The organism is Gilliamella sp. B2887 (genome assembly GCF_026537015.1).
GTDB lineage: Bacteria > Pseudomonadota > Gammaproteobacteria > Enterobacterales > Orbaceae > Gilliamella.
On record NZ_JAFNMX010000003.1, the window covers coordinates 1 to 57,671 of the forward strand.

At 33.7% G+C, this 57,671-nt stretch carries 50 protein-coding genes, 1 tRNA gene and 2 pseudogenes (1 of these 53 running past the window's edge); 27 read left to right on the forward strand and 26 right to left on the reverse strand.

Annotated features, from left to right (window positions below; genetic code table 11):
* The 8 genes and pseudogenes from J3U13_RS03335 to J3U13_RS03370 form a co-directional block, all read left to right on the forward strand.
* The coding region (locus J3U13_RS03335; RefSeq protein ID WP_267340154.1) for a hypothetical protein at positions 1-198 on the forward strand (198 nt) is incomplete at its 5' end.
* Positions 199-240: 42 nt separating this feature from the next.
* Complete coding sequence (locus J3U13_RS03340) at positions 241-801, forward strand: pseudouridine synthase (protein ID WP_267340155.1); 561 nt, start codon at positions 241-243, stop codon at positions 799-801.
* A 179-nt stretch (positions 802-980) separates the two neighbouring features.
* A pseudogene (gene ftsY, locus J3U13_RS03345) lies at positions 981-1,904 on the forward strand (signal recognition particle-docking protein FtsY); the annotation flags it as partial.
* Positions 1,905-1,912: 8 nt separating this feature from the next.
* On the forward strand, positions 1,913-2,569 hold the full coding sequence (ftsE, locus tag J3U13_RS03350) for a cell division ATP-binding protein FtsE (RefSeq protein WP_267340158.1): 657 nt from the start codon (positions 1,913-1,915) through the stop codon (positions 2,567-2,569).
* Complete coding sequence (ftsX, locus tag J3U13_RS03355) at positions 2,570-3,541, forward strand: permease-like cell division protein FtsX (protein ID WP_267340159.1); 972 nt, start codon at positions 2,570-2,572, stop codon at positions 3,539-3,541.
* A 138-nt stretch (positions 3,542-3,679) separates the two neighbouring features.
* A complete protein-coding gene (gene rpoH / locus J3U13_RS03360) occupies positions 3,680-4,540 on the forward strand; it encodes an RNA polymerase sigma factor RpoH (RefSeq protein WP_267340160.1) in 861 nt (286 codons plus the stop codon).
* A gap of 207 nt (positions 4,541-4,747) precedes the next feature.
* Positions 4,748-5,320, forward strand: coding sequence for a DUF2975 domain-containing protein (locus tag J3U13_RS03365; RefSeq protein WP_267340161.1), 573 nt, complete (start codon positions 4,748-4,750; stop codon positions 5,318-5,320).
* Positions 5,321-5,330: 10 nt separating this feature from the next.
* On the forward strand, positions 5,331-5,552 hold the full coding sequence (locus tag J3U13_RS03370; RefSeq protein ID WP_267340162.1) for a helix-turn-helix domain-containing protein: 222 nt from the start codon (positions 5,331-5,333) through the stop codon (positions 5,550-5,552).
* On the opposite strand, the gene J3U13_RS03375 is transcribed toward J3U13_RS03370, so the two are convergent.
* The gene (locus J3U13_RS03375) at positions 5,542-6,234 is read right to left on the reverse strand and encodes an aspartate/glutamate racemase family protein (RefSeq protein WP_267340163.1); all 693 of its coding nucleotides are present in this window, start codon (positions 6,232-6,234) and stop codon (positions 5,542-5,544) included. The two genes, J3U13_RS03370 and J3U13_RS03375, sit on opposite strands and share 11 nt — an antisense overlap.
* A gap of 934 nt (positions 6,235-7,168) precedes the next feature.
* Here J3U13_RS03375 and cobB point away from each other — a divergent pair.
* Entirely contained in the window at positions 7,169-7,855 is a 687-nt protein-coding gene (gene cobB, locus J3U13_RS03380; protein ID WP_267340164.1) for a Sir2 family NAD+-dependent deacetylase, read from the forward strand.
* A 9-nt stretch (positions 7,856-7,864) separates the two neighbouring features.
* Here cobB and mtgA read toward each other — a convergent pair whose 3' ends face one another.
* Both mtgA and mobB read right to left on the reverse strand, forming a co-directional pair.
* Positions 7,865-8,557, reverse strand: coding sequence for a monofunctional biosynthetic peptidoglycan transglycosylase (gene mtgA, locus J3U13_RS03385; RefSeq protein WP_267340166.1), 693 nt, complete (start codon positions 8,555-8,557; stop codon positions 7,865-7,867).
* Positions 8,558-9,299: 742 nt separating this feature from the next.
* The gene (gene mobB, locus J3U13_RS03390; RefSeq protein ID WP_267340168.1) at positions 9,300-9,794 is read right to left on the reverse strand and encodes a molybdopterin-guanine dinucleotide biosynthesis protein B; all 495 of its coding nucleotides are present in this window, start codon (positions 9,792-9,794) and stop codon (positions 9,300-9,302) included.
* A gap of 73 nt (positions 9,795-9,867) precedes the next feature.
* On the opposite strand from mobB, the gene J3U13_RS03395 reads away from it, so the two are divergent.
* On the forward strand, positions 9,868-10,902 hold the full coding sequence (locus tag J3U13_RS03395; protein WP_267340170.1) for a threonine aldolase family protein: 1,035 nt from the start codon (positions 9,868-9,870) through the stop codon (positions 10,900-10,902).
* A 205-nt stretch (positions 10,903-11,107) separates the two neighbouring features.
* On the opposite strand, the gene mobA is transcribed toward J3U13_RS03395, so the two are convergent.
* Entirely contained in the window at positions 11,108-11,695 is a 588-nt protein-coding gene (gene mobA / locus J3U13_RS03400) for a molybdenum cofactor guanylyltransferase MobA (protein ID WP_267340172.1), read from the reverse strand.
* Between the two features lie 238 nt (positions 11,696-11,933).
* Between mobA and J3U13_RS03405 the strand changes: the two genes are divergently transcribed.
* Together J3U13_RS03405 and J3U13_RS03410 are read left to right on the forward strand one after the other, a co-directional pair.
* A complete protein-coding gene (locus J3U13_RS03405; RefSeq protein WP_267340174.1) occupies positions 11,934-12,203 on the forward strand; it encodes a YihD family protein in 270 nt (89 codons plus the stop codon).
* Positions 12,204-12,217: 14 nt separating this feature from the next.
* Positions 12,218-12,937 (forward strand): DsbA family protein, encoded by a 720-nt coding sequence (locus J3U13_RS03410; RefSeq protein ID WP_267340175.1) that lies wholly within the window; start codon positions 12,218-12,220, stop codon positions 12,935-12,937.
* Between the two features lie 83 nt (positions 12,938-13,020).
* Here J3U13_RS03410 and J3U13_RS03415 read toward each other — a convergent pair whose 3' ends face one another.
* Both J3U13_RS03415 and J3U13_RS03420 read right to left on the reverse strand, forming a co-directional pair.
* Positions 13,021-14,991, reverse strand: coding sequence for a MacB family efflux pump subunit (locus J3U13_RS03415; RefSeq protein WP_267340176.1), 1,971 nt, complete (start codon positions 14,989-14,991; stop codon positions 13,021-13,023).
* 2 nt (positions 14,992-14,993) lie between these two features.
* Positions 14,994-16,181, reverse strand: a complete 1,188-nt coding sequence (locus tag J3U13_RS03420; RefSeq protein WP_267340177.1) for an efflux RND transporter periplasmic adaptor subunit — start codon at positions 16,179-16,181, stop codon at positions 14,994-14,996.
* 1,640 nt (positions 16,182-17,821) lie between these two features.
* Here J3U13_RS03420 and J3U13_RS03425 point away from each other — a divergent pair.
* Positions 17,822-18,070, forward strand: a complete 249-nt coding sequence (locus J3U13_RS03425) for a YfhL family 4Fe-4S dicluster ferredoxin (protein WP_267340178.1) — start codon at positions 17,822-17,824, stop codon at positions 18,068-18,070.
* 7 nt (positions 18,071-18,077) lie between these two features.
* Here J3U13_RS03425 and ispH read toward each other — a convergent pair whose 3' ends face one another.
* From ispH to folE, 5 genes are all read right to left on the reverse strand, one after another.
* Complete coding sequence (gene ispH, locus J3U13_RS03430; RefSeq protein ID WP_267340180.1) at positions 18,078-19,025, reverse strand: 4-hydroxy-3-methylbut-2-enyl diphosphate reductase; 948 nt, start codon at positions 19,023-19,025, stop codon at positions 18,078-18,080.
* A 1-nt stretch (position 19,026) separates the two neighbouring features.
* A complete protein-coding gene (gene lspA, locus J3U13_RS03435; protein WP_267340182.1) occupies positions 19,027-19,500 on the reverse strand; it encodes a signal peptidase II in 474 nt (157 codons plus the stop codon).
* A gap of 105 nt (positions 19,501-19,605) precedes the next feature.
* Positions 19,606-22,413: an isoleucine--tRNA ligase gene (gene ileS, locus J3U13_RS03440; RefSeq protein WP_267340184.1), complete on the reverse strand. Its 2,808-nt coding sequence runs from the start codon at positions 22,411-22,413 to the stop codon at positions 19,606-19,608.
* A gap of 37 nt (positions 22,414-22,450) precedes the next feature.
* The gene (gene ribF / locus J3U13_RS03445) at positions 22,451-23,389 is read right to left on the reverse strand and encodes a bifunctional riboflavin kinase/FAD synthetase (protein WP_267340186.1); all 939 of its coding nucleotides are present in this window, start codon (positions 23,387-23,389) and stop codon (positions 22,451-22,453) included.
* Between the two features lie 302 nt (positions 23,390-23,691).
* The gene (gene folE, locus J3U13_RS03450) at positions 23,692-24,351 is read right to left on the reverse strand and encodes a GTP cyclohydrolase I FolE (RefSeq protein WP_267340187.1); all 660 of its coding nucleotides are present in this window, start codon (positions 24,349-24,351) and stop codon (positions 23,692-23,694) included.
* Positions 24,352-24,553: 202 nt separating this feature from the next.
* On the opposite strand from folE, the gene polA reads away from it, so the two are divergent.
* From polA to asnB, 6 genes are all read left to right on the forward strand, one after another.
* Positions 24,554-27,334, forward strand: coding sequence for a DNA polymerase I (gene polA / locus J3U13_RS03455; RefSeq protein WP_267340188.1), 2,781 nt, complete (start codon positions 24,554-24,556; stop codon positions 27,332-27,334).
* 259 nt (positions 27,335-27,593) lie between these two features.
* Complete coding sequence (gltX, locus tag J3U13_RS03460; protein ID WP_267340190.1) at positions 27,594-29,024, forward strand: glutamate--tRNA ligase; 1,431 nt, start codon at positions 27,594-27,596, stop codon at positions 29,022-29,024.
* A gap of 57 nt (positions 29,025-29,081) precedes the next feature.
* On the forward strand, positions 29,082-30,695 hold the full coding sequence (locus tag J3U13_RS03465) for an intermembrane phospholipid transport protein YdbH family protein (RefSeq protein WP_267340191.1): 1,614 nt from the start codon (positions 29,082-29,084) through the stop codon (positions 30,693-30,695).
* A gap of 11 nt (positions 30,696-30,706) precedes the next feature.
* Positions 30,707-30,892, forward strand: a complete 186-nt coding sequence (locus J3U13_RS03470) for a YnbE family lipoprotein (RefSeq protein WP_267340192.1) — start codon at positions 30,707-30,709, stop codon at positions 30,890-30,892.
* A 134-nt stretch (positions 30,893-31,026) separates the two neighbouring features.
* Entirely contained in the window at positions 31,027-31,371 is a 345-nt protein-coding gene (locus J3U13_RS03475) for a YdbL family protein (protein ID WP_267340193.1), read from the forward strand.
* A 216-nt stretch (positions 31,372-31,587) separates the two neighbouring features.
* Positions 31,588-33,261, forward strand: a complete 1,674-nt coding sequence (asnB, locus tag J3U13_RS03480) for an asparagine synthase B (protein WP_267340195.1) — start codon at positions 31,588-31,590, stop codon at positions 33,259-33,261.
* A gap of 95 nt (positions 33,262-33,356) precedes the next feature.
* On the opposite strand, the gene satP is transcribed toward asnB, so the two are convergent.
* Complete coding sequence (gene satP / locus J3U13_RS03485; protein ID WP_267340196.1) at positions 33,357-33,935, reverse strand: acetate uptake transporter; 579 nt, start codon at positions 33,933-33,935, stop codon at positions 33,357-33,359.
* Between the two features lie 228 nt (positions 33,936-34,163).
* On the opposite strand from satP, the gene dnaK reads away from it, so the two are divergent.
* Together dnaK and dnaJ are read left to right on the forward strand one after the other, a co-directional pair.
* The gene (gene dnaK / locus J3U13_RS03490; RefSeq protein ID WP_267340197.1) at positions 34,164-36,080 is read left to right on the forward strand and encodes a molecular chaperone DnaK; all 1,917 of its coding nucleotides are present in this window, start codon (positions 34,164-34,166) and stop codon (positions 36,078-36,080) included.
* Positions 36,081-36,208: 128 nt separating this feature from the next.
* Positions 36,209-37,339: a molecular chaperone DnaJ gene (gene dnaJ / locus J3U13_RS03495; protein ID WP_267340198.1), complete on the forward strand. Its 1,131-nt coding sequence runs from the start codon at positions 36,209-36,211 to the stop codon at positions 37,337-37,339.
* A gap of 582 nt (positions 37,340-37,921) precedes the next feature.
* On the opposite strand, the gene grcA is transcribed toward dnaJ, so the two are convergent.
* On the reverse strand, positions 37,922-38,305 hold the full coding sequence (gene grcA, locus J3U13_RS03500; RefSeq protein WP_025314317.1) for an autonomous glycyl radical cofactor GrcA: 384 nt from the start codon (positions 38,303-38,305) through the stop codon (positions 37,922-37,924).
* A gap of 911 nt (positions 38,306-39,216) precedes the next feature.
* On the opposite strand from grcA, the gene J3U13_RS03505 reads away from it, so the two are divergent.
* The 4 genes and pseudogenes from J3U13_RS03505 (at position 39,217) to gntR (ending at position 42,448) form a co-directional block, all read left to right on the forward strand.
* Positions 39,217-39,525 carry a hypothetical protein gene (locus tag J3U13_RS03505; RefSeq protein ID WP_416380568.1) on the forward strand — a complete coding sequence of 103 codons (309 nt, stop codon included), beginning with the start codon at positions 39,217-39,219 and terminating at the stop codon, positions 39,523-39,525.
* Between the two features lie 114 nt (positions 39,526-39,639).
* Positions 39,640-40,675 (forward strand): annotated as a pseudogene (locus tag J3U13_RS03510) (glycoside hydrolase family 88/105 protein).
* Between the two features lie 83 nt (positions 40,676-40,758).
* Complete coding sequence (ung, locus tag J3U13_RS03520) at positions 40,759-41,451, forward strand: uracil-DNA glycosylase (protein ID WP_267340202.1); 693 nt, start codon at positions 40,759-40,761, stop codon at positions 41,449-41,451.
* A gap of 1 nt (position 41,452) precedes the next feature.
* Positions 41,453-42,448, forward strand: a complete 996-nt coding sequence (gene gntR / locus J3U13_RS03525) for a gluconate operon transcriptional repressor GntR (protein ID WP_267340204.1) — start codon at positions 41,453-41,455, stop codon at positions 42,446-42,448.
* A 66-nt stretch (positions 42,449-42,514) separates the two neighbouring features.
* Here gntR and J3U13_RS03530 read toward each other — a convergent pair whose 3' ends face one another.
* The gene (locus J3U13_RS03530) at positions 42,515-42,862 is read right to left on the reverse strand and encodes a DUF805 domain-containing protein (protein ID WP_267340206.1); all 348 of its coding nucleotides are present in this window, start codon (positions 42,860-42,862) and stop codon (positions 42,515-42,517) included.
* A gap of 247 nt (positions 42,863-43,109) precedes the next feature.
* Between J3U13_RS03530 and upp the strand changes: the two genes are divergently transcribed.
* Together upp and J3U13_RS03540 are read left to right on the forward strand one after the other, a co-directional pair.
* Positions 43,110-43,736, forward strand: coding sequence for a uracil phosphoribosyltransferase (gene upp / locus J3U13_RS03535; RefSeq protein ID WP_267340208.1), 627 nt, complete (start codon positions 43,110-43,112; stop codon positions 43,734-43,736).
* A 111-nt stretch (positions 43,737-43,847) separates the two neighbouring features.
* The gene (locus tag J3U13_RS03540) at positions 43,848-45,107 is read left to right on the forward strand and encodes a uracil-xanthine permease family protein (RefSeq protein ID WP_416380569.1); all 1,260 of its coding nucleotides are present in this window, start codon (positions 43,848-43,850) and stop codon (positions 45,105-45,107) included.
* A gap of 540 nt (positions 45,108-45,647) precedes the next feature.
* Here the strand turns inward: J3U13_RS03540 and lysS are convergent.
* From lysS to recC, 12 genes are all read right to left on the reverse strand, one after another.
* Entirely contained in the window at positions 45,648-47,162 is a 1,515-nt protein-coding gene (lysS, locus tag J3U13_RS03545; protein WP_267340211.1) for a lysine--tRNA ligase, read from the reverse strand.
* 31 nt (positions 47,163-47,193) lie between these two features.
* Positions 47,194-48,292 (reverse strand): peptide chain release factor 2 gene (gene prfB / locus J3U13_RS03550; protein ID WP_324169957.1). Its coding sequence is split into 2 segments (ribosomal slippage): positions 47,194-48,216 and positions 48,218-48,292, totalling 1,098 coding nucleotides; the frame shifts between segments, so codons are not numbered across the junction.
* Between the two features lie 298 nt (positions 48,293-48,590).
* Positions 48,591-49,217, reverse strand: a complete 627-nt coding sequence (locus J3U13_RS03555) for a Fe-Mn family superoxide dismutase (protein ID WP_267340212.1) — start codon at positions 49,215-49,217, stop codon at positions 48,591-48,593.
* 596 nt (positions 49,218-49,813) lie between these two features.
* Complete coding sequence (locus J3U13_RS03560; RefSeq protein WP_267340213.1) at positions 49,814-50,539, reverse strand: type 1 glutamine amidotransferase; 726 nt, start codon at positions 50,537-50,539, stop codon at positions 49,814-49,816.
* Positions 50,540-51,176: 637 nt separating this feature from the next.
* Positions 51,177-51,252: transfer RNA gene (locus J3U13_RS03565), tRNA-Asn, on the reverse strand.
* Between the two features lie 95 nt (positions 51,253-51,347).
* Positions 51,348-51,938: a YiiX/YebB-like N1pC/P60 family cysteine hydrolase gene (locus J3U13_RS03570; protein WP_267340214.1), complete on the reverse strand. Its 591-nt coding sequence runs from the start codon at positions 51,936-51,938 to the stop codon at positions 51,348-51,350.
* Positions 51,908-52,498, reverse strand: coding sequence for a biotin transporter BioY (locus J3U13_RS03575; protein ID WP_267340215.1), 591 nt, complete (start codon positions 52,496-52,498; stop codon positions 51,908-51,910). Before J3U13_RS03575 ends, J3U13_RS03570 begins: the two co-directional genes overlap by 31 nt.
* Before the next feature lie 163 nt (positions 52,499-52,661).
* Entirely contained in the window at positions 52,662-53,294 is a 633-nt protein-coding gene (locus tag J3U13_RS03580; RefSeq protein WP_267340217.1) for an MBL fold metallo-hydrolase, read from the reverse strand.
* A 20-nt stretch (positions 53,295-53,314) separates the two neighbouring features.
* Positions 53,315-54,703, reverse strand: coding sequence for an MFS transporter (locus J3U13_RS03585; protein ID WP_267340219.1), 1,389 nt, complete (start codon positions 54,701-54,703; stop codon positions 53,315-53,317).
* A gap of 163 nt (positions 54,704-54,866) precedes the next feature.
* A complete protein-coding gene (locus J3U13_RS03590) occupies positions 54,867-55,409 on the reverse strand; it encodes a bile acid:sodium symporter family protein (RefSeq protein ID WP_274460535.1) in 543 nt (180 codons plus the stop codon).
* A gap of 44 nt (positions 55,410-55,453) precedes the next feature.
* Complete coding sequence (locus tag J3U13_RS03595; protein ID WP_267340220.1) at positions 55,454-56,251, reverse strand: TatD family hydrolase; 798 nt, start codon at positions 56,249-56,251, stop codon at positions 55,454-55,456.
* Positions 56,252-56,259: 8 nt separating this feature from the next.
* Positions 56,260-57,671 carry the 3' end of an exodeoxyribonuclease V subunit gamma gene (recC, locus tag J3U13_RS03600; RefSeq protein WP_267340221.1) on the reverse strand. The gene runs 1,789 nt beyond the window's last position, so only the last 1,412 of its 3,201 coding nucleotides appear in the window; the start codon falls outside the window, past its right edge; its stop codon occupies positions 56,260-56,262.

Below are 57,671 nucleotides of genomic sequence, written 5' to 3' on the forward strand. Positions count from 1 at the left end.
CCGAACTCAGAAGTGAAACGCCGAAGTGCCGATGGTAGTGTGGGTATTACCCATGTGAGAGTAGGGAGCCGCCAGACTTTTAAATATATCGAGAGCCCAGCAGGAATGCTGGGCTTTTTTGCATACAGAAATTACAAACTTCTAAAGAAGTTTGTATGTTTGAGTATGCCACTAAACAATAATTCATTTAGTGTATAATAACCTAAAGATGATATTTAAACTAAGTTAAAGCAGGATGAGATGAACTCATTAATAGCCTTTAATAAACCCTTTAATGTCACAACTCAATTTTCACCTCATGAAAAGTATCAGACATTAAAAGATTTTATAAAATTACCAAAATTTTATCCGGCAGGACGTTTAGATACCGATAGCGAAGGATTGTTATTGTTAACAAATGATGGTAAATTACAAGCTAAAATCAGCTCACCAAAATTTAAATTGCCAAAAACTTACTGGGTACAAGTAGAAGGTTTAGTTAGTCAACAAGCTATAGATCAACTAAGAAAAGGTATTCAGTTAAAGGAATTTTATACAGCGCCAGCTATAGTAGATTTTTTAGATGAACCATCGCTGCTATGGGAGAGAGTTCCTCCTATTCGTGAACGTAAAACAATACCCACTTCATGGATAAGCATTATTATTACTGAAGGAAAGAATCGCCAAGTTAGGCGAATGTGTGCAGCGGTGGGTTTTCCTTGCTTACGACTAATTAGAATTCAAATTGGCAAATATAATTTATTTACGCACCAACTACCACTAGGTAAATGGTGTCATATTAAAACTTCAGATCTTTATTAGTAATTAATTTTAATTATTCTTTATATAGAACTTATTATTCTTTTTATAATTTAATAAAATGATCTAATAGATCAATAATGTTACTCCTTTTGTTTGAATACATTGGGCTTTATTTTAAAATAATATAAAATGATTACTAGCAATTGTCATGGGATAAACAATTTATGGTTGAACAAAAAAAAGAAGGATTTTTTTCTCGTTTGAAAAAAGGACTTTTTAAAACAAAACAGAATATTGGATCAGGATTCCTTAACTTATTTAGAGGAAAAAAGATTGATGATGCATTATTTGAAGAATTAGAAGAACAATTGCTCATCGCTGATGTTGGTTTTGATACAACACAAAAGATTATTAATACACTAACTCAACACGCTTCTAGAAAAGAACTAAAAGATGCAGATGCATTACATGAGCTTTTAAAACAAGAAATGAAATCTATATTAGATGGAGTCGATAAACCACTTAATATTGATAATCATAAACCATTTATTATTTTAATGGTTGGTGTTAATGGTGTAGGTAAAACAACAACTATTGGTAAGTTAGCTCGTCAGTTTCAACAACAAGGCAAATCAGTTATGCTAGCTGCTGGTGATACTTTTCGTGCAGCAGCGGTTGAACAATTACAAGTATGGGGCGAACGTAATAGTATCCCCGTTATTGCTCAACACACTAATGCCGATTCAGCATCAGTCATTTTTGATGCTATACAAGCAGCAAAAGCAAAAAAAATAGATGTGTTAATTGCAGATACAGCGGGCCGATTACAAAACAAATCTCATTTAATGGATGAATTAAAAAAAATAGTAAGAGTCATTAAAAAGCAAGATGAGACAGCACCACATGAGATTATGTTAACGATTGATGCAAGTACAGGACAAAATGCTATTAGTCAAACCAAATTATTTAATGAGGCAGTAGGTGTTACAGGAATGGCATTAACGAAACTGGATGGGACAGCAAAAGGTGGTATAATTTTTAGCATTGCTGATCAGTTTAATATACCTATTCGTTATATTGGGGTAGGTGAAAAAATTGAAGATTTAAGACCATTTGTTGCCGTGGATTTTATTAATGCTCTGTTTGATCAAACAGAAGAGTAAAAGAAATAATGATCCAATTTCAACGCGTGAGTAAAGTTTATTCTGGTGGAAAACCGGCATTGCAAAATATAAACTTTACTTTATTACCCGGAGAAATGGCATTTTTAACAGGTCATTCTGGAGCAGGTAAAAGCACCTTAATGCGTCTAATTTGTGGATTAGAAAAAGCCAATGATGGCAATGTATTGCTAAATGGCATTGATGTGTCGAGATTGAAACGACAAGAAATGCCATTTTTACGTCGTACTATTGGTATGATTTTTCAAGATCATCAATTATTAATGGATCATACTGTTTATGATAACGTTGCTATTCCATTAATTATTTTAGGAAAATCACCCGAAGAAATTCGTCGACGAGTTTCAGCCTCATTGGATAAAGTTGGATTGTTAAATAAAATGAAATTTTATCCAATACAGTTATCAGGGGGGGAGCAACAACGTGTTGGTATTGCTCGAGCAATTGTAAATCATCCTACTGTTTTACTTGCAGATGAACCCACAGGTAATTTGGATGATAAACTCTCAAAAGACATTTTAAAACTATTTGAAGAGTTTAATCAAACAGGGGTAACTGTTTTGATGGCAACTCACAATATGACGCTTATTCGCCACAAAAAGTATCGTATATTGCATTTAAATCAAGGGCGATTAGAGGTTAAATAAATGATGAGCAGTAATCTTAAACCGAACAAATCCAAGGGAAAAGATAAGAATATTTTTTTTTGTCGTTGGAGAAGACAAATTGGTTATGCTTGGCGTAATACCTTTAATAATTTTACTCAACATATTTTTGCCTCATTATTAACAGTTTTTGTTATTGCTATTTCAATAACATTACCGACAATTAGCTATTTACTTTGGAAAAATGCTAATCAAGCTTCAAATCAGTGGAACCCAACACCAAATTTAACTGTGTACATAAATAAAGAGTTAACTTCAAAACAGACCACTGAATTGATTTCTAAGCTTAAATCTTATCCTGAGGTTGAAAATATTGAATATCTTTCCCGAGATCAAACAAAAGAAGAATTTAAAACATGGTCAGGATTTGGCAATGCACTTGATCTTCTGGATGAAAATCCATTACCAGCTGTAGCAATTCTTATTCCAAAAGAAGAAGCAAAAAATACAGATATATTGCATGCTTTTCAATCTAAATTACTTAAAATTAATGAGATTGATGATGTTCAACTTGACGATAGTTGGTTTACTCGATTAACAGCGTTAACAGATATGGTAAAATCTATAGTGTGGATAATTTCGATATTCATGATTGGCGCTGTTTCGCTTGTCATAGGTAACAGTATTCGATTAAACATTTTTGCTCGTAGACAAGTCATTATGGTGATGCAATTAATTGGCGCCACTGAAGGTTTTATATTACGCCCATTTTTGTATAATGGTATATTAATTGGATTTATCAGCACTATTTTAGCATTGATTTTATCAGAAGTCTTTATTTTTCAAATCGATTCAATTATATTACATGTCTCTACTATTTTTGGTACAAAATTTACCCTTAAAGGACTTTCATGGGACGAAAGTATACTAATTGTATTGTTCTCTATAATTCTTGGTTGGCTTTCTGCACTGATATCGACTAAGAAATATTTAAAAACAATGCGTATTGCTTAATTATTTAAGCATAGTTTTTTGTTACTAAATTAATAATAAATGTGAACTAAATGATATTTTAGTAGTCTAATATTACAGTTATATTGTTGCTATTATGAATATGGCGACAAAACTAGTTTAAATTAAGGAGGGAATTTAATGAGTACTGATTTAAAAATGCAAGTAGGTGCTTTAATCCCACAAGGAAATATTGAATCATATCTTCGTATGATTAATACTTATCCAATGTTAACTGCAGAGGAAGAAAAATCATTAGGCGAAAAGCTTTATTATCATGATGATGTTGATGCTGCAAAACAATTAATTTTGTCACATTTACGTTTTGTTGCACATATTGCCCGTGGTTATTCCGGTTATGGTTTACCTCAAGCAGATTTGATTCAAGAAGGTAATATTGGTTTAATGAAAGCAGTACGTCGCTTCAATCCAGAAATGGGTGTTCGTTTAGTTTCATTTGCGGTACACTGGATAAAAGCTGAAATACATGAATATGTACTGAAAAACTGGCGTATTGTTAAAGTTGCAACGACAAAAGCTCAAAGAAAGTTATTTTTCAATTTAAGAAAGAATAAACAACGTTTAGGCTGGTTTAACAGTGCCGAAGTGGATATGGTTGCTGATGAACTTGGTGTAAGCCGTAAAGATGTTTTAGAGATGGAATCGCGCATGTCAGCCCAAGACATGTCGTTTGATATTGATACTGATGATGACGACAATTCAATTGTTGCACCCGCTCTTTATTTGGAAGATGGTAATTCTGATTTCTCTAAATCAATTGAAAATGACAATTGGGAGAATGATGCAACAGATAAGTTACATGATGCATTATCTCAATTAGATGAACGCAGCCAAGATATTATCAAAGCACGTTGGTTAGATGCAGATGACAGTAAATCAACATTACAAGTATTGGCTGATAAATACAGCGTTTCAGCGGAACGTATTCGCCAACTTGAAAAAAATGCGATGAAAAAATTGCGAGTTGCTATAGAAGCATAATTTTTTTCGTTAATGTTAACTTCCTGAGCCTTACTTGTAACAGAGTAAGGTTTTTTTATAACTAAATTTTACTCACTGTTGATTTTGCTGAATTATATTAATTTAATATTTAACAATAAAATATTATTGTATAACAGTAATATTTTATTGTTTTTGTTGTTTTCCTAAGATAAACTATGGTCAGTTTTTATCTAAAGGGAAATAAATATGAACACAACATTAGCTCGATCAAACTTATGCTTAAATCGATATTGTAGATTTATGGCACTCTTAACAACTCTAGTCATTATAACCATGCTGATTGGTGCATTCGCTCCATTACTTTTTTATTTTTTCAATATTGAAAATATTGGTTTAGGATCAGCTGGATATTCTTTTTTTATATCCAATAGTGTTGATGTTGATCCAACAGAATTGGATTTTTGGCAAGCTTTGTTAGCTGTGATAATTGATACGGCAAAAATCCTAATTTTAGTTTATGCTTTTTATCAATTGAAATTGCTTTTTGTAAAATATAGTCAATCTGATTTCTTTTCGGAAAGGTCAACCAATCATTGCTATATTTTTGGTAAAATGTTGGTCACTTGGTCTATTTTTAATATTTTATCTGAGCCTTTATTAACTTTAATTTTAAGTTTCAAACAAACTGAACGTTATTTTTCTTTTTCATTATCTAGCGGTGATATTATGGTATTGTTTCCTGCTATTAGCATTATGTTAATTGGACAAATATTGAAAAAAGCATGTCAATTAGCGGAAGAAAATCGGCAGTTTGTATAAGGAGTTAAACATGCCAATTATTATAAATTTAGATGTAATGCTGGCTAAACGTAAAGTTAAATCCAAAGATTTAGCGGCTGCTATTGATATTACTGAGCAAAATCTATCCTTACTTAAACAAGGTAAAGTAAAAGGGATTAGATTAGCAACACTAGAGGCAATCTGTAACTATTTAGATTGCCAACCAGGTGATATATTAGAACATATTAAAGAAGAAGGTTTTACGAATTAATTGCTAACCATGCTGCTTCTTGAGCATGTAATAGGGCTGTATCAAAAAAAGGAATGGCATAATCTTTCTGTGAAATTAACAAACCAATTTCGGTACAGCCCAAAATGACCCCTTTTGCACCTTGCTTAACAAGTTTATCAATAATATTGAGGTAAACTTGCTTAGACTTTGGTTTAATTTTCCCGAGGCAAAGTTCATCATAAATAATATTGTTGATGATTGTTCTATCTTTTTCATCAGGGATTAAGACACATAAACCTTTTTCAATTAATTTTGATTTGTAAAAGTCTTGCTCCATAGTGTATTTGGTACCAAGTAATGCAATGGATTTTATTTTATCTTTGATTAAATGTTTAGCTGTCACATCGGCGATATGAATGATTGGAATAGTAATGGCTTTTTGAATTTGGTCTGCAACTTTATGCATAGTATTTGTACAAATAATAATAAAATCAGCTCCAGCCAATTCTAATCTTTTTGCGGCATCGGTTAGGATAGTCGCACTTTTATTCCATTCATTATTTGCTTGGCAACTTTCTATTTCCTGGAAATCAACACTGTATAAAAGTGCTTTTGCTGAATGTAACCCACCAAGTGATTTGCCAATAAATTGATTGATGACTTGATAATAAGTCACTGTACTTTCCCAACTCATTCCACCAATTAATCCGATTGTTTTCATATTACTAATACCTTATTTTTTTATAATTACTTTTCATTAATATCATTAATATACATTATAATGATTTTGTTTAATTTAAATTTTTTAATATAGTTAATCGATTCTTATTAAGAATATTTGGCGCAAAATGTTTATTATATGGATCAGGAATGCCAAGCTAATGATGAAGAAATCATTAATTATCGCTATATAACACTAATAATTTTTTGATCGTTTATTTTCATACCGTTGCAGAATCTAAAGTCATTCCTGTATAAGTAGCTTTATGTGATAAAAAATATCAGAAGATACTGCATCAATAGTGGTCGAGATCCCAAAAATAATTTTTATTGGAGTGTTGCTTATGGTTTTAAAACCTATTTTGTTAAGCAAAAAGAGCAGTAAGTTGGAAAATATTAGAAGAGATAATTTATAAACATCAAAATAAGGATATGTATCTCATTACTCAAACATATGATGGTAAATATATTACTGATGTTGTTGATGACAATTTAGATTATGCAGCAGATAAAAAACTCAGCAAATTAGACTTCATGATAAAACCATAATGGCAGGAGGAAGTCCCGATCTTGTTATCTATATAGATGATGATTTTTTTAATGGAATCATCATGGCGTGATTATCTATTTGAAAGTTGGTGTTACAATACCTTCTTAAAAACAGAGTAAGAAAAACAAAATTACGTTATGCAGCGGTACTTACCTGTAAAAGCCAGAAATATTTCACTCTACCATTATTTCGTTTAGGTATTACACCATTAATTTTAACCTTGCATTGAATGGTATTTGAAGCTTATCGTGTGCATATAATAATTAACAATTGGTTAGATGGTGAATCGAAAGATGAAATAAGGTTTAAAATATCAATCTTTTATAGCCAATAATCTGTTTTTTTTAGTAAATTAGTTAACTTATTAATTAAAAGGCAAATAGATATGTTGAAAACACCAAAAATAGTCATCTTAACCGGTGCAGGTATTTCTGCTGAATCAGGGTTATCGACATTTCGCGCACAAAATGGCTTATGGGAAGGTCATGATGTTAATGATGTAGCAACTTACGAAGGATATATGCGTAATCCGGTTGCTGTTCATGATTTTTATAATATGTTACGTCGAAAATTACAAAATCCTGAAGTAAAACCTAATGCCGCTCATTTTGCACTAGCTCAACTAGAAAAAACGTTAGGTTCGGATAATGTATTAATCGTCACACAAAATGTGGATAACTTGCATGAACAAGCCGGATCTAAAAATATTATCCATATGCATGGTGAATTATTAAAAGTGCGCAATGAAAAAACAGGACAAATAATCGATAATTATTATGATGTGAATTATAATGAAAATAAACTAATTCGTCCGCATATTGTTTGGTTTGGTGAGATTCCATTACAAATGGAAGAAATTTATAACGCACTTTTGCAAACGAATTATTTTATTTCGATTGGTACATCAGGTAATGTTTATCCAGCAGCGGGGTTTGTTCAAATAGCCAATCAAGCAAGTGCAAAAACAATTGAACTCAACTTAGAGCCAAGTTTAGGTGAAAATTTATTTGAAATAAAAATTTATGGTCCAGCAAGTAAAACTGTGCCGGAGTTTATAAAAAATTTCATATAAAACATTTAATTAGTTTAATTGTTTTAAATAATTGTTACCACCAAGATTATTCATTTGATTATGAATCCATTGCGCTTTTTTTTGGATATAATGATTTGGTTTAGCAGGGTTCCATTTTCTTGGATTAGGTAATATAGCGGCGAGCAAACTTGCTTGATAGGGTGTCAACTGTTTAGCACTTACATGAAAATAGTATTGTGAAGCTGCTTCTATACCAAAAATTCCATTTCCCCACTCAACACTATTTAGATAAATTTCAAGAGTTCGTTTTTTAGACCAGAGTAATTCAATTTCAAGAGTAAACCAAGACTCAATACTTTTACGAATCCAACTGCGCGAAGACCATAAAAAAATATTTTTTGCTACTTGTTGAGTAATAGTACTTGCGCCACGAATTTTTTTGTTGTTTTGATTATGCTTTAAGGCTCGCTCAATGGCTTTAAAATCAAATCCCCAATGATTGGCAAAGTTTTGATCTTCAGCGGCTATGACCGCAATTTTAATATTATCCGAAATATGATCCCAATCTTTCCATGTTCGTTGTTGAATAATCTTCTTATCGGAAAATTTTCTTTCTACCATTAGCATTGAACTAAAAGGATCAATCCAGCGCATTAATAAAACGAGTGAAACGGATAACAGCATAAACAATATTATCAATTTTTTAGTAATGTTAAAAATTTTTTTGAATAATGATTTCATGCTGATTAAGACAGATTTTCGTTAAAAATAGGTAAGTAAGATACGATATATTAACATTTAAATAAATGAATTTTTATAAATTTGGTAATTGGATAAAACTGAACATGATGAATCGTACTGAGATAATTGTGGTATATAAGAATTTAAATTAACAATAATTTCTAAAATTTGATAAAGATATTTAATGTTATTTGCAATAAATTTATGATATTTTAACATCAATTAGCATCGTTAAAAATAGTATAAAAATATAATTAAAAAAGGAACGAACTTGGACGATTTTGATTTAATTTTTACCTTAATCGGCATATTTTGTGTGTCCACAGTTACTAAAATGTTTTATGATAAAAAAGATGATATTTTTGTTTTTATTGGTTTTATACTATTAATTTTACTCTTCTTACATATGCTAGATATCATGTCATCTCAAAACAGATATTAATTCTTTTAATTGTAGAGCAGTCTTAATATTAAATGAATTTAAAAAGTAATGGTATCAATCTTAATCATTAAGCTGGTGCTATCGAAATTTTTCATTACCTCCTTATTTTTATCTTATCCAATACATCTTGTGGACGAAATGGTTATTTAATCGATTTAATGAATGAATATAGTTTATCTAATCTATCAGAAAATCAACTTAATAAAATTGTTCCTCAGAATGAAAAATAATGATCGCATTTTAATGCCAACAAATAATAACAACATGCTTTTCAGGTTTTTTTACATCCAAATAATTATATTATGAAATTGAAAAATAACTTTTAATAAATTCGACAATTTGAATCGGTTCATTGATGTCAAACCCTGGTAATGCAGTGTCTAACGGCATATCACTGGCAACAGCAATAGTAAATTCATCGATAAAAAGTGGTTTTTCAGTTGTGCTTCGATGACAAATAATTTTAGGGATGATTTCATCTTTAAATCCTTCAATTAATATAATATCTACATCTGAAAACTGGTTGATTAATGTCGACAAGTCAGCTGATTTATTGGGTGTTTCACAAATAAAAGCATAACGATTATTACATGCAACGATAGTTTGCAAAGATCCAGCTTTACGCAATTTATAACTATCTTTTCCGGGAATATCGAGTTCAATATCGTGATGGGCGTGTTTCAATGTAGCCACTTTAAATCCTTGCTCAACCAGCAATGAAATCACCTTTGTTAATAATGTTGTTTTACCACTGCCGCTATACCCTGTAATTCCAATAATTTTTTTTCTATTCATAGACTCTTAACTCTAACGTGTTATATTTAAAAGTAAATATTACATCATTTTATACAAGATTAAAGGTAATGGTATGTACGATTTTTTAAATGATTATAATCAAACAGTTCACCCTAATTTATTAAAAAAATTTATTGATATTAATAATAAAAAGTTGAGTGGTTATGGATTAGATGAATGTTGTAATGAGGCAATAAATAGCATTAGGAAAATATTAAAATCACCGAATGCCGATATACATTTTATGGCTGGAGGAACCATTACTAATTTAACGGTAATTTCTCATATATTAAAACCTTATCAGGCGGTTATTGCTGCTGAAACTGGTCATATTAATGTTCATGAAACCGGAGCGATTGAAGCAACTGGACACAAAGTTGTAACAGTCAAAACTGAAGATGGAAAATTAACTCCTGAAATAATTACCCCCATTTTGGATTTTCATTGTGATGAACATATGGTGCAACCGAAACTGGTTTATATTTCAAATACTACCGAAGTAGGTACCTTATATACAAAACAAGAGTTGAAAAAACTGTACCAATTTTGTCAAAAAAATCATCTTTACCTTTATTTAGATGGAGCACGTTTAGCAATGGCATTGGCAGCTAAAGATAACGATATTACTTTCCCAGATTTAGCTAAATACACCGACGCTTTTTATATTGGTGGAACCAAAGTTGGCGCTTTTGCTGGTGAGGCATTGGTATTTAATAATCTTACAATCAATCATAATTTCCGTTTTAATATGAAACAGAAAGGCGCAATACTAGCAAAAAGTTGGATTGTTGCTGTACAGTTTGAAGCATTAATGGAAAATAATCTTTATGTTTCGCTTGGTAAGCATAGCAATATTATGGCTGAAAAATTAAAAAACTTGTTTGAAACTGAAGGATTAACATTTGCAGCTAAACCACAATCCAACCAACTGTTTGTTAATTTTCCTAATCAACTTGCCAAAAAAATCGTGTCACTGTATACCGTAGATAATCTAGGGCAAATTGATCCAAAACATATTTGCTTACGTTTTTGTACTTCATGGGCAACACAAAAACTTGAAATTGAAAATTTTTCTAAACAGTTAAAGACACTATTTGGAAAGCAATAATGTATTTTTTTGTTTGCATAAATTTATTTTCACCGCAATATAATTTAAATTGAAAATATCGCTAGACTATCTAAGAAAGGGGGTAATGTTCGAAATTACCTTTCACTTTTTAAAAAAACTATAACAATCATATATTTATCCTTTATTTATAGTATGTTATGTTTAAATTCTTCCTTGTATAAATCGACAAAATACCATTTAATGTTCATGACTTGATTGAAACGTTAGCTTTCTCCAGCATTTCCAGAGTATTAATATTAGTAAAACCAGACGGATTTTCACTAAAATCAACAGCGATTGCATTAATTTGCTTAAGAAACAGCATAAGCTTACGATCACCATTGACTAAATATTTATTTAATTGCGGAGCGATCGATTTGTGGATCAATAAAATAGTGGGATGATCATTTTTTCCATCAAAAGGATAAATTGCTTGGTGAGTTGTTGTAAATTTTACTAATCGATCAATAAGATCATCTGGTAAAAAGGGGGTATCACAGCTGACAAATAAATTCCAATCTGTCGTGCTTTTTAACAAACCACTGTAAATTCCTGATAAAGGTCCTAAAAATCCTTTTAAATCATCACAAAAAACTAAATAGCCTAACGAGCTATATTGATCAATGTGTCGATTACAATTAATCATTATAAAATTGACGTGAGGTTTAATACGATCAATAACATGTTGATAAAGCGGTTTTCCTGCTAATAACATTAGACCTTTATCCTTACCATTCATGCGGTTGCTTTGACCTCCAGCTAAAATAATTGCAGTAATTGATAGTTTTTGCATAAATTATTTCTCTTTTACATTGCCAAAAAACAAAATAGCATTACTATATATCAAAGTTATTTTTTAGTCGCAAAATAACATATGTCAGCAGTTTATGAATCTTTCTAAATGCACTGTTTAAATTTAAAGTCGAGTATATAATAGAGGCTTTTTAATATATAGATAGTACTATAAAGATTAACATAAAGTTTTATATCATCACCTTCAACTTAGTTGAATATTTAATAAGGTAGTTATTATGAAATGTCACCGTATAGATGAGTTAATAGAGTTATTACAACCAGCATGGGAAGCGGATTCAGATCTGAATTTATTGCAACTTTTAGATAAATTGGGTAAAGAAGCTGGTTTTGACGGTGACCTACAAGATTTGAGTGATGAAGTGTTAATTTATCATTTAAAAATGCGTAACTCAGATAAAAATGAAGCAATACCTGGGTTGAAAAAAGATTATGAAGATGATTTTAAAACCGCATTGTTAAAAGCCCGCGGAATTATTAAAGAATAAGGAGAATAAATTAAATGAAAAAAACGCTTATTGCTATGGGTATATTATTATTTTCGGTAAATTGTTTTGCGGATAACTCTTCAACAAGTGCAATACCAAAGACATCCCAAAGCGAAACACCTGCAACAACACAGGCACCAATTGAAGAGGGTAAACAATATATTGTGTTACCAACTTACCCATCACCTGAAAAAGAAGTGATTGAATTTTTCTCGTTTAATTGTCCTAGTTGTTTCCGTTTCGAATCAAAATTTCATGGTACAAACCTCATAGCTAAAGCTTTACCAGAAAATATGAAAGTTAAACGCTATCACTTATTAGACTTTGGATCGCTTGCTATGGAATTATCCGAAGCATGGGCGATAGCTAACGTTCTTGGTATAGAAGATAAAGCATCACAGGCACTTTATGATGCAGTACAAAAAGATAGAACAATAAAAACCGCTGATGATATTAAAGCAGTATTTGCTAAATTGGGTGTTGATGCGGAAACTTATGAAAAAACTAAAAATAGTTTTTTAGTGAAAGCATTTATGGTTCAACAAGCTGATGCTATTAAAGAAATGAAACCTTCATCTATTCCTTCTATTATTGTCAATCGTAAATTCTATATTAATTCTTCTGGTCTTGATGCATCAAACGATGCTGCATATATAGCGGATTATGTTAGAGTTGCTACTTTTTTATCCAATTTAGATTCTAATGTTAACGTTGATTCAAAAAAGAAAAAATAATTAAAAGACTCAAGTTTTAGTCATTAGTTAAAAAGCCTTTATATGAAGCAATTCATTAAAGGCTTTTTTTGTAACGATTATGGTTATTCTCTTTCTAAAGCATAAATCGGATCGAGCTTTGCAGCACGTTTGGCAGGAAAATAACCAAAAATAATGCCAATGATACTTGAGCAACTAAAGGCAGCTACAATGGCTATGGAGGAAAAACTCATAGCAAAAGATGTAACTAATGCATTAAAAATAAATCCTACAACAAATGACAACAAAATACCTATTATTCCGCCAGTTAAACATACTAATACTGCTTCAATTAAGAATTGTTGCAAAATGTCACTTGAGCGAGCTCCAACCGCCATACGAACGCCGATCTCTCGTGTTCTTTCAGTGACCGATACTAGCATGATATTCATTACTCCAATACCGCCAACAATAAGTGAAATTAATGCAATGGTTGACACTAATAATGTTAAGACCCAAGCTGAAGAGTTTATTGTTTCACGGATACTATCTGAATTAAAAATGAAAAAGTCTTTTGTGCCATGCCGTTGTAACATGATTCGAGTAACGGCTTGCTCGGCAATCGACAAATCAATATTATCATTAATACGCACTGTAATGCTTTTTAATGAAGTTTGTCCAACCATACGATTGATAACAGTAGTATAAGGTAACCAAACATTTAAACTTTCATTACTACCAAATCCTTGTTGCTGCTTTGAAGCAATGCCGATAATTTTAACTGGTAGCTGACCAACCATTAAAATTTTGCCAATTGGATCTTCATTTGTAAATAATCGCTTAACGGTATTTTCATCGATTACAGCATCTTGTGCCGAATTGTCAATGCTGGTTTGATCAAAAGAGGTGCCTTGTGTAATATCATAACCACGAACAGCAAAAAATTGTTCACCGACACCATTAACTGTTCCGGTTACAGCCAGGTTATTAATTCGGAAATAAACGCTAGTTGATAGATTTGGAGTAGTACTATGAACAAAACTTTGTTGAGCTAAAAAATCAGCATCCGATGATCGTAAAGTTGTAATCTTATCTGCATTACGATCTCCAAAACCATTACCAGCATAAATTTCTAATGTACTTGTTCCCATAGCATTAATATTTGATAATATTTTTTGTTTTGTCCCTTGTCCTAATGCCACCATTGAAACCACAGATGCAATACCAATGATAATACCTAACATTGTTAAAAAGGTTCGTAATCGCTGTGAATACATTGATAAAATTGCCATTTTAAAGGCATCACGAAAACGATAATATTTTGCTAGTAAATTATCTTGTGTTTTAGCTTGTTCAATTTGTTTAACTTGGCGATTGTCGTTAGTTTCTGATTGATAATTAGGATTGATTGAATCTGAAATAATATTGCCATCACTAATTTCAATGATTCGCTGTGCGCTTTGGGCAATATTTGCATCATGTGTGACAATAATAACGGTATGACCTTGGCTGTGCAGTTCGCGCAATATTGTCATAACTTCTAAACCACTTTTACGATCAAGAGCACCAGTTGGTTCATCGGCTAAAATGATTTGTCCACCATTAATTAGAGCACGACCGATACTTACACGTTGTTGTTGCCCACCCGACAACTGATTCGGTTTATTGTGAATTTTATCCCCTAATCCTAAACGAGTTAAAATTTCGGTTGCACGTTTTTGTCTTTTCTCTCCACCAACGCCAGCATAGATAGCAGGAATTTCAACATTTCCTTGAGCAGTCAATGCATTTAATAAATGGTATCGTTGAAAGATAAAACCAAAATGTTCACGACGTAGTTCAGCTAATTCATCAGGCGTTAATTTACTGGTTATTCGACCACTTATCGTATAATTACCACTAGTAGGTTTGTCTAAGCATCCTAAAATATTCATTAAGGTCGATTTACCAGAACCAGATGCTCCAATAATTGACACCATTTCACCAGCATTAATTGTTAAATTTATACTTTTAAGAACTTGCACGGTTGAATCCCCTGCAGGGAATTCACGGATAATATTTTCAAGCTTAATTAGAGGTGTGTTTTTGTTTGTCATATTTAGAATCGCATCCTTGGTGCTTTTGCATTACCTAGAGATGCACCATTAGTGCTACTAACGATAACGGTATCCCCTTCTTTGATACCTGATTTTATCTCGACATTTATATTATTATTAATACCTACTGTGACTTCCCGTTCTTCAATCTCTTTATTTTTATTTATTAGATAAACAATGGCTTTATTTTCTCCTAAACTTTTTTGGAGAGCTTGAGATGGAATCGTCAATACATCTTTTGCAGAAGATAATACAATAAAAACTTGTGCCGTCATGGATATGCGTAAAATATGATCAGGATTATCAACATCAAATAACCCATTATAGTAAATAGCACTTTTCGTTGTTGATGAGCTTGAACTTGTAGTAGTTTCAGTATTAATTGAATCTGGTGCCGGTTCAATTGCGCGTAATGTTAAACCATCAAAACGCTTATTAGGTAGACCTAAAATTGTAAAATAGATTGGCATACCTTTTTTAACATTAATGACATCGGCTTCGGAGATTTGAGCTTCAATCGTCATTTTATCGAGCTGAGCCACTTTTACGATAGTAGGCGCACTTTGTACTGAATTAACGGTCTGACCTTGATCAACGGGAATGGCAACAATCACACCATCAATCGGCGAGCGAATTTTGGTATAGCCTAAATTAACTTTGGCGGTATCTACAGCGACTTGGGCATTTACGATATCTGCATCAAGAGCTGCAATATCGGCTTTAATTGCATCAAGATCGGCCTTTGCCGCATCTAAATCTGATTGAATGCCGACCCCTTTATTAACCAATTTTAATTGTCTGTTGTAGGTCAACTGATAGTTTACCAATTTCGCTTTTTTAGATTTGCGTTGCGCTTCAAAGCTATTAAGGGATGCTTCGGATTGCTTTAAATCATTATTTTGTTTTAGATCATCAATCTCGGCAATCATATCACCTTGTTTAACTTCGTCACCTAATTCAACATAAAGCTTTTTGATTTGTCCTGAAACCTGAGCCCCAACACTTACTTGTTTAAAAGCGCTAATTGTACCGTCTGCTAATACTGATTTTTCAATGTTACCTTTAGTAACGGGTGAAGTAATATAATTAACCGTTGTTTCTGTTGGAAATATAATTAATTTCGCAATATAGAAAATTACGAAAATAATAATTGCTATTAATATGTATTTGATTTTAATTAACTTTAACAATCTCTTTCATCCTTTAAATTTGTTATTTTTGTGATATTGTGTATTTTATCTTAATAAGTTAAATGATATTAATAATTACTCTTAATAAACTGTAATGAATATGAAAATAAATAAAACACTATGAAATATAAAATAATCTAGTTTATTTTTTTCTTAGAAAATGAATAATAAAAATATGTTATTGAATTCATATAAAAAACAGAATATTCTCGTAATAGGTAACCCCTAACCCTAATTTATACATGTAATTAGATAAATTAGTATACCGAAGTCTTTTTCAAAATGCCTGTTTTATTTTATAACATAATGTTTTTTAATGATAAATAAGCAATGACTTATTTAAAAAGTATTTCTGCGTAGGGCTCAGTAAATGTTTTTTTCTAAACAATAAACTAGGTGAGTTAATGCCTTAACTGTACTTGAAATTAGTAGCCATTATTCTTCAGGAAATTCTTTAGCAGAAATCATTAAATTAAGTCAGATAGCAAAAATAACCGTATTGAGAATTTTAGACATATTAAAAAAGACAATATCTCTGCTATCACGCTTTTACTGAAAAATATTTTTCAGTTGGATATCGATTTTTTTAAAACAAATTTCAGCAAAACTAAATGACACCTGCTTCTTAGCGGTCTATCGTGATGGCAGTGCTATGCTTTTGTATAAAGCTGAAGGTGAGCTTGCTGTTAAAACCAACTCACATACTGGTAGTAGCCAAATGCCTTTATATTGTACTGGGCTGGGTAGATTCATTGTTAGCTTATCAACTGTTAGTTGAAATTAATAAAGTTTTAAGTCGTCCATTAGTACAATTTATCAGTAAAACCTTGTCGACCGAGCGCCCATTCATAATAGTATTGCAAAAGTGTAGATTGATGGTTATTCCATGCATGATGAAGAAGGTTTTGTTTGTATTGCATCAGGTATAGTCAATTATAGTAACGAGGTTATAGTAGCTTTAAGAATTGCTGATCTCAGCCATTGAATGCACAATCAAATTGAAAAATACGCTTTTTGTTAAAAGAGACGATAAGCTCAACTTCAAAGCAATTGACGTGTATTTCGACATAACATTAAATTAATCGTGTGTTTCACAAGGAATGATCGCACCAAGATAGTGAATACTCATTGCAGCTAAGTCATGTTATAACTTAATTGCCGCCACAATTTAACCAACGAGTAATATTATTAATGAAGGATGCTGCAATTGTTCGTCATGTGTTCTGATACAAATAATAGTGGTGAAAAAGGTCAAGTTAGTATTGATGTTATGCTAGTGTTTAAAAAAACCGTGAAGATTGGAAATGATTAATGTACCAGGTCCATAAACTTCAGCAATAATACTTGAAAATATTAAAAACATTTTGATTTCGATAAAAAATAATAAAAGCGCTTCTGGTCAGTATTAATTGGATCAATAGCGCTTAAATTTTTTAATTTACTGGATATTTATATTTCATAAATGTAATTGTTAACACTAATTTGGTCGAGTTTTTATACTCAAACATATAGTTAATCTGAAACTTTTTGACAAGAATTGATCTTCTTAAACAGTGATAATGTGATCTTTATTCGGAATTATTGGTGATTGCGCTATAATGACGCCAATTTTTTTCAGTTAATTAAAGATAGCAAAGAGAATGGCATTAAAAATAACCAACAAATGTATTAATTGTGATATGTGTGAGCCTGAGTGCCCTAATGAGGCAATCTCAATGGGCTTTGATACTTATGAAATTGATCCTAACAAATGTACAGAATGTGTTGGCTATTATGATCATTCGACATGTCAGCGTGTTTGCCCAATACAAAATGCTATTATTGCAGATCCAGAGCATGTTGAAACACAGGAAGAACTATTAGCAAAATTTGAACGACTTAAGCACTGATCTTAAGTTAGACTGTCTTAGCTTCTATTCGCAATTCTTTAGGAATTTCAAAAGTGATATTTTCTAAAATACCCTCGGTTTCAATAAGAGATGTGCAACCTAAACCTTTTAAGTGCTCGATAACTTGTTGCACTAAAATATCTGGTGCTGATGCACCAGCGGTTACCCCAATTGTACGTGCATTAATTAACCATTCTTGTTGAATATCCGATGCATAATCGATTAAATAAGCATTTTTACTGTTTCGTCGCGCGAGTTCTGCTAAACGATTTGAGTTTGATGAATTTTTAGATCCGACAACTAAAACAATATCAGCACGTGATGATAACTGTTTAACCGCTTGCTGACGATTGGTTGTGGCGTAGCAAATATCATTTTTACGAGGACTACGAATATTTGGAAAGCGTTGTTTTAGCGCGGCAATAATTTCCGCTGTATCATCAACAGATAAGGTTGTCTGAGTGGTAAAGCAAAGATGATTTTCATTTTTAATTTTTAACTTATTTACATCTTCAGTCGATTCAATTAAATAGATACCACCTTTAGGATTGTTATATTGCCCCATAGTACCATCGACCTCAATATGGCCTGCATGACCGATTAAAATGACTTCTTCACCGCGATAACTTGATCGAGCTACTTCCATATGCACTTTGGTTACTAATGGGCAAGTTGCATCAAAGACGCGCAATTTGCGCTGTTTGGCTTCTTCTCGAACTGCTTTAGATACGCCATGTGCTGAGAAAATAAGAATGGTATTGTCGGGTACATCCCTAATATCTTCGATGAATATGGCGCCTAATTGCTTAAGGCGATTCACCACATAACGATTATGTACCACCTCATGGCGGACATAAACAGGAGCACCAAAAAGTTCAATAGCTCGCTCAACAATTGTAATGGCGCGATCAACACCAGCACAAAATCCACGAGGATTAGCTAAAATTATTTGCATATTACTCAGCAGTCTGTTTCGGTTTTTTACAGTTACAAAAAATAAATAATCCAATGCCTATACAGATAGCGCAGTCTGCAATATTAAAAGTTGGATAGTGCCAATTGCCAAAATTAACATCTAAAAAATCAATCACAAAACCATGGTACAAGCGATCGAATAAGTTACCCAATGCACCACCTAAAATTAGTGATAAGGAAAAATTTTCTAATTTTTTGTGGCGTGAATTACGATAGAGCATATGCATAATTACAACGCTGATAATTAAGGCAATAGCAACAAGCATCTCACGTTGTCCTTCAAAAAAACTAAATGCTGCACCGATATTACGCACATAAGTAATCGAAAAGAACGGTAAAAGATTTACTGATTCAAACAGAGAAAATTTATCAATAATAAAAAATTTGCTTGCAATATCAATTACAAAAACCACAATTGTAACGAGTAACCAGTAAAGTCCATTATCTTTTTTCATATAGTATGCTCATTATTATATTTCCGCCGACAGCTGTCGGCGGTTAAAATATTGAATTGCTATAGATTTTCTTCTATAGCGGTTTTAAATATCAAATTATTGATGCTAGGCGAAATGTCTAACTTCACCTTTACCATTAATATTTTCTTCACAGCGTTTACATAGATGCGTGATTGGATCATTATCGATAGTATAGTGCCAGCAACGCGGGCATTTATCGCCTTGCGCTTTGGTAAGTTCAATTTTTAATCCATTAATATCACTTTGCACGGCATTTTCTGGCGCTGCTTGTAATGGCTTAACATCTGCTTGTGATGTTAATAATACAAAGCGTAATTCGTTTTCTAATTTAGCTAAAGTTGTGGTGATATCTTCATCAGCATAAAGGGTAACCGCCGCTTCAAGAGCCCCTCCTATCACTTTATCATTACGACCTTGCTCAAGCACTTTATTAACTTCACCACGAATCGCTAGAATTTGTGCCCAATATTCACTGTTTAATGTTTCATTGTCTGATAATGTAAACAGTTTTGTGTACCATTCATCTTCAAAAACAAATTCTTGTTTTTCTGTTGCTGGTAGATATTGCCAAATTTCATCTGCAGTGAAGGATAAAATTGGCGCAATCCAACGTACCATCGCTTGTGCAATATGATACAGCGCAGTTTGGCAACTATGACGAGCAATACTATCGCTTTTGGCCGTATATTGACGATCTTTAATGATATCTAAATAGAAAGAACCCATTTCGATTGAGCAAAATTGCATAATACGTTGTACAACTTTATGGAAATCATAGTGCTCATAAGCCTGAATGATTTGATCTTGGGCTTCTTTTGCCATACTCACTGCCCAGCGATCAAGTACCACCATATCTTCTGGTTTAATCATATTTTTGGCTGGTTCGAAACCATTTAAGTTTGCCAGTAAAAAACGTGCGGTATTACGGATACGGCGATAGCTATCCGCAGCGCGTTTAATAATTTCATCTGAGTAGCTCATTTCGCCCGAATAATCGGTAGAAGCAATCCATAAACGTAATATATCGGCACCTAATTTATTCATAACTTCTTGTGGTGTCACAATATTACCGAGTGATTTAGACATCTTACGACCTTGCCCATCAACTACGAAACCGTGAGTTAAGACTTGTTTGTAAGGGGCTTTATTATCAATAGCTGTTGATAACATTAATGATGACATAAACCAACCACGATGTTGATCGGAACCTTCTAAATACATATCGGCTTCGTGTCCTGCAAATTCAGGACGAACACGAACCACTGAATAAAAAGTTGATCCTGAATCAAACCATACATCTAATGTGTCAGGTACTTTACGGTAATCATCGGCATCAGGACCAAGTAGATCTTTAATATCTGCATCCCACCATGCTTGAATGCCATTTTGTTCAACTAATTTCGCTATTTTTTCAATAAGTTTTAAAGTATCTGGATGCAGTTCTTCTGTCTCTTTATGCACAAATAGCGTCATGGGTACGCCCCATGTGCGTTGGCGAGAAATGCACCAGTCTGGACGGTTCGCTACCATAGTTTCAATACGTGCTTGCCCCCAATCTGGGATCCAACGAACTTGTTTGATCTCTTTTAATGATTGAGCACGTAGACCTTGTTTATCCATACTTATAAACCATTGTGGCGTTGCACGGTAGATAACTGGCGTTTTATGTCGCCAGCAGCATGGATAGCTATGTTCAATATTTTCAAAGTGTAGTAACGCATTACGTTCTTTTAATAGTTCCACCACCACTTTATTGGCTTTAAAAACAAATAAACCATCTAAACCAGCACCTGTTCCAGGTAAGTAACAACCATTTCCTCCAACAGGATTAGCCACTTCCAGACCATATTTTTGACCAACAACAAAATCTTCTGCTCCATGACCTGGGGCTGTATGTACTGCGCCAGTACCAGCATCAACCGTAACATGTTCACCAAGGACAACGGGTTCATCAAAATCGAGAAAAGGGTGTTTAAAACGCAATAATTCAAGATCCTCACCATGGCAAGATCCTAAGATTTTCCAATTAGCTATATCAGCACGTTTCATGAACGATTCAACTAATTGTGATGCTAAAATTAAGCATTCTTTATCATTGATTTGTACGAGTTGATATTCCACTATTGCATTAAGTGCAATTCCTCGGCTAGCAGGAAGTGTCCAAGGTGTGGTTGTCCAGATAACTGCATAAATCGTTAAATCTGTATTGATTCCAAATTTATTTGCTACCGCTTGATTGTCGGTTGCTTTGAATTTAACATCAATCGCTGGCGATGATTTATCATAATATTCGACTTCAGCTTCCGCTAACGCAGACATACAATCCGTACACCAATAAACTGGTTTAGCGCCTTTAACTAAATGTCCATTTTGAATCACTTTACCTAATGCACGAATAATATTTGCTTCAGTATCATAGTTCATCGTACGGTATGGATTTTGCCAATCGCCAAGTACACCCATGCGAATAAAATCAGCTTTTTGTAGTTCAACTTGTGAAGCAGCATAATCGCGGCAAATTTGACGAAATTCAGCGGGTGTTACTTTTACACCTGGCTTACCGACTTGTTCTTCTACTTTTTGCTCGATAGGCAAACCATGACAATCCCATCCTGGAATATACGGGGAGTCATAACCACTTAATCCTTTTGATTTGATGATAATGTCTTTAATAATTTTATTGACAGCATGACCAATATGAAGTTTACCGTTTGCATAAGGAGGACCATCATGCAAAATAAAGGCTTTTTTCCCTTTTTTTACTTGGCGGATTTTACGATAAAGCTCTTTATCGTACCAATTTTGCAACATCGCAGGTTCACGTTTAGCAAGATCTCCTCGCATTGGAAACCCAGTTTCCGGTAAATTCAATGTGTTTTTATAATCTGTCATGCTGATTTATTCCAGTTAATTTTGTTGATACTACTTTTTAATTGGTTAATTTTGCCCTGATCTCTTTCGCAGTGCAAATATCTTGTGTTATTTGTTCTTTTAAGTCTGACAATGAATCAAATTTTTTCTCATCACGTAATTTACGAACAAATGTAACGTCTAAATATTGTCCATAAATATCACCTGAAAAGTCAAACAGATTCACCTCTAATATTGCTTTTTTGCCTTGAATTGTGGGTCTTATACCTATGTTGGCTATACCTTCATAATCTTGATTGCTACAGCAATTTTTGATTTTAACCAGATAAACACCTTGTAGCGCTGGTTTTTTGCGGTGCAGATGAATATTGGCTGTGGGAAATCCTAATTGTCTTGCTAAAGCATTGCCATGTATTACGCGCCCCTCAATGGTATATTCACGCCCTAAAAGGCAATGTGCTAATTTAAAATTACTATTGAACAACGCTTCTCGCACCGCAGTGCTACTGATTCTTAAATTATTCCAAACCAGTGTTGGCATACTCTGAATAACAAAGTGGCGGTTATAAGAAAAATGTTGTAAAAAATGAATATCGCCTTTACGTTCATGTCCAAACCGAAAATCATCACCAATAGCAATATATTTGGCATTTAATTTGTTAATTAACCAATCTTGAACAAAAGTATTGGCTGACATATTGGCAAAGGTTTGGGTGAATGGAATTGCAATAATATAGTCGATACCGAGCTTTTCAATTAACATCACTTTTTGTTTAAATGATGTTAATCTTGCAGGCGCTTGCTCTTTACAGAAAAACTCTAATGGCTGAGGTTCAAATAACATAACCACTGTTGGTAAATTTAATTTTTTACCTTGTTCTATTAAATGATTAATTAATTGTTGGTGCCCTAAATGTACACCATCAAAGTTGCCCAATGTTAGTACACATTGAGTAAATTCATTGTTTAAATTACCAATACCGCGGATTATCTTCATTAAAGCGAGTTAATTAATTGTTATGTTTTAACTAAAATAGTAGTCAATTATACCAATCTTTCTTGAAGATGCACGCAATAACAACTGTGCTTTTTATGTTATATATGCAATATTACGCTTATTGAATAAATAACGCGTGATGGTAATATCAAGCTTTAAAGCATTTTTATCACTTTACGTAAATGGACATTGATCATTAAAGAAAAATCACATAATAAAACAATTTGCTATCTTATGATTGTAAATTCTATTGTTGTGCTCATAAAATAAGACACGACTTTCTTTTTATCGTTTAATTGCTATTAATAGTGTTTTAACGCCCTTAAAAATTCTTGCCGGGTGCTTGGATTCGTTTTAAATCCTCCACCTAATGCGGTTGTTGTTGTTAGACTGTTTGAATCTTTAATACCGCGGGCTTTTACGCAATAGTGTGTGGCATCAATTGAAACTGCAACATTAACCGTTCCTAACAGTGTTTGTAGTGCAACCAGAATTTGTTGGGTTAATCTTTCTTGCACTTGGGGGCGTTGTGAAAAAAACTCAACAATCCGATTAATTTTCGATAAACCAATCACTTTATCTTTTGGAATATAAGAAACCGTCGCTTTACCATCTATGGTAACAAAATGGTGTTCACAAACACTCGTTAAAGTAATATCCCGAACAGTAATCATTTCATCAACCTGCATTTTATTTTCAATTAAGGTGATTTTGGGGAAGTTATGATAATTAAGTCCAGAAAAGATTTCATCAACATACATCTTTGCAACACGGTGCGGAGTTTCAGCTAGGCTATCATCACTCAAATCAAGTTCCATGAGTTTCATAATTTCTCGAAAATGTGTTTCGATTTTAGCTTTCCGTTCGCTATTGTTCATATCTAAACGACTCGATGGGGTTTCCAGATTTTTAGCGGCGAGTGCTTCTTTGACTTTTTGCGCAGCAAGACTTAATTCTGTCATCTATTACATACTCAGGCGAAAATAAATGCACTATTATATAACATTTATTGAACAATATACAGTTGTTTACTGGTTTTTTTATACTGAAACGTATAGTTAATCTGAAACTTCTTTACATTATATTATGGTCGTGAATAAGAATATTATGGTTAATTAGGTTATACTATCAGCCATTGACTTGAATAACATTTGGGTAATAGAAATGCCAAACAATACGCCGATCATCTTAATTGATGGATCTTCTTATCTTTACCGAGCTTTTTTTGCATGCCCTCCATTAACTAACGCCCAAGGTGAGCCAACTGGTGCTATTTTTGGTGTGATTAATATGATTCGCAGTTTGATTAATCAATATAATCCTACCCATATTGCGGTGGTCTTTGATGCTAAAGGGGGATCATTTCGTAATGAGATCTATAGCGAATATAAAGCAACACGTGAGGCCATGCCCGAAAATCTTCGCCCGCAAATTGATCCCATTCATACTATTTTGAAAGCAATGGGATTACCATTACTATGCATTGAAGGTGTTGAGGCTGATGATGTTATTGGTACTTTAGCCAGACAAGCTGAACGCGAAAATTTGGAGGTATTAATTAGTACTGGCGATAAAGATATGGCGCAGTTGGTGAGCGATAAAATCACACTAATTAATACAATGAATAATGCTGTGCTTGATCCAAAAGGGGTGATGGATAAATTTGGTGTTCCACCTGAAAAAATTATTGATTATTTAGCTTTAAGAGGCGATTCATCTGATAATATTCCTGGAGTGCCAGGTGTAGGTGAAAAAACGGCACAAAGCTTATTGACTGAATTTACCAGTATTAAAGATATTTATGCGCGCTTAGATGATATTGAAAAATTATCGATCCGTGGTGCAAAATCTTTAAAACAAAAATTGATTGATAATCAAACTGAAGCTGAACTTTCCTATTTGCTTGCTACCATTAAAACTGATGTAAAATTAGATTTTACTAATGAGCAATTGCTTATTTCCGACATTGATGTCAATAAATTGGTCGAATTGTTTTCTTATTATGGTTTTCATCGTTGGCAAAAAGAGTTAATTGCTGGTACGTTCCTAAAACAGCAAAACAATGCTATCGTAGATGTAGATAAAAGTTCATCTTTATTTGTAGAGCAACAACATCCAACTCTAGCACAAAAAAAAGAGACCGATTATCAATGTATATTAACGCATGAGCAACTGGATGATTGGGTTATCAAGTTATCCAATAGTAAGCAATTTGCTTTTGATACTGAAACGGATAATGTTGATCATGTGCATGCTAAATTAGTGGGTATATCGCTGAGTGTTAAACCCTATCAAGCCGCTTATTTACCACTGGCACATCAGTATTTAGGTGTTCCAGAGCAATTACCCTTAACCGATGTGTTAGCCAAATTAAGCCCCGTACTTGAAAATTCAAAGATCAAAAAAATTGCGCAAAATGCTAAATTTGATTATAGCGTATTAGCTAATTATGGTATTAAGGTGAGTGGTATTGCCTATGATACCATGCTTGAATCTTATGTATTAAATAGTACTGAGCGTCATGATATGGATAGTATGGCACATCGTTATCTCAATCATAAAACCATTACTTATGATGAGCTAACCAAAGTAGATAAAAAGAAAGTTACCATTGATGCTATTGAGATAGAAAAAGCGACTCAGTATGCGGCTGAAGATGCGGATATTACTTTGCAACTGCATGAAAAATTGTGGCCAGAACTTGAAAAAGACCAAAAATTAACGAAGCTATTTACTGATATTGAGATGCCATTAGCTATTGTACTGGCTGAAATGGAAAGAACAGGTGTTTTGGTTGATGCAAAGCAATTAAATGCGTACTCTAATGAGTTAGCTAAACAGTTAATTGAAATTGAAGCACAACTGCAATCATTAGCAGGCGAAAAATTTAATCCAGCTTCACCAAAACAGATTCAAGCTATTTTATTTGAGAAACACAATTTACCTGTTTTAAAAAAGACCCCAAAAGGTGATCCTTCAACCAGTGAAGAAGTATTAAGTGAGCTGGCCAACGAATACGAATTACCACGAATGATTTTGTTTTATCGTGGGTTAGCTAAATTGAAAAATACTTATACCGATAAACTACCATTGATGATAAGCCCAATCGATCAGCGTATTCATACTAACTATAATCAAATTGGTACTATCACAGGTCGATTGTCATCCAACGATCCGAATTTACAAAATATCCCAGTACGCAATGAAGAAGGACGCCGTATTCGCCAAGCATTTATTGCACCGAAAGGTTATAAGATCATTTCTGCTGATTATTCACAAATTGAGTTACGTATTATGGCGCATTTATCGCACGATAAAAGTTTACTTAATGCTTTTGCCCATGATAAAGATATTCATCGAGTAACCGCTGGTGAGATTTTAGGTAAAACCGAATCAGAAGTCACCAATGAAGAGCGAAGACGTGCTAAAGCAGTTAATTTTGGTTTAATTTATGGTATGAGTGCTTTTGGTTTATCTAAACAGATCAATATTCCTCGTAAAGAAGCGCAGTTTTATATAGATCGTTATTTTGAACGCTATCCAGGCGTTCAACAATATATGGAACAAACACGCCAACTTGCTGCCGAGCAAGGTTATGTTGAAACCTTGTCTGGTCGCCGTTTGTATCTACCTAAGATTAGATCAACTAACGGTATTGAAAAGCGAGGAGCTGAACGCGCAGCAATTAACGCACCAATGCAAGGTACCGCGGCGGATATTATCAAAACAGCCATGATAAAAATGAGTGAGTGGATAAAAAATCAATCCGCAGGTAATATCAAAATGGTGATGCAGGTACACGATGAATTAGTGTTTGAGGTAAAAGATGCATTTGTTGAACAGTACTGTACAGAAATTAAAAAGATTATGGAAAATTGTTATCAGTTATCCGTACCTTTAGAAGTTGATATAGGAATCGGCAATAACTGGGATGAGGCACATTAATTATTCAAAATACAAAGGTTAAGTATCAATGTTTTATACTCAAACGTATGCTTAACCTCAAACTTTTTTACAACGTTGATCATTAATTCTTTAACATTAACATGACTATTGCCGAAACCTTTTAGCATGTTAGAATAAGCAACTAAAATGAATTTATATCAAAAAGTTATTCTATTAATTTGATATTGACAAAATAAAAGGGCGCAAATGATGACCTTATAGTATCGGCGCTCATTTCTGTTATTATTAGGATTATTTCATGAAAATTAAAACTCGTTTTGCACCTAGCCCAACAGGCTATTTACATGTAGGTGGTGCACGTACAGCGCTTTACTCTTGGCTCTTTACTCGTCATGCAAAAGGTGCGTTTGTATTGCGTATTGAAGATACTGATCTTGAGCGTTCAACACCAGAAGCGATTGAAGCCATCATGGAAGGTATGAATTGGTTAAAATTGTCATGGGATGAAGGTCCTTATTTTCAAACGAAACGTTTTGATCGTTACAATCAAGTTATTGATGAAATGTTAGCTAAAGGTTCGGCTTATCGTTGTTACTGTTCAAAAGAACGTCTTGAAAAATTACGTGAAGAGCAAATGGCGAAAGGTGAAAAAGCGCGTTATGACGGTCATTGTCGGTGTGATGATATTCAAAAACAGCATTCACATACTGAGCCGCATGTTGTTCGTTTTGCTAATCCAGTAGATGGCGTAGTTATTTTTAATGATCTGATTCGTGGTCCAATTGAAATTGCCAATAAAGAGCTTGATGATTTAATCATTCGTCGTACTGATGGTTCTCCGACTTATAATTTTTGCGTCGTTGTGGATGATTGGGATATGGAAATCACTCATGTTATTCGTGGTGAGGATCATATTAATAATACGCCTCGCCAAATTAATATTTTAAAAGCATTAGGTGCACCATTGCCTGAATATGGTCATGTATCAATGATTTTAGGTGACGATGGACAAAAGCTCTCTAAACGTCATGGCGCAGTGAGCGTGATGCAATACCGTGATGATGGTTATTTGCCAGAAGCGTTGCTTAACTATTTAGTTCGTCTTGGTTGGTCTCATGGTGATCAAGAGATATTTTCAGTGCCAGAAATGATTGATTTCTTCTCATTAGATGCAGTGAGTAAATCTGCAAGTGCATTTAATACTGAAAAATTACTTTGGTTAAATCATCATTATATTAATCATTTAGATGCTGATTATGTTGCTCAACATTTAGTTTGGCATATGAATCAACTTGGCTATGATTTATCACAAGGCCCAGATCTGATTACGATTATTAAGTTATTTGGCGAACGTTGCAAAACGCTAAAAGAGATGGCTCAATCATGTGCTTATTGTTATCAAGATTTTACTGATTTTGATGCTGATGCTGCAAAAAAACATCTACGCCCCGTTGCCAAAGAACCATTAGAAAACATCCGAGAAAAAATTGAAGCGATTGCTGATTTTGATTGGGAAATTAAAAAAATCCATCAGGTTATTGAAAAAACAGCTGCGGAGCTTGAAATAGGTATGGGTAAAGTTGGTATGCCACTTCGTGTTGCAGTAACCGGTATTGGTCAATCCCCTTCTGTTGATGCAACGGTATTTGCTGTGGGTAAAAAACGCACGCTAGCAAGAATTGATAAAGCGCTTGCGTATATTAACCAGAGAGAGCAAACATCAGCATAATCATCCTATTATTGCCGGTTGATTCCGGCAATAATTTTAGCTAAGTCGAGAATGAATATGGCTCGTTTAAAAAAACGCTATTGGATTTCACTAAGTATTTTAATGTTTATCATCGTACTTAGTCTGTTTGGCTGGCGTTCTTGGCAAGAATTTAGACAAGAGTACGGATTCTCAATAAACTGGTATGGAGCGCATATTAACCTATCCGGTCTTTCATTTGAACAATTGACGGTTTATAAAGAGTCGCAATTTACTGTTACGGCTAAAGATGTACTGATTTCCTGGTCAAAACTATCAGTCCAAAATCTTAATATTGATTGGCAATTAAGTGACAATAAGATGGTCACTGATAAAACCAAAAATGTCGTTAATGTGACGACTGAAAAGCAAAATCAATCGGAGTTTAGTTATTCGTCGTTGTTAACCATTATTTACTGGTTACCCTCAACGATCCATATTGACTCTTTACGAATTTATGAACAAAATCGTGAGCTTTTTGATGTGGAGATGACAGCAACTAAACAGCAAGAAGCTATTCATTTGGACGTATCGTCGAATAACCAATATGTTGCTAATCTTTCTGCCACTTTACTATTCAATCAAAATGATTTGCGTATTGATATCCAAAATGGTGTTTTAACCACAACTATAAATCAATTTGGTGTACAAAATGGTAAAATATTACTGCCGTTTACGGGTTGGATTACCGATAATCAATTTGAATTCAATAATTCTGGCAATGCCTCAGTAACTATAGAAAAAGCAAATTTGTCGGACGACTTTCAATTTAACCAATTAAATGGAACGTTAACATTTAAAGTACAATCACTCATTCCGATTAAACCTAACCAGATATCAACCACAGCTAAATTAGCCCTTAATAAATTCAATGGTATTTATAAAAATAGTGAAATAAAATCTGCTGCGGGTAATATCTATGTTGATATCAAAAATCAGCAATTTACCATTTCAGTACCATCACTTAATATACAAGAAATCAATATGGGGATTGCTTTACAACAAGTGAAATTATCTGGTAGTTATACAGCGCCATTTAATACACCAAACAAAGGTATAATTATTTGTAAAAAGGCACAAGCAACGATTTTTTCAGGTTCTATATTTCTTCAAGCCAATAAATTGAATTTAGCTAAATTACCCCAACAATTAAATTTAAGGTTAAAACAGATACAATTAAAAGATATTCTTGCCACATATCCTGCTGAAGGACTCGCTGGTGATGGTGCTATTGATGGTTTATTACCCATTACTTTATTATCTGTAAATAACAAAGATGGTGTAACTTTTAAGCCTATAATTAAAAAAGGACAGCTAACCACAACCCACCAAGGCTTTTTACAGTTTGAAAATTCAGCTTTAAAAAATTATGCCAAAAATAATCCTAATATGAAAATACTCACAGATATTATAAAAAATTTTCATTATACTAAACTGGATGGAACGGTTGATTATGCTGATGATGTCGCTAAATTAGGGCTTCATATCCAAGGAAGTAATTTGGATGTTGAAGATGGCAAAGCTGTCAATTTAACTGTAACATTAGAAGAAAATATCGCCAAACTGCTAACGAGTTTACAATTATCGGATCAAATTAGTGAACCAATTCGTAAACGTATTGAAGCGCATTTAAAAAAGGAATCTGCAAAATAAGAGGTCATTTTATGATACGACGAATTATTGCAATATTGGTATTAGGTAGTGTGTTAATGGGATGTTCGCCGACGGTTAAAGTACAAACACCAAGTGAACCTATTAATATTAATTTAAATGTAAAAATCGATCATGAGATTAATATTAAAATGGATAAAGCATTAGATAATATTATTAATAAATCTGGATTATATTAAAAAATAAATTTTTGTTAATGAGTGATTTATGATAAGAAAATAGCAAAGATGGTCAACACATACTAATTGTGAAGCTCAACAATCTTTTGCTACTTTTAAATTTAATAATAAAAAGTATGATTAAGGAGTGTACTATGAGTATCTATAAAAAAGTGACAATAGCTTTATTTACTGCTGTTTTATCTTTTTCTGTATCTGCACTGACTTTGGAACAAGCCATCGATTCACTAAGCCAAGCTAAAGCGCGAGGATTAGTAGGAGAACAGGCAGATGGTTATTTAGGTGTAGTAAAAAATGAAGATAATGCCAGTGAGATTGCAAATTTAATTAATCAAGCTCGTAAAGCACAGTACCAAAAAGTTTCTGCTGAAAGTAACGTTCCATTAAATGAAGTAGAAAATCGAGCTGGTAGTAAAGCGCAAGATAAAACACCAGCAGGTCAATATATAAAGCAACAAGGTCAATGGCAAAAAAAATAATTGTGATCTTTTTGCAATGATAGGAAGAGCATAACGATATTGTACTTTAATTGTGTATCAATAATGTGTATGCTGTTTATTTAGAATTTTGCTCACATTAATTTTTGAAAAGGGCATAATTACCATAACAACAAAATGATATGAATATTTTCATACAGATAGTTAGTTTTTACTTGTAAATTGTATCGCTCAGGCGATTTTAAATGGAGAAAATCAATGTGTTCGATTTTAGGTATTCTTGATATTAAATCAGATCCAGAACAACTACGAACAAAAGCATTAGAACTATCAAGTCTACAACGTCATCGTGGTCCTGATTGGTCTGGTATTTTTGCTTCTGATAAAGCTATTTTAGCTCATGAACGTTTATCAATTGTAGATGTTAATACAGGATCTCAGCCACTTTATAATAAAGATAAAACTTTAGTTTTAGCAGTCAATGGCGAAATTTATAATCATCAAGAACTCCGAAATCAGTACAAAGATCGTTATGAATTTCAAACAGGCTCAGACTGTGAAGTAATCTTAGCCCTTTATCAAGAAAAAGGTATACACTGTCTTGATGACTTACAAGGTATGTTTGCGTTTATTCTTTATGATATTAATAAAGGCACCTATTTTATTGGTCGTGATCATATCGGTATCATTCCGATGTATATGGGACATGATGAAAACGGCACGTTTTACGTTGCATCTGAAATGAAAGCATTGGTTCCGGTTTGTAAAACGATTGAGGCTTTTCCTCCTGGAAGTTACTTATCAAGTACAGAAGGTGAAATTAAAACCTATTACAAACGTGATTGGATGGAATATGATAACGTCAAAGATAATAAGACAGATATCAATGAACTTCGTGTTGCACTAGAAGAGTCTGTTAAAAGCCATCTTATGTCTGATGTACCTTATGGTGTTTTATTATCTGGCGGTCTTGACTCTTCAGTTATCTCAGCAATTACCAAAAAATTCTCAGCGCGCCGTATTGAAGATCATGAAAAATCTGAAGCATGGTGGCCACAGTTGCATTCATTTGCAGTAGGTTTAAAAGGTGCGCCAGATTTGAAAGCCGCGCAAGCTGTTGCAGACCATTTAGGCACTGTTCATCATGAAATTAATTTTACTATTCAAGAAGGTATTGATGCAATTCGTGATGTCATTTATTACATCGAAACTTATGATGTAACCACCATTCGTGCTTCAACGCCAATGTATTTAATGGCGCGTAAGATCAAAGCAATGGGAATAAAAATGGTTCTATCAGGTGAAGGTGCAGATGAAGTATTTGGTGGTTATTTGTATTTTCATAAAGCACCAAGTGCAAAAGAATTCCACGAAGAAACTGTACGTAAATTAGCGGCATTACATATGTACGATTGTGCGCGTGCAAATAAAGCTATGGCAGCTTGGGGTGTTGAGGCTCGGGTACCATTCTTAGATAAAAAATTCTTAGATGTAGCGATGCGCATTAATCCGAAAGATAAAATGTGTGGTAGCAATGGTAAAATGGAAAAACACATTGTCCGTGAAGCGTTTGAGTCCTATTTACCTGCATCAGTCATCTGGCGTCAAAAAGAACAATTCTCTGATGGTGTTGGTTATAGCTGGATTGACACATTAAAAGAGATTGCAGAGAGCAAGATTACGGATCAACAGCTAGAAAATGCAAAATTCCGCTTCCCTTACAATACGCCAACTTCGAAAGAAGCGTACATGTATCGTGAAATTTTTGATGAATTATTCCCAGTAGAAAGTGCTGCCCATTGTGTACCGGGTGGTCCAACCGTTGCTTGTTCAACTGCGAAAGCAATTGAATGGGATGAATCATTTAAAAACTTAAACGATCCATCTGGTCGAGCAGCAGTTGGTGTGCATAATGATGCTTATAAAGAATAATAAGCTTTAATCGCTCTTATTAGGCATAAAAAAACGGGGATATTTCCCCGTTTTTATTACTTGCTTATTAATGATTGTAGAGCTGCTTAATTTTACTAATGCGCTGCGCCTTTAGGTGCACCGATAGGCAAAATAGTACGACCAAATTGTTCGTTAATTACTTCTGCCATTGCTAAATAAATTGCACTTGCACCACAAATAATGCCTTCAAATCCAGCAATATGAATAATATCATGATTACCTGAAATATTTCCAATTGCTAATAGAGCAAATAACAGCGTTAGGCTAGCAAAAACAAATTGTAATACACGATTGCCTTTTAAGGTACCAATAAACATAAAACCAGTAAAAATTCCCCATAAAGCAAGGAAAATACCTACAAATGTTGCATCAGATGGTGCTGTTGCTGGTGAAGTTGGTAAATACCAAATGCCAACTAATACGATCCAAAAGAAACCATAAGAGGTAAATGCTGTTGTTCCAAACGTATTGCCTTTGCGGAATTCTAAAATACCAGCAATAACTTGAGCAAGACCACCATAAAAAATACCCATTGAGACAATTACAGTCATGGCAGGAAAAAATCCTGCATTATGAATATTTAATAAAATTGTTGTCATACCAAATCCCATTAAACCTAAAGGGCCAGGATTTGCAAGTTTTGTTTGTTCCATAAAGATCCTATAAATTAAGTTTTATAAAAAGAACGGCAATGATAAGTGGATAAAACTTAGCAATCAAGATATATTAAAAAATTTTTATATTGCCCCTTGATATTAACAATATTGTTCCCATTTATGTGGAAACAAAAAATATTTCTTTGTATAAATTTAAAGCTTGAAAATCAAAATTTAAGACTTATATACAAGAAATAAAATACAGGTTTTGAGGAGAAAAAGATTATGGGTAAAATTATAGGTATTGATTTAGGTACAACAAATTCATGTGTTGCAGTGATGGACAATGGTCAAGCGAAAGTATTAGAAAATGCAGAAGGCGATCGCACAACTCCTTCCATTATTGCTTATACACAAGATGGTGAAATTTTAGTTGGTCAACCAGCAAAACGCCAAGCAGTAACTAATCCACAAAATACATTATTTGCCATTAAACGTTTAATTGGTCGTCGTTTTGAAGATGCTGAAGTACAACGTGATGTGGGTATTATGCCATACAAAATTGTAAAAGCTGATAACGGCGATGCATGGGTTGATGTTAAAGGTCAGAAAATTGCTCCACCACAAATCTCTGCTGAAGTATTAAAGAAAATGAAAAAGACAGCAGAAGATTATCTTGGTGAGCCAGTGACTGAAGCGGTGATCACTGTTCCAGCTTATTTCAATGATGCTCAACGTCAAGCAACAAAAGATGCTGGTCGAATTGCCGGTTTAGATGTTAAACGTATTATTAACGAGCCAACAGCAGCAGCGCTTGCTTATGGTTTAGATAAAGATGTGGGGAACCGCACAATCGCAGTATACGACCTTGGTGGTGGTACATTTGATATTTCAATTATCGAAATTGATGATGTTGATGGTGAAAAAACATTTGAAGTATTAGCAACAAATGGTGATACTCACTTAGGTGGTGAAGATTTTGACTCTCGCTTAATTAACTATTTAGTTGATGAATTTAAACGTGAACAAGGTTTCGATCTTAAAAATGATCCACTTGCAATGCAACGTTTAAAAGAAGCGGCTGAAAAAGCGAAAATTGAATTATCATCAGCACAACAAACTGATATCAACTTACCATATATCACTGCTGATGCGACTGGACCAAAACATTTAAATATTAAAGTAACTCGTGCAAAACTTGAATCTTTAGTAGAAGATTTAGTTAAACGTTCAATGGAACCAGTTAAAACTGCGTTACAAGATGCTGGTCTATCTGTCTCTGATATTAAAGATGTAATTTTAGTTGGCGGTCAAACACGTATGCCAATGGTGCAAAAAGCAGTTGCTGACTTCTTTGGTAAAGAACCACGTAAAGATGTAAACCCTGACGAAGCAGTTGCGGTGGGTGCGGCAGTACAAGGTGGCGTGCTTGGTGGTGATGTTAAAGACGTATTATTACTTGACGTAACTCCATTGTCGCTTGGTATTGAAACGATGGGTGGTGTAATGACTACCTTAATTGAGAAAAACACAACTATCCCAACTAAACATAGTCAAGTGTTCTCAACAGCGGAAGATAATCAATCAGCAGTAACTATTCATGTATTACAAGGTGAACGTAAACGCGCTAGTGATAATAAATCATTAGGTCAATTTAACCTTGATGGTATTCAAGCTGCACCTCGTGGTATGCCACAAATTGAAGTAACTTTTGATATTGATGCTGATGGTATCTTACATGTATCAGCGAAAGATAAAAATACCGGTCGTGAACAAAATATTACTATTAAGGCATCTTCTGGTTTAAGTGAAGAAGAGATCCAAAAAATGGTAAATGATGCTGAAGCAAATGCCGATGCTGACCGTAAGTTTGAAGAATTAGCTCAAGTGCGTAATCAAGCCGATCATCTTGTTCACTCAACTCGTAAAAAAGTGACAGAAGCTGGTGATCAATTATCAGCAGATGATAAAAAAGCAATCGAAGATGCAGTAAGCGCTTTAGAAGTTGCCGCTCGCGGCGAAGATAAAGCCGAAATTGAAGCAAAAATTAATGCGTTGATGGAAGCATCTAAAAAATTGCTTGAATTAGAACAACAACAAGCTCAAAGTGACCAATCTGCAAACCAAACAAACAGCGGTTCTGCGGCGCAAGATGATGTTGTTGATGCTGATTTCAAAGAAGTTGATGACGAGAAAAAATAATAAGCATTAATAAAGATGTTTTTTAATGAGTTATTTCAACGAGTTTTAAACATGTAACACATTAAACGGGCGCGAGGTAACTCAAGCCCGTTTAGTTGTTTATGTAATGATAAAAATAAAGGTTAATTATGGCGAAGAAAGATTATTATGAAATATTAGGCGTAAGCAAAACAGCCACTGAAAGTGAAATAAAAAAAGCCTATAAACGCCTAGCCATGAAATATCATCCTGACAAGAATCAGGATAATAAAGCCGAAGCTGAATCAAAATTTAAAGAAGTCAAAGAAGCATATGAAATTTTGACCGATGCCCAAAAGAAAGCTGCTTATGATCAATATGGACATGCAGCGTTTGAACAAGGTGGCGGTGCTGGAGCTGGTGGATTTGGCGGTTTCAGTGGTTTTGGTGGTGGTGCATTTGATGACCTATTTAGTGACTTCTTCGGTGGTGGGCGTGGACGCGGTCAAACCGCATCTCGAGGTGCAGATCTTCAATATAATATTACATTAACACTTGAAGAAGCGGCTAACGGTGTTAGCAAAGAAATTAAAGTACCAACTTGGGTCACATGTGATACTTGTCATGGGCAAGGTACTGAAAAGTCATCTGATGTAGTTACTTGTGATACCTGTCATGGTGCTGGCGTTGTCCAAATGCGTCAAGGATTTTTTGCTGTACAACAAGAATGCCCAACCTGCCATGGTCGTGGTAAAGTTGTTAAAAATCCATGTAAGAAGTGTCATGGTGAAGGTCGTGTACAAAAAAATAAAACACTATCAGTTACTATTCCAGCTGGTGTTGATACTGGTAATCGAATTCGACTTGCTGGTGAAGGTGAAGCTGGTTTAAATGGTGCTCCAGCTGGTGATTTATATGTTCAAGTACAAATCAAACAGCATGCGATTTTTGAACGTGATGGCACTAATTTACATTGTGAAATACCAATTAATATTGTTTTAGCGTCACTTGGTGGTGAAGTTGAGGTTCCAACCCTTAACGGTAAAGTAAGTTTAACTATTCCAGCCGAGACACAAACAGGCAAAATGTTCCGATTACGTGGTAAAGGTATTAAATCCTTACGTAGTAGTTCGGTTGGTGATCTTTACTGTCATGTAGTAGTTGAAACACCAGTTAACTTAACCAGTAAACAAAAAGAACTATTGAAAGAGTTAGGTGAAAGTTTTAAAGCAGATAAAAGCTCCAAACATAGTCCGAAAGAAAAAAACTTTTTTGATAAAGTGAAAAAGTTTTTTGGTTAATATTAATTAATAATAATAAAATCGAGCCACTAAGGCTTGATTTTGTTATTATTCTCATGTTGATTGTAAATTTTAATTTCTTTTTTCTTCTATACATCAAATATTCAAAATTTTCACTAAACTCAACTTGTCGTTATTATTTTTTGCGTTAGTTGGTTTCGTTTTATTTCCAGTAAATGTTAGAGAACTCTACAAGCATTTGGTAGGCTTATTTATCTAATATTATGGTGAAACAGACATACATGACCAATACCTATAATTACTGAATTGGTCAGGATAAAAAATTTAACTTGCTTATATAAATATTAATTATATGGAGGATTGGGTATTTTCACATTAATTTATTTATTAGGTTAAATCAATTGATTATGATGATTATTTTTGAAACGCTTATTTGTGGTGATCAATCTTATCAATTCGTTTTGATCAAATAATAGGGATGTTTGATTATGGACTTACAATTAAAAATATTAAAATGTTTAATATTGATATAAGTAAATTATTTTTTCATAAAAAAAAGGATAATTTTTAATTATCCTTTTTATGCTAATTATTATTAGGTTTAAAACATATTGATACTAATTACATTTTTGTAGTAAAAGTACGGGCAATAACATCACGTTGTTGTTCTGCTGTTAAAGAATTAAAACGTACAGCATAACCAGAAACACGGATAGTTAATTGTGGATATTTTTCAGGGTGTTTTACTGCATCTTCCAAAGTTTCACGACGAAGAACATTAACATTCAAATGTTGACCACCTTCAACTTTGATTGTTGGTGCTACATCTAAAGGTACTTCACGATATTCAAATTGACCAAGTTCAGCAGTTGGAATAATTTGATCTTCTTTATAAACAGATTTAGCAGCTACACAACGTGCTTCTTTAGTTGAATCATCTAATAACCAAAAAGAGTTAAGTAGTGCAGCATTGTCAGCTTTAGTAATTTGGATACCTGTAATCATTTTTAAATCCTCCTAACGGGCCTTATTGCCCTTATCTATTGTGAGTTAATATAGCACTTTCATAATTTGATTAAAGTCAAAATAAGCTATCAATTCAATAAGTAATACCTTTGGTTATTTTTTTTGCTTTAATTGCAATGCTTGTAAGCAACTCTTTAAATTTTTTAAAATTTATTGGTTAATTTATATGGATCTTTTTTTAAGAAAATTTAAAAAACACTTTGATAAGTAAAACACCAAAAATTAATTTGATCAATAAGAGATATAAATATGATCAGCTTAAAATTTAATCTCTTCTTGATTCATACATAATAAGTAATGACACTAAGTGTAAAAGCAAATTTAAATACCTTACCAAAAACTCATTATTACTTAGACAATGATATCTTGATGAACTAAAACACCATTATGGGCATTTTATATCAATCACCTGAGCAGTCGTACCTTCTGCCTTTGAATAAATTTTAAGACTTATACCTCAGCAGTGCAGATTAAACAGATTCATTTACTGGCAGCTTGGTATAATTGAATAAATATAATCACATCTGGTTTTTACCTAAATTCAACTTTCCGTCGGTTCCACCAGAAAAAATGATGGCTGGTCACGATAATCTGGTTTGGCATGCTAACAAATAAACTTCAATCTTGAGACGACAAAACGAGTTAAAAATAATTAATGCTTCAGCTTTCTCAAGACCTCCTATTAATGAAATAGCCACTCTTGGATTCGTCATATAAAAACTCACCATTTTGGTATGAGCTGCTTAGCTTATGGTGTCATTTTTATGACCCTTTAAGTGATATTCATATACTGTTGATTATTGTATCGGCGATAGCGGGATTAGGTCGAAGGGGGGATCAACTATATTCCTTGTAATATCCATACTTACATTTCTGATGTCGATGAAATTATTACCGGTAAACGTCGAGAAGGAATTTTTGCAGAAGTAATGATCTTCACACGGAAAGCTTCTCAAGCAGGGGCAGTAATGCTAATTGTCATTTGTTTGCAAAACTCAGGATTTGTTAAAGGACATAATGAGCAACCACTAGGGGTATCACAAACTATTTTAATCTTATTAATCGTTAGCACTATTTTTGTTTTAACTTTAGGTTTTTTAATTTCATTAAAATTTAAACTGGATTTGAAAACTCACAAAATATTAATTGATGAAATTAATAATATAAAAAAATTGGAACAAATTCAGAAAAAAGAATAAGTGATAAAGGAAAACCCATTATCGAAATGTTGACTGCAATGCCTGTTACCGAACTTTGGGGCAAAATAAATGAGTATTAGCTGTTTTATATAAATTTATAAAAGGATGAGAAAGATGCAAATATTTCCTGTAAAACATAGTAAATTGCTCTGTAAACCCGAGTATTTAGTTTCTAAATCTGAATTACAAAAATTGATTCAAAACATTATTAATAATTTAATTAATATAAAAGATGAAACAGGTGAATTTTTATTGCGACTGGATGATGGACAGGTTATTGATACTAAAGATTGGGATGGATGGGTATGGACCCATGGCATCGGTCTTTATGGTATGCATCAATTTTATCAACAGACTGGCGATAAGGTTACGTTAGAAATTATTGATAATTGGTTTGAACAGCGTTTGTCTGAAGGAACATCAACTAAAAATTCTGTTTTTTTGCCTTATTTAGAGAGTTGGACTGATTGGGTGATGTATGATATGCCTTGAACTAAATTTAGAGATTTACAACATATTGTTTATAATAATGAAAATCATCAACAACTTTGGGATGATACTTTGATGATGAGTGTATTACCAATTGTTAAAATTGGTAATACACTCAATAAATCTGAATATATTCAAGAAGCAATTTATCAAATATTGATTCATATTCAATATTTAATGGATCGTCAGACAGGTCTTTAGTTTCATGGTTGGACCTTTGACGGTAATCATCATTTTGTTAAAGCAAAATGGGCAAGGGGAAACAGTTGGTTGATCATAGTGATCCCGGAATTTATCGAACTACTTGATCTTCAGAAAAGATCCGATTCGTAAAATGCTTATTGAAATTTTAAATGCTCAAGTTGAAGCATTAGCCTAATATCAAGATGAAAGTGGTTTATGGCATACTATTATTGATGATACTACCTCATATTTGGAAACATCAGCAACAGCAGGTTTTGCTTATGGAATATTAAAATCAATTAGAAAACGCTATATATCGTATGATTATAAAATTATTGCTAAAAAAGCGATTAAAGGTGTGATGGCTAACATTAATGATGAAGGTAAACTCTTAAATGTCTCATTTGGAACGGCAATGGGTAACGATCTGGAGTATTATAAAAATATTCCACTAACATCCATGCCTAAAATTGATTAGCAATAGGTTTATTATGATTTTTAGGTATAATTAATACAACCATTAAATAATGTTGTTAAGCCACAAAAGAATATAGGTATTGTATGACGAATCAATTAACCTGGCATGATGTCATCGGTTCTGAAAAAGAAAAACCTTATTTTCAACAGATAATGCAATTTGTAGCATCGCAACGTGCTGAAGGAAAGATTATTTACCCTCCTAAGCACGATGTTTTTAATGCTTTTCGTTTTACTCCATTTAATGAAATCAAAGTTGTGATTTTAGGGCAAGATCCTTATCATGGTCCTAATCAAGCACATGGGCTTTCATTTTCAGTGTTACCAGGTATAAAACCACCGCCTTCTTTATTAAATATTTATAAAGAACTGTCTACTGATATTGAAGGATTTAACATTCCTTCTCATGGATACCTTGCCTCTTGGGCAAGTCAAGGCGTATTATTGTTGAACAATGTATTGACTGTAGAAGCAGGGCAAGCTCATTCACACGCTAAAATAGGTTGGGAAACATTTACCGATCACGTAATTGCTGCAATCGATCAATATCTTGAAGGGGTGGTTTTTTTGTTGTGGGGATCACCTGCGCAAAAGAAAGGACAGTTTATTGATCGTCAAAAACATCATGTATTAACTTCAGTTCATCCATCCCCTTTGTCTGCTCATCGTGGTTTTTTAGGATGTAAGCATTTTTCAAAAGCGAATGATCTTATTCGGCAACAAGGTAAAACACCAATAGATTGGCAACCGAAGCTTCCGGAAAACATTAATGTGTAGTATGAAAAAACGCCGTACAGGTTTGCAAGAAATAGCGGATTTTATAGGTATTAGTAAAATGACGGTAAGCCGTTTTTTACGTGATCCTAATCTTGTATCAAAACCACTTCAGTTGCAAATATCCGCGGCAATAGATGAACTTGGTTATATCCCTAATAAAGCGCCGGATATGCTGTCTAATGCAAAAAGTAATGCAATTGGTGTATTACTACCATCATTAACCAATCAGGTGTTTGCTGATGTATTAAAAGGTATCGAACTTGTAACAGACAAATATGGTTATCAAACCATGATTGCGCATACAGGATATAATCCGGAAAAAGAAGAAATGCGGTTACGGTCGTTACTAGCTTATAATATTGATGGATTAATATTAACTGAACGTACTCATACCGCTGCAACACGAAAAATGATTGAAATATCGGGCGTGCCCGTTGTTGAAATTATGGACAGTGTTTCGCCTTGCATTGATATGGCTGTGGGTTTTGATAATTATGGGGTAACTAAAAATATGGTCAATTGTATGATTAAAAAAGGGTATAAACATATTGCTTATTTTAGTGCTCGTCAGGATGATAGAAGTATTATTCGCCAGCAAGGTTATGAACAAGCTATGCAAGAAGCTGGGCTTTTTGCCAAAACTTTTGCAACAAAAAAATCTTCATCTTACTCATTAGGTAAGCAATTACTTCATCAAGCATTGAAAGAGTATCCACAAATTGATGGTGTTTTTAGTACTAATGATGATTTAGCGCTCGGGGTATTGTTTGAATGTCAACGATTGGACATAAAAGTACCTAAACAATTGGCTATTGCGGGTTTCCATGGGCACGATGTTGGACAAGTTGTCACGCCAAAATTAGCTTCTATTTTGACACCGAGGATGAAAATTGGTCAGAAATCAGCAGAAATGTTATTACAATGTATTAATGGTGAGCAGATTGATCAGAATGTAATTGATTTGCCAGTTGAGTATTTAAACGGCGAAAGCATTTGATAATATAGCTGATGCATAAACTAACCTCATTATTTTAAAATAATCAGGTTAGTGTCCATGAGTTATTTATAACTCTTTAGGATATTGACCAAATCGGTTAAGTCCGGGTGTTGAATCCATTAAGAAAAAGATGAATAATATAATATTGCCAAATGGAACAAGCTGTAGCAGTAACCACCAACCTGATTTGTCTGTATCATGTAAACGTCGTACTGACACAGCCAAAGTAGGGAGTGTTGTTGCTAACAAAAATATGGTTGTTATATTTAAGTCTAGTCCCAACGACTTATCAAGTATTATTGTAAAAAAGGAGGCAATAAGAATAAATAACATATACATCCAATACTCTTTTCGACGTGCTCTTCCTTTAAAATTTATGTAATTTTTTGTAATACAATCAATAAACCAGCCCATTTTTTATCATCCTTGTTAATTTAATTAAAAAAAAATCCTATTGATTTGATATTTTAATAAAAAAAAATTGAAAATAAAACTGATTTTTATCATTAAAATTTCTTTTTTTTATTATATTACTAATAGTTATGTTATCAGAACTGTTGTTGATTTCAGGTTTTCATAAAGTCAGATTTATGTTAGAATTATCGCTCAGTGGTTATTTATACCTACTAATTTATCTTCAAAGAATAACACTGAGGCCCCCATGAAAATTGTTGAAGTAAAACACCCTCTTGTACGTCATAAAATCGGCTTAATGCGTGAAAGTGATATTAGCACAAAAGATTTCCGTGACCTTGCCAGTGAAGTAGGCAGCTTATTAACTTATGAAGCAACGGCAAATCTACCGACCGAAACTGTAACCATAGAAGGTTGGTGTGGTCCAGTTCAGGTAGAACGCATTAAAGGCAAAAAAATTACTGTAGTGCCAATTTTGCGTGCAGGTTTAGGTATGATGGATGGTGTATTGGAACATGTACCTAGTGCAAGAATTAGCGTCGTTGGTTTTTATCGTAATGAGGAAACTCTTGAACCTGTGCCTTATTTCCAAAAATTAACTTCTGATATTGAAGAACGAATGGCTTTGGTTGTTGATCCAATGCTTGCAACCGGTGGTTCAATGGTTGCAACTATTGATCTGCTTAAGAAAGCGGGTTGTAAAAATATCAAAGTATTGGTTTTAGTTGCTGCTCCAGAAGGAATTAAAACGCTTGAGCAGGCGCATCCAGATGTGGAACTTTATACCGCTTCAATTGATGAAAGATTGAATGATAAAGGCTACATCTTACCTGGGCTTGGTGATGCCGGAGACAAGATATTTGGCACCAAATAAAATTTCAAATTTTAGACCGGTTTATCCGGTTTTTTTATGCCTGTTAATTAATTATCAAATTCTTTATGAGCTACAGATTAAGTTGAAAAGGAGATTGTCAACGTGGTAAAAATCACAATAGATGAAGTAAAGCATGATGCCCCTCTGTCTAAATTTTCATGGCAGGATATTTTCACTGGTGCTCAAATGTTATTTGTCGCATTTGGTGCATTAGTTTTAGTTCCTTTATTAACTGGATTAAACCCCAATGTCGCACTTTTTACAGCTGGTGTTGGAACGTTATTGTTTCAACTTACTACTAAAGGAAAAGTACCAGTATTTTTAGCTTCTTCCTTTGCTTTTATTGCGCCGATTTCTTTTGGTGTAGCACAGTGGGGAATACCGGCAACGCTAGGAGGTTTAGTTGCTGCCGGTTTTGTGTTTATGTTTTTTGCTTTTTTAGTAAAAATTAACGGAAATAATGTCATTAATCGAATTTTACCACCAGTGGTGACGGGTCCTATTATTATGGTTATTGGATTATCGCTGGCCCCTGTTGCTGTCGGCATGGCAATGGGTAAAGATAGTGGCTTAATGGCTGAAAATTATCAGTTAATTATTATTTCAATGGCATCACTAATCACTACCTTAGCTATGGCGATTTGGGCAAAAGGTTTTTTTAAATTAGTGCCTATTATTGCCGGTATCATCGTAGGGTATGTATTTTCCTGCTTATTTGGTATTGTCAATTTTCAACCTGTTATTGATGCTCCTTGGTTTAAAGTTCCTGATTTCACGTTTCCAACATTTCAATGGCAGTCTATTTTATATATGATTCCAATTGTTATCGCACCAACTATCGAACATGTAGGTGATATTATGGCAATTAGTTCTGTTACTGGTAAAGATTATACCCGTGAACCCGGCTTACAACGTACTTTGTTAGGTGATGGATTGGCAACTTCTACTGCTGGATTTTTTGGAGGTCCACCTTGTATTACTTACGCTGAAGTTATTGGTGCAGTAACATTAACTCGTAATTTTAAAACAAGAGTGATGACGTGGGCTGCAATTTGGGCGATTTTAATGTCTTTTGTTGGAAAGATTGGCGCTTTTTTAAGCTCTATTCCAACAGTAGTTATGGGGGGCATTATGGTACTCTTGTTTGGATCAATTGCATCGGTAGGCATTAATATTTTAGTCAAACATAAAGTGGATTTATCCGTTTCCCGTAATATGTGTATTGTTTCGTTAGTTTTAGTCTTTGGTATTGGTGGAATGATTTTTGATTTTGGCTCGTATGCCCTTCAAGGAATTAGCTTGTGTGGCATTTTAGCTATCGTATTAAATTTAATTTTACCTCATCACACTAAACCAACCAATGTTGGTTAATCTAAATTAATAGACCGTTTATGAAGAACATCATGAACGGTTATTCTTTTTTCTTATAACAGACTATTTTATTAATATCGCCGTGACTTTATGTCAGTGATGACTTTCTTTTAAAAAGTTTAAGTCTTCGATAAAGATCTTTAGTTAAACTTTTTCTTTTATTATTAAAAAATAACTTAATCAATATTGATTAGGAACGTTAACCATGGTTTTTAATAGATGAATTAGCAAATTTAATTATTATGATTAATTATTGACTCATTGATTTTAAAGATAATGGTTAAAAGGCTGTAAGCATGATTTGTGAAGTTTTGAGTTAGTATGATTAATTGTATTTTACTTTAATTTAATTGATTACTGTGAACAAAAACATTTAACGTAATTATATGATTTTAATTAAATGGGAAACAGTTGAATAAAGGTAATATCCATTAATTTTTATTAGAATAAATCTTGTAAAAAAGTTTGAGGTTAACTATACGTTTGAGTATAAAACCTCACTTATTATAAAATAAGTGAGGTTTATTAAAGTAAAAAATTCTATTTTATTGGGCGCATGGTCGGGAATAGAATTACGTCACGAATGGTATGGCTGTTAGTAAATAACATCACAGTACGATCGATACCAATACCGAGTCCTGCCGTTGGCGGTAAACCATGTTCAAGTGCTGTGATATAATCATCATCATAAAACATCGCTTCATCATCTCCTGCATCTTTTTGTGATACTTGATCAGCAAAACGTTGTGCTTGATCTTCAGCATCATTAAGTTCTGAAAAGCCGTTACCAATTTCACGTCCACCAATAAAGAATTCAAAGCGGTCTGTTACAAACGGGTTTTCATCGTTTCGACGAGCAAGTGGTGAGACTTCTGCCGGGTATTCGGTGATAAATGTTGGTTGAATAAGGTTAGCTTCAGCCACTTCTTCAAATATTTCAGTTACCACTCGACCAAGTCCCCAGCCTTTTTCCACTTTGATTCCTACGGCTTTTGCAATCGCACAGGCTTTGTCAAAATCATCTAAATCAGCATTGTTAGTTTCTGGACGATAATGGCAGATTGCTTCACGCATGGTCATTTTGATAAATGGTTTGCCGAAATCAAAAGTGTGTTCGCCATATTGCACTACTGCATTCCCCGTCACGGCAATGGCTAAACGACGGAATAACGCTTCAGTTAATACAATCAAATCTTTATAATCGGCATAAGCCATGTACATTTCCATCATGGTAAATTCAGGATTATGTCTTGGCGATACCCCTTCGTTTCGGAAATTGCGGTTGATTTCAAATACACGCTCAAATCCACCTACCACTAGACGTTTTAAGTAAAGTTCTGGCGCAATTCGTAAATACATGTCTAGATCAAGCGCATTATGGTGCGTAATAAATGGTTTGGCTGATGCACCACCTGGGATGACTTGCATCATCGGGGTTTCAACTTCCATAAAGTGGTTTTCTAACATGAAGTTACGAATTTCAGTTACCACTTTTGAGCGCGCAATAAAGGTGTCACGTGATTGTTGATTAGTAATTAAATCAAGGTAACGTTGACGATAGCGCATTTCTTGATCTGCTAAGCCGTGGAATTTATCGGGTAATGGGCGTAATGCTTTTGTTAGTAGGCGGATTTCTTCACAGTGGATTGATAGTTCACCTGTTTTGGTTTTGAATAAGTAGCCTTTAGCACCAACGATGTCACCAAGATCCCATTTTTTGAATTGTTCATTATAAAAGTTTTCAGGTAGATCATCACGAGTAACATAAAGTTGGATTTGCCCTGCAACATCTTGTAATGATACAAATGAGGCTTTACCCATAATACGGCGCATCATCATTCGACCCGCAACGGTTACAATAATTTTATTTTCAATTAATTCTTCGTTAGTTTTATCATCATACAATTTATGAAGATCGCTTGAAATTGCGTCACGGCGAAAGTCATTAGGGAAAGCAATACCTTGCTCACGAATATGTGCAAGCTTTTCACGACGTATTGTAAGCTCGTTATTTAACTCTTCAATAGGGTTTTGTTGCTCTTGCTGTGTTGACATAATTTTACCTTTTCTTTATCACCAAGCAGGGTTATAAACCTGCTTTTAAGCTTTCTTCAATAAATTGATCTAAATCACCGTCTAAAACGGCTTGGGTATTGCGTGTTTCTACACCAGTACGTAAATCTTTAATCCTTGAGTCATCAAGGACATATGAACGAATTTGACTGCCCCAACCGATATCGGATTTATTGTCTTCCATCTGCTGTTTTTCTGCATTTTTTTTCTGCATTTCAAGCTCATACAATTTAGCTTTTAACTGCTTCATGGCTTGATCTTTATTACTGTGCTGAGAACGATTATTTTGACATTGTGTTACTATGCCAGTTGGAATATGTGTAATGCGTACCGCTGATTCAGTTCTATTAACATGCTGACCACCCGCACCGGATGCACGATAAACATCAATACGGAGATCGGTAGGGTTGATATCAATATCAATATTATCATCAATTTCAGGGTAGACAAAGACTGATGCAAATGATGTATGACGGCGGTTACCTGAATCAAATGGACTTTTACGTACTAAGCGGTGAACTCCTGTTTCGGTGCGCAACCAACCATAAGCATAATCGCTAGATACCTTAATTGTCGCTGATTTTATACCAGCAACATCACCATCGGATACTTCCATTACTTCGGTTGTGAAACCTTTTGATTCGGCCCAGCGCAAATACATTCTGAGTAGCATTTCTGCCCAATCTTGTGCTTCAGTACCACCTGAACCCGATTGGATATCCAAATAACAGTCAGCACTATCATAATCACCTGAAAACATACGGCGGAATTCAAGCCCGGCTAGTTTTTTTTCTAATTGTTCAAGTTCTAAATTGGCTTCATCAAAAGTGTCTTGATCTTCAGCTTCAACAGCAAGCTCAAGCAAGCCTTCGACATCGTCAAGCCCTTGCTCTAATGAATTAATGGTATTAATGATATCTTCAAGTGTTACTCGTTCTTTACCTAAAGCTTGTGCTTTTTCAGGATTTGCCCAGACTTCAGATTGCTCTAATTCGGCGTTGACTTCTTCTAGTCGTTCTTTTTTTAGATCATAGTCAAAGATACCCCCGAATCACAGCACTGCGTTCGGTAAGTTCTGCTATTTTTGATTTAACCGGATTAATTTCAAACATGTTTTAAATTGGATACTCAGTTTATGATTTTTAGATAAGCTTTCATTGTAGCGGATTTAAGTATAATTTAGCAATTACCAATTTAGGCTTGGTGTATGGTGATTCAATAATTTTATCCAACAAAGTGGAAGATAAAATAACATTATCAAAAAGAAGTGAACATGAATAAAAAACAGTTCAAGTTCTAACAATGAGTTAATCGTGATATCGGCACAATAGTAAAGAATCATTACTAAAAACTCATAATGACGCGAGAGGCGTCATTATGAAGTAATTTGGATAAAATGATCGATAAAAATTATTTTTTAGCTTCTGCGTATAACTCAGCAACTTTATCCCAATTAATGACATTCCAAAATGCACCAATGTAATCGGCACGACGGTTTTGATATTTTAAATAGTAAGCATGTTCCCAAACGTCAAGAGCCAAAATTGGTGTGCCAGATACACCAGCAAATTTTTCACCCATAATTGGTGAATCTTGGTTAGCCGTAGAAACAACCTCAAGCTTACCATTCTTGAGTACTAACCAAGCCCAACCTGAACCAAAGCGGGTTGCTGCAGCAGCAGAAAATTTCTCTTTAAAAGCATCAATTGAACCAAAATCTTTTTCAATGGCCGTTTTCAACTCACCTTTGAGTTCAGTTCCGACTTTTAACAACTCCCAGAACAAAGTGTGATTAACATGACCACCAACGTTGTTTTTAAGACCGGTAACTTTGTCAGATGGGACTTTATCTAGATTTTTTAGTAAAGTTTCAGGACAAAAATCTTTAACTTCAGTAGGTAACGATTCTAATAAAGCGTTAGCATTGTTTACATAAGTTTGATGATGTTTATCATGATGAAGATGCATGGTTTCAGTATCAATATAAGGCTCTAAAGCATCATAAGCATAGGGTAGAGGGGGTAATGTATAAGCCATGAAATTGCTCCTTTCATTTATTGAGTTTTTTTAACTTTTTATGCTAAAAGTATACGAGCTATTACTGGTGTCCACAAACTATTATTTAGATAGTTCATGACTATCTAAGCAATAGCTATATTTTTAAACACAGTACAACGTTTGAATTAAAGCAAAAAAGATTTAAATCATCTACATTAATTTTAAATCAAACTGATTTTTATTAATGATAATAGATAAAAGCATTATCATTACCGGATTTTATAAGTGGTTTTTTTTTAACGTTGTTCATCAACTCGATAGAGCTTGAATGGCTAGATTGAAAAGCGTCGATTCAGTTTAGTGATAAGGCCATCAAGTTTTTCAATTATTAAACTAAAATTAGTGATTTTATTACATTATCGATACCTATCAACATGGTTAAGTACTTGTGACAAAAATAACACCCTATTGTTTATGGGGATAGCAACAAGTATTTTTTATCAACAACACAATTGGATTAGATATTTAGTATAAAATACTTTTCATTTTGCTTTAATCTTAACTAATTGTATTATTGAGATTTTCGAACAATATTGCCATGCGTCATTTCATTTTCCTAATGGTTAACTTTCTATCTATTTTGGGCTTGATAGATAATCTAAACTCAACTTATCAAGAAAAACAAAAAGTTTTAAATTCATTTGGCTGTAATCATGATTACGTAACATATCTGGTGTATCAACAAAGCGATAATTCGCAGCTTGATTGAGATCATTTAGTGAATGAGAGATAAGTTTTTCAACTACTTTGTGTGTTAACTCCAAATGACATTGAAAACCATAAACGAATTTACTGTAAGCAATAATTTGCCGCGGACAGCCTTCACTATAAGCAATTATTTGAGCATCTTTAGTTAATCCTGGCATATCATTGTGCCAATGACCTACCGCTAATTTATCACCGAAATGCGTAAATAGAGAATGATGCTTGCCCACATCAGTTAATGTAATTGGAAATTTGCCAATTTCTTTTTCTGGACTGTGTTCATGAGTGGCACCTAATGCTTCACCAATCAATTGTGATCCTAAGCAAACACCAATAACAACTTTATCTGATTGAATTGCTGATAAAATTACTGCTTGTTCAGCTAATGAATCAAAATACGTACATTCTTGCTTTGTCGTTGCCGGGGATTGTGGTCCACCCATAATAATTAAAAAATCAATGTGATTGATATTATCAGGTAGTGCTTCGCCAAGATAAACGCGAGAATAACTAATAGTATGTTGGTGTATTTTTGCCCATTGTTCGTAGGCGCCTGGTGTTTCAAATTCTTCATGAATAATAAAATGGATATGCATAGATCTCTAATATATTGAAATTATTAAATTAGTAAATAAGAAATTTAATATTAATTATCTTAAAAAAACACTCAACACTATATTAAGCGATAACAGGGATAAAAACAAAATATTTGTATTTCAATAATTGCATATGTAATGATAAATTCGATGAGTACCGTTATATTCATCTTTAATTACATCGTTTAAACCATTTTTTAAAATAAGAAAAATAACATTATTTTTCTATAAACTCGTCTTCATCATTATTTTAACTAAGTGGTTAATTTATAATCTTAAAATTAAATTAAATTAAATTAAATGACATGAATAAATAAAGGTTACGAAAAATTGATATTTTCATGTTCATAGTTTGATGTGATTTAGTTTGCTAACAAAGCAATATTAATTATGCTAATAATGATTATTTGACTATCGCATGATAAAAAGAAAACCAAATATATTAGAAGAAAATTATACCAACGATGATTATGGTACTTTTTTTAATTATTTTTATAGCGGATAAATTAAATCATCGTATCAAGTCAGTAAGTTTTGTTTACTTGTTTAATTAAAATTTTTAGTATGGGGATTAATAAGAATAAGCAAGAAGTGAAAGGTAAAAATCTTCGCTACAAATGGAAATAATGTGAAAAGTTGGCTCCTCCAACAGGACTTGAACCTGTGACATACGGATTAACAGTCCGCCGTTCTACCGACTGAACTATGGAGGAATCCAATGTGGCGTGCATATTATAGATTTACTGGGGTTATGTCAATAGTTAATTATCGGAAATTCTTTGTTTGATTAATTTTTAACTTATTATCATTATTTAATTGTTAGGATAGTCTTAAATAGTTTCTTTTGTCTTAATAGTTGTTGTGGATGTGATCCAAGCTCCCCTTGAGGGATCATTTGTTTTAGTTCTCGATAATAATTGATCCAATATGGGAGAATCTGACCAGTGGTTAAATTCTTAAAGTTCATAGGATAAAGGTTGAAATAGTCTTTACCTGATTCATATTTAAAAGCATAAGTAATAAGTTGACTACAGTAAAATCCTTTCGCATCTGAACGAAAACTATGGTTATAGGGTAATCCTAAACAGTCTTGAACACGAATTAATGCATTTTTAATGACAACGTTATTGTTAATAGTTGCAACCCAATTATATTGAGCTGTTGCTAAAAAAGATTTAATAGGTTGCTTAATAACTCCATGTTTTGGGGTCGCTTCAATGACCAGATCGTTGCCAATATATAAGCCGACATGGTTTATTTGATTCATTATGTCGTTTGAATTCATCAAGGAACCAGAATGAGTAATTGCTTTATTAAACTCGCTTTGCTCATTCTGAGATTGAAAAATGATATCACCAACTTGCATCTTTATCGGTGTTTTCTTGCATGATAACGCCATAATGAAAACATAACACAAGTAGCAATGATAAACTTGAGCGCATCAACACCTACGAAAGGAAAATAACCTACTTGTAATGCTTCAGTAAGTGAAATATGTAAATAACCCATTAAATAAGTTACGCCAAATACAAAGATTAATTGATGGGCACAAGCAAAGGCGATCAATCCTAAAAGAAAGCGACGATCGTAACCTTTCTCGGCAGCAAATCCAGCAATATAAGCACTAAATGCATACCCATATAGATAACCAGCAGAAGGCGATACTAGTGCCATAAATCCACTGCTGCCATTGGCAAACAGTGGCAATCCCATTGCGCCTAAAAACAGGTATTGAAGTATGGCTAATGCACCGAGTTTACGACCTAAAAAAGCGCCAATTAGCAATACGGCTAATGATTGTAAAGTAAATGGCACAGGGTAGGTTGGAATACTTACATTAGCTGCTACACCTAACAGTAATGCGGAACTTGTTGTAGCCAAGAGCTTACGTTGCCATGAGGATAAATCAATCATTGTTGTGATAAATGTTGGATAATAAGACGTCATTTGTTTATTCATTGTTTTCTACCTTTAATACCTAAATCATAGCGTTATAATAGCGCAATGTTTTAAGTTGTAAACTATTTTTTATTTTAAAAGTTTACTTATATAATGGTTAAGGCGAGATCCATTATCACACTTTCATATAAAAAATGTGATAACAAAAGAAATAATGGATTGTTTAAACTAAATATGGGTTATTGTATTGCTCATTACCAAATGTGGACATAGGGCCATGTCCCGGCACAAAAATAAAATCTTCACCAAGTGGCAATAACTTGTTTTTAATTGACGAAATTAAATCAGAATGGTTACCACGTGGAAAATCTGTGCGTCCAATACTATTTTTAAAAAGTACATCACCGACAAATGCCAGTTTATCTTGCTTATTGATCAATACGATATGACCTGGTGTGTGTCCCGGACAAAATAGCACATCAAGGGTGATATTTCCTACTTGGATTTGATCCCCTTCTTTTAACCAACGATCGGGTAAAAAACTTTCGGTATAAGGAAAACCTAATTGCATAGATTGTTGTGGTAAGGCTGTAAATAAGAACTCATCTTCTTGACTAGGACCAAAGATTTTAACATCATAATGTTTCGCTAATTCAGTGGCGGCGCCCACATGATCTAAATGACCGTGTGTTAATAAAATCTGTTTGATATTAACCCCGAGCTTTTCAACCGCTTTCTTGAGTAATTCTGGCTCTCCACCGGGATCGATAAAAGCAGCCTCATTTGATTCGTTACACCAGATAATACTGCAATTTTCTTGAAAATCCGTAACTGGAATGATTTGATACTGAAACATAATCGTTATCTCCTTGTCGCTTAATGGCGAGCCGTTAAATTCTGACCATCTTGTTTTTTTAATTGAGCAAAAATCACGCTTGATAGCATAGTTACAATACCTAGTATAACAAAGGTTAATTGAAAAGCGTGAATAGTCGTTGTTGTTTTACCAAATAATCTTACCAATAAAGCACCAAAACCAGTACCAAAACTGATAGCTAACTGTTGATTGACAGCCATTAAACTATTACCACTACTTGTGCTTTCTCCTTGTAAATTGGCTAACGTTATACTGTTCATTGAAGTAAATTGCATTGAATTGATGCCTCCAATACAAAATAGCAAAACACCTAATATCAAAAGAGGAGTAGTTAAATTTAATAATGACATTAAAAGGATCAAAATTCCTGCTAAGATGGTATTTGCCATTAGTACAAAACGATAGCCTAAACGAGCAAGAATCCGAGTAATAAAAAACCTTGTACAAATCGATGCAATTGCCATTGGCATGAGCATCATTCCAGCAAAAATTGCCGAATAACCAAAACCAACTTGTAGAAATAAAGGAATAAGAAAAGGCACTCCAGAAATACCTAATCGACAGACTAAATTACCGATAATGCCTATTTTAAACGTTCGTATATCAAATAAAGAGAGAGGAAATAGAGGGGCTTGTTTCTTTTTTGCATAGCTGCGATAAATAAATAAAAAAACTAGACTAGTGACAGCAAGACCCAGCGGTAAATAATATTGTTGACCTTGATTTAAACATTCAACACTAAGGGTTGCACTAATAAAAGTGATAATGATAAAGATAAATCCAAATGAATCAAAAGGCATTCGTTTGCCTTTTATATTAGGCATATATTTTAAGCTAATCATTATCCCGACAATACCAATTGGTAAATTAATAAAAAAGATCCAGTGCCAACTTACCATATCTACAAGGTAGCCTCCTAAAACCGGTCCTAGTACTGGACCGATTAAACCTGGAATCGTTGCTGTGTTTAACGCGGCTAAGAACTCATTGCGTTTAAATGCTTTAATCAAAACTAAACGTGAAACAGGTACCATCATTGATCCGCCGACACCTTGAATAACCCGTGATATATCTAAAAAAAATAATGAATTGGACAAGGCACAAAGTAGTGATCCTAAGGTAAAAAGCGATACAGCCATTACAAAAATATTTCGTGTCCCGAATTGGTCCGATAAAAAGCCGCTTACTGGAATAAATAACGCTAATGTTATTGCATAACATATTACTGCTGATTGCATGTTTAGCGGTGATTCTTTGAGATCTTTAGCCATAGTTGGCAAAGCCGTATTTAAAATTGAGGTATCAAGTGATTGCATAAAAAATGCAAATGCAGCAATCCAAGGTAATATTCGATAAACAAAGGGTGGTAACTGGAATTCGCTATTCATTTTTTCAGCCTAAAATTGATTGTTATGCTGGAAGAGAAGGATCATAGTAAATCCTAAGGTTATACTCTCATATCGATTATTATTAAGTAAGAGAGTGAGTAAATGTTATTTTACAATATTCACAATTAATTGTTAGATTTTTTCTTACTTTTAACGGGTTTCCCTAAATAATAGGAATGAGAACAATTTGGATAAGATGCACTAACATATCCCAAACGGGAACTTCAACCGTTGTACCAACGAGTAAAAGAGTGAGAATTGGAGTAACCACTACACCGATAAGAGTTGAAACTGATGAGACAGTAACTGACAACGCCACATCACCTTTAGCTAGATAGATCATCACATTGGAGGCTGTACCGCTAGCTACGCTACCAACTAGAACCAGCCCGACTAATAACTCAGGTCGCATAGTAAGTAATTTAGATAAGATTAAAGCAGTGAATGGCATAACAATATAATGCAGTAAGATACAAATGATGACTGCCTTAGGTTTCGCCACCACTCTTTTAAAATCATTAATACTTAACGTTACTCCCATAGAAAACATTACAAACATCAATAAGTGTGATGTTTGTGGTCGAACTGGAAGGAATGCATTAGGTAATAAATAGGCAACTATTGCGCAAAGAATTGCCCATAACGGAAATAATCGAGTAAGCGAAATAATGGTTTGCACAAAAATACGACTACGGCGTTGAAACATAAAGCATCACCTTGTGTCTAATTAACCTATTAATAATTAAAAAGTTATTGATGTGCTTGGTTTTGAATTTTCATATTATTAATTCTGCTAAATAGCGTCAAGGTATTTGTTAGAATCGTTCTACATATTTGTTCTGAATCTTCAATACGTAATTGACAAAGAATATTAAATATATTGACAATGTTTTCAGGACGGTTTATTTGCCCTTGTCGACCGCTTAAAGGCATATCAGGGGCATCAGTTTCTAATACTAGGCTTTCGAGAGGTAACTTTGCAATGGCATGGCGTGTTTTATTTGCTCTAGCATAACTTATTACGCCACCTACACCAATATAATAGCCTAATTTGATAAATTGCATTGCTTGTTGATAGCTACCGGAAAAACCATGGATCACGCCACGACACGGTAAATTAGCTTGATGTAACTCATGATAAATTACATCATGAGTTTTACGTGAATGAATTAAAACGGGTAATTCATAGCGGTTAGCTAACGCCAGTTGAGCTCGAAAAAAAGTAAGTTGTTGTTGCCAATCTACGGAAATGTCATAACGGTCTAAGCCGATTTCGCCAATGGCAACTAATTTTTTAGGAGAAGTACTAATGATATCGGATAATTTTTCAAGATCAGTATGAGAATGTTGATAGATAGGATGCAAGCCCAGTGCGGCATAAAGTTCATCATATTGCTCAGTGAGTTGCAGAATTTGACTGAAATGATCTGCTGATATGGCAGGCATAATTAAACTGGCAATTTTAGCTTGTCGAATACAATTCATTGAGTTGTCTAACGCTGTCAAAAAAGCAGGAAAATTGAAATGACAGTGTGTATCTATGAACATAATGCCTCCTATTCTACTGTTACTTGATGTAATAAAATTGGCAATAAAAATTGCTTAGCAAAATCGATGATTTGTTCAACTTGTTCTTCAGTTAATTCAGGATACAAACGTTCATAGTAGCTGTCGCATTCTGATGATTGAAAAAGAATCCCTTGCCAAGTATTCATAAGCTGATTTTTAGCCCTATCACTATCAACAATTTCGCCTGTTTTTTTATTATAAGCAAAGGTTAACCAATTCCACGCACTTTGAATTGGCATTAATAACGGTTGATTGATGCCTTGCAAAAAACTTTCAACTAGTGGGGTTAAGTAAGTTAATGCCTCGTTGGCATCTAAATGCGAAAATCGCCATTCTTGATCATCACGACCATAAATGCGGCTTTGGCTATCAACTTTCTCACGGTATAAAATGCAATAAACCAAGTGATCTATCCATAATGAAATACCATCACGAATTGAAAGTTTTGATGGTCGCCAAGTTAAAATACCATCGGATTGCAAATGTGTTAGCCAACCTTGAAGTGGGTAATGTTGATTATTTACCTCAATTGTTATATTGACTTCCTCACTGGTCATCTCTAACCGTTCTTGACAGATTTTATCTGCTAAAGATTGCATAGCTTCGCTTTGCTCATCATAAATGATCTCACCAAAAGCGCCATCAGGCAGCTCACCAGTTAATCTTAATTGCTGATAAAGAACTTTTGAATCTTTAGATGTTTGAGTAATTAATTGATTTAAAATTTGCACATTGAGTTGATAACGTTTTAAGTTATCCAGATTAAAGTTTTCGGCATCAGGTAAAGTATCATCAAGATAACTGACATAAAAATTAAACCGTTTTTGCAAAAAAAACCGAATAGAGTGTTGAAAAAAACGTTTTAATTCATCAAGATTAATACAATCAATACTGATAGCTGGTATTTGACTAATGAATGTTTGGCTTTCTCCTTTTTTCAAGGCAGCCGGTAACCACTCATCGGCATAACTTTTCGGTTCTTGTAAAAAGTTTAAAGGATTAAATGGCGTTCTAGTGTGAAAAACTTTTAAAAAATCAATATTGTTTTCTGTGTTTTTTGTTGATTCACCATAATATTGAACAATATATTCCCAAAGTTCATCAACCAGTACGGATGGGTAACGTTCGCTATTATCTTTCATATCACGTCCGACATAACTGATATAGAGTTGATATTGAGTGGATAAAATGGCTTCTAAAAATAGATAACGATCATCAGTTCGACGACTGCGATCGCCTCGTCTTGGATATTTGGCAATTAAATCAAAATCCAGCGGTAGTGATGTTCTTGGGTAGTCGCCATCATTCATACCGAGCAAACAAACTACTTTAAATGGAATAGATCGCATAGGCATCATAGTACAAAAATTGATTTTACCGACTAAAAAACGATGTGCTA

Coding starts and splice junctions, on each gene's coding strand:
- J3U13_RS03340 (WP_267340155.1), top strand. CDS start 241: ATGAACTCATTAATAGCCTTTAATAAACCCTTTAATGTCACAACTCAA.
- ftsE (WP_267340158.1), top strand. CDS start 1,913: ATGATCCAATTTCAACGCGTGAGTAAAGTTTATTCTGGTGGAAAACCG.
- ftsX (WP_267340159.1), top strand. CDS start 2,570: ATGATGAGCAGTAATCTTAAACCGAACAAATCCAAGGGAAAAGATAAG.
- rpoH (WP_267340160.1), top strand. CDS start 3,680: ATGAGTACTGATTTAAAAATGCAAGTAGGTGCTTTAATCCCACAAGGA.
- J3U13_RS03365 (WP_267340161.1), top strand. CDS start 4,748: ATGAACACAACATTAGCTCGATCAAACTTATGCTTAAATCGATATTGT.
- J3U13_RS03370 (WP_267340162.1), top strand. CDS start 5,331: ATGCCAATTATTATAAATTTAGATGTAATGCTGGCTAAACGTAAAGTT.
- J3U13_RS03375 (WP_267340163.1), bottom strand. CDS start 6,234: ATGAAAACAATCGGATTAATTGGTGGAATGAGTTGGGAAAGTACAGTG.
- cobB (WP_267340164.1), top strand. CDS start 7,169: ATGTTGAAAACACCAAAAATAGTCATCTTAACCGGTGCAGGTATTTCT.
- mtgA (WP_267340166.1), bottom strand. CDS start 8,557: ATGAAATCATTATTCAAAAAAATTTTTAACATTACTAAAAAATTGATA.
- mobB (WP_267340168.1), bottom strand. CDS start 9,794: ATGAATAGAAAAAAAATTATTGGAATTACAGGGTATAGCGGCAGTGGT.
- J3U13_RS03395 (WP_267340170.1), top strand. CDS start 9,868: ATGTACGATTTTTTAAATGATTATAATCAAACAGTTCACCCTAATTTA.
- mobA (WP_267340172.1), bottom strand. CDS start 11,695: ATGCAAAAACTATCAATTACTGCAATTATTTTAGCTGGAGGTCAAAGC.
- J3U13_RS03405 (WP_267340174.1), top strand. CDS start 11,934: ATGAAATGTCACCGTATAGATGAGTTAATAGAGTTATTACAACCAGCA.
- J3U13_RS03410 (WP_267340175.1), top strand. CDS start 12,218: ATGAAAAAAACGCTTATTGCTATGGGTATATTATTATTTTCGGTAAAT.
- J3U13_RS03415 (WP_267340176.1), bottom strand. CDS start 14,991: ATGACAAACAAAAACACACCTCTAATTAAGCTTGAAAATATTATCCGT.
- J3U13_RS03425 (WP_267340178.1), top strand. CDS start 17,822: ATGGCATTAAAAATAACCAACAAATGTATTAATTGTGATATGTGTGAG.
- ispH (WP_267340180.1), bottom strand. CDS start 19,025: ATGCAAATAATTTTAGCTAATCCTCGTGGATTTTGTGCTGGTGTTGAT.
- lspA (WP_267340182.1), bottom strand. CDS start 19,500: ATGAAAAAAGATAATGGACTTTACTGGTTACTCGTTACAATTGTGGTT.
- ileS (WP_267340184.1), bottom strand. CDS start 22,413: ATGACAGATTATAAAAACACATTGAATTTACCGGAAACTGGGTTTCCA.
- ribF (WP_267340186.1), bottom strand. CDS start 23,389: ATGAAGATAATCCGCGGTATTGGTAATTTAAACAATGAATTTACTCAA.
- folE (WP_267340187.1), bottom strand. CDS start 24,351: ATGACAGAATTAAGTCTTGCTGCGCAAAAAGTCAAAGAAGCACTCGCC.
- polA (WP_267340188.1), top strand. CDS start 24,554: ATGCCAAACAATACGCCGATCATCTTAATTGATGGATCTTCTTATCTT.
- gltX (WP_267340190.1), top strand. CDS start 27,594: ATGAAAATTAAAACTCGTTTTGCACCTAGCCCAACAGGCTATTTACAT.
- J3U13_RS03465 (WP_267340191.1), top strand. CDS start 29,082: ATGGCTCGTTTAAAAAAACGCTATTGGATTTCACTAAGTATTTTAATG.
- J3U13_RS03470 (WP_267340192.1), top strand. CDS start 30,707: ATGATACGACGAATTATTGCAATATTGGTATTAGGTAGTGTGTTAATG.
- J3U13_RS03475 (WP_267340193.1), top strand. CDS start 31,027: ATGAGTATCTATAAAAAAGTGACAATAGCTTTATTTACTGCTGTTTTA.
- asnB (WP_267340195.1), top strand. CDS start 31,588: ATGTGTTCGATTTTAGGTATTCTTGATATTAAATCAGATCCAGAACAA.
- satP (WP_267340196.1), bottom strand. CDS start 33,935: ATGGAACAAACAAAACTTGCAAATCCTGGCCCTTTAGGTTTAATGGGA.
- dnaK (WP_267340197.1), top strand. CDS start 34,164: ATGGGTAAAATTATAGGTATTGATTTAGGTACAACAAATTCATGTGTT.
- dnaJ (WP_267340198.1), top strand. CDS start 36,209: ATGGCGAAGAAAGATTATTATGAAATATTAGGCGTAAGCAAAACAGCC.
- grcA (WP_025314317.1), bottom strand. CDS start 38,305: ATGATTACAGGTATCCAAATTACTAAAGCTGACAATGCTGCACTACTT.
- ung (WP_267340202.1), top strand. CDS start 40,759: ATGACGAATCAATTAACCTGGCATGATGTCATCGGTTCTGAAAAAGAA.
- gntR (WP_267340204.1), top strand. CDS start 41,453: ATGAAAAAACGCCGTACAGGTTTGCAAGAAATAGCGGATTTTATAGGT.
- J3U13_RS03530 (WP_267340206.1), bottom strand. CDS start 42,862: ATGGGCTGGTTTATTGATTGTATTACAAAAAATTACATAAATTTTAAA.
- upp (WP_267340208.1), top strand. CDS start 43,110: ATGAAAATTGTTGAAGTAAAACACCCTCTTGTACGTCATAAAATCGGC.
- lysS (WP_267340211.1), bottom strand. CDS start 47,162: ATGTCAACACAGCAAGAGCAACAAAACCCTATTGAAGAGTTAAATAAC.
- J3U13_RS03555 (WP_267340212.1), bottom strand. CDS start 49,217: ATGGCTTATACATTACCCCCTCTACCCTATGCTTATGATGCTTTAGAG.
- J3U13_RS03560 (WP_267340213.1), bottom strand. CDS start 50,539: ATGCATATCCATTTTATTATTCATGAAGAATTTGAAACACCAGGCGCC.
- J3U13_RS03570 (WP_267340214.1), bottom strand. CDS start 51,938: ATGGCGTTATCATGCAAGAAAACACCGATAAAGATGCAAGTTGGTGAT.
- J3U13_RS03575 (WP_267340215.1), bottom strand. CDS start 52,498: ATGAATAAACAAATGACGTCTTATTATCCAACATTTATCACAACAATG.
- J3U13_RS03580 (WP_267340217.1), bottom strand. CDS start 53,294: ATGTTTCAGTATCAAATCATTCCAGTTACGGATTTTCAAGAAAATTGC.
- J3U13_RS03585 (WP_267340219.1), bottom strand. CDS start 54,703: ATGAATAGCGAATTCCAGTTACCACCCTTTGTTTATCGAATATTACCT.
- J3U13_RS03590 (WP_274460535.1), bottom strand. CDS start 55,409: ATGTTTCAACGCCGTAGTCGTATTTTTGTGCAAACCATTATTTCGCTT.
- J3U13_RS03595 (WP_267340220.1), bottom strand. CDS start 56,251: ATGTTCATAGATACACACTGTCATTTCAATTTTCCTGCTTTTTTGACA.